Source organism: Micromonospora sp. NPDC005173 (genome assembly GCF_040608515.1).
Lineage (GTDB): Bacteria > Actinomycetota > Actinomycetes > Mycobacteriales > Micromonosporaceae > Micromonospora.
Genome location: NZ_JBEXIK010000039.1, coordinates 1 through 57,671, shown reverse-complemented (window position 1 = coordinate 57,671; position 57,671 = coordinate 1). Strand labels below are relative to the sequence as shown.

The following is a 57,671-nucleotide window of genomic DNA, read 5'->3' as shown; positions in this document are numbered from 1 at the left end:
CACCCGCTGCGCCACCGTCTTCACCAATGACCGCCTGGTCGCCGCCGAACGCGAGGTGGCTGCCGCGCTTCAGGCCGGCATGTCGGGTACGGATGCCAGCGAGCTGTGGCGGCTGCTCGACCTCAGCCGGCAGAGCGCCGACCTCGATCGCTGGGACTCGTACCTCGACGAGGTGCGCCGGCTCGCCGCGCTGCGTCCCGACGCGCAACGCTTCCGTGAGCTGTCGGCCCGGCTGCGGGAGGCCGCGCCCGCGTGGGCGGCGAGCATCGACGACGGCACGGCGCCCACGCTCGCCGACAACGGCATGGACTGCCTGCACCGGTGGCAGTGGCGGCAGGCGCAGACCTGGTTCGACACCGTGGTCGGCAGCATCGATCCGGTCGCCCTCGGCCGGCGCGTCGAGCAGATCCGGGACCGCATCCGCCGCCTCACCCAGGAACTCGTCGTCGCCTCCTCCTGGCTGGAGGTCTCCAAGGCCCTCGACGACCGCCGCCGGGCGGCGCTCGCCGACTGGACCACCGCGCTGCGCAAGATCGGAAAGGGTACGGGGAAGAACGCCGCCCTGTGGCAGGCCCACGCCCAGCGGGCGATGAGCGCGGCGGTGGACGCCGTACCGGTCTGGGTCATGTCCGTGGACCGGGCCATCGAACAGTTCGCCGGTGGCGCCCACTTCGACGTGGTGATTGTCGACGAGGCGTCCCAGGCGGACGTGTTCTCGCTGCCCATCCTCAGCCTCGCCGAGCGGGCCGTGGTCGTCGGCGACGACCAGCAGATCGGTCCGCAGCTGTCGTTCGTCGGCGCCGTCACCGGCCTGATCAACTCGCACCTGGTCGACGTGCCGTCGGCCGAGCATTTCGACCCGGAGAGCAGCCTCTATGACCACGCGGTCCGCCGCTCGCCGGAACGCATCCTGCTCACCGAGCACTTCCGCTCCGTGCCGGCTATCATCGGCTTCTCCAGCCAGACCTACTACGGCGGCGAGATCGAGCCGCTGCGCACCGACCGCCCCGCCGGCATCGGCGACCCGGTGATCGCGGTGCACGTGCCCGAGGGCATCCGGCAGGACCTCACCACCTACGGCAACGTCAACGTCGCCGAGGCCGAGGCCCTGGTCGCACGGGTCGCAGCGATCGTCGCCGACCCCGCGTACGCCGGCCGGACCATCGGCGTGGTCAGCCTGCTCAGCACCAGTGGTCAGGCCCTCTACCTGCTCACCCGGATCCGCGAGACCGTCGGCGAGGAGGAGATGGAACGCCGCCGTCTGCGCGTCGGTGACTCGTACACCTTCCAGGGCGACGAACGTGACATCGTGCTGGTCTCCCTGGTCGTGTCCCCGCACCAGGGACCCGTGTCGGCGTTCACCAAGCGCGACCACCACCGCCGAGTCAACGTGGCCGCGTCCCGGGCCCGCGACCAGCTCTGGGTCTTCCACTCCGTGCAACCCGCCGACATGCGCGAGGACGACGCCCGCGGCCTGCTGCTCACCTACTGCCAGAACGTCACCGTCGCCGACGAGGCGTACGACGACCTGGCGAAGAACTGCGACAGCGACTTCGAACGCGCGGTGCTGCGCCGCATCCTGCTGCGCGGCTACCGGCCGCTGCCGCAGTTCCGCATCGGCAGCTACCGGATCGACTTCGTGCTGCCCGCCCCGGACGGCCGCCGCCTCGCGATCGAATGCGACGGCGACGCGTACCACGGGCCGGAGCAGTGGGAGAGCGACATGCGCCGCCAGGCGGTGCTGGAGCGGGTCGGCAACTGCGTCTTCGTGCGGATCCGGGGAAGTGTGTTCAGCCGGGATCCGGAGGCGGCGATGGAGCCCTTGTGGCAGCGGATCGACGAGGTGGGCATCACGTTCGCTGCGCCGACCGTCGTGTCTCCGCCGGATGGCCCCGCGGGCCGGACCGTCAACTCCATGTTGGTCGTGGATGGCGTTGCGCGTGAGGCTGAGGAGGCCTTGCCTCTGGACCCGCATGTGACTGCGACTGAAGGGCCGACGACCGCTGGGCGCAACGTGGTTGCTGCTTGTGACGAATCAGCCCCGGATCGTGTTGACGGGGAGGCCACTGCTGGCGACCCTGTGGCAGCGGAACCCCGCTCGGCCGTCGAGGTTCGGGCGCTGGACGACTTGCCGGATGTTGAGGCGATGATCTCTCCGACGCCGGCCGAGCCGGCCTTGACACCTGGGAATGATCCTCCGGCCCTTCCGGAGGGCGAGGGCGAGGGCGATGGCGAGGAGGACTCCTCGGCATCGAATGAGCCGGCGCATCAGCCCACACCGCTCGTTGAGCTCCCTGCACTGGATCAGCTGCCCGACGGGCCGCCGTCGCACCCGGGGGACCTGGCCACGCAACCTCTGTCCTCCACGGCGTCGCTTCAAGAGGCAGTAACAGATCCGGATGCCGGACGACCCGTTGAGCCCTCTCTGCTCCTCCCGACCGCCAGGTTGGGCTCCCTGCCAGCGACGTCCGCCGCGATCCACATCAAGGATCCGGGCCCTCCGGTGCTTGTGCCTGCTGGATACGAGAACGTTGCATGGCTGCGGCCGTACGAGGCTCAGGCTGCCATTGACAGCTACCAGCATCGCCGCGACATTCCCATCCGGCACGACGGCAAGGTTCTCGGGTGGGCCAGGTTCCACCCAGGCACCTCGGCTGAGGCTCGAACCCATCGGGCAAATGTCAGGATCGAGCGGGCCGGCCCTGAGGGCCCTGACGTGATCTGCTGGGTGCGCCAGAACGAGGCGAAGGCCGTCATCGAAGCCGCCAGCATCAGGCGGAGTGTCTCCTGGGAGGACCGTCGGGGCGGTCTCGGGGGGTTGGTCCAGTACTTCTCTCCTGCCAGCCCTGCCGCAGTCCGACACCGGAGTGTGACGCGTCTGCTGCGCTTGGCGGACAGCGACGCGATAGATCTCGGCGACAGGGATGACCAGGTCACTGCAGAGCCGATCGAGGGCTTGAACCCGGAGCCGCCGCGCCGACCGACGAGTCAGAGCGTGGAACGGTTACCTCAGACCCGCCGGCTCCCGGCCGACGCATCCGCGGCAGGGGTGACCGACCAACGGGGGCTGGAGCGAGCTTTCCACCAGGCGATGGTCCGCATCCTCGTGCGGGCGCGCGACGAGGCCAACTACCACCCGACTCTTCTGCTGAGGATGGTCACCGAAAAGGGGGGACCCGCCGCCGCTCGACAGCTACTCCGCAACCCGGTGGTTTCTGACGGCTTTACCGCCCTGTGGGAGCGGGGCCGCGTGGATCTGACGGCGGAGGCCCTCGCGCTGCAGCCGGAGTTCCAGTCTCTCTTCACCGAGGAAGAGCTGGCAGTGGCCAGCAGCCGGGTCGAAGAGGCATGCTCGCACAGCTCCTGACCTCGACACGAGGCGGCCGTCAGTACGACGAAATCATGCTTACGGCCGCCTCAGCGGTCGAGGCCGCCGTCGAGGCGGAGGTGACCGAGCGGCGGGTGCCGGAGCTGCTCACGAATGCCAGAGGCGACTGGAGGGTCAGCCGTTCCGCCCTCAAGTGCCCTCACCCGACTCAATTATCAGGCAGCTTGTCCGTTGAGTTCGCGTAGCAGTCGCGTGGTGCTCCTGTAGCGTTCGGCGGCCTCGCTGCCTGCCTGGAAGTACTGCACCAGCCCTGTGGCGACGTCATCGGGGCCGAGAACGGGCACCGACCGTTCCTCCGCCGCCGCCTGGATGATGCTGAACGCCTCGTGCTCGCGAATCCAGCACACGATACGCTCGCCCTGTGACCTGGCTCTGGCCAGCATGACATTGGCGCGGAACTTGGACGCGTCACCGGAGTTGTCGTCCACGTATCGAGCCCAACCCGCGATCTTGTCGCCATCGTGCATGGGAACGTCGGAGTGCAGTTGGTAGGCCAGCACGGCGGCCTCCGCCTCGTGCGGCCGGATCCACCCCACACTGCGGTATCCCGCCGGTACTGACACCCAGCCGATGTCGGACGACACCTGGTCGTCGTGCAGTCCGGCCGATCCGGCGTCGATCATCTCGTCGCTGGCATCGACTTCGTTGTCATGTTCGTCGGGCCCCACTTCGAGATCAGATTCGCCAGCTCTCCCGCGGGCCGTCGATGCAGCCGCGTTCTCAGCCGCCCTGGATCCTGCCCGGTCAGCTGGCGACTGATCCACCCACTGATGGCGGGGCCGGGTCCATTCCTGCTCAAGGAGGCCGGCGATATCATCGTCGCCGCGCTGCCGGTAAGCCGACAGAATGCGTCGAGGCTTGGCATCGACCGGAAGATCAACTGCTATGGCAAGGGCCATCTGCGCGTCTTCCGGGTTCCCGACGCCCTCGGCGCAGCCCGTAAGCGCCGCAGCCTGCTCCAAGGGGTGGTCCTCCGGGTTGACCGGACCCTGGAGCGAGACGTCGAAACGACTGTACGGGCCGAACTCGAGGAAGACGTTTTGCCCCTCCCGCACCTCAAGGCGGTCGAGGAACCTCTTGATCGTTCCGCTCGACGGCTGCAGCCCCGTCCATCGGATGCTTTGCGTGCCGAGGTCCGACTCCAGCTCCACCACCCCGCCCTGTGCGCACCCCACGAGGCTGGCAACGCCAGATGGCACCGGAAAGCCAGAGCCACGGAGATGGTCTCGGGTGATGGTCACTCGGAACTTCCACCAGTCGTCGTCGAACTTGAAGAGACGGCGGGTGGCGCTGGGGGCCTTACGAGGTGTCGCTGGGGATTCCCGACGTCGGACAAGGCCCCGCACGATCTCGTAGTCACCGTTTCCCGCATAGGCCTGGACGCTGCTCGACGAGACGTCGAACCGGTTGGTGATCGACTCGATCAGTTGCCCGATCTCAACTTCGCCCCCTGCAGCGGCGAGTTCAAGCCCGATCTGCTGCCGGATCGACGTGTATTCCTCCAGCTGCCAGCTCGCAAGTCCCCAGGTCGCCCGGTCGGTCCTCACGAAGCGTTCGTCGTCAGCCAGCTGGTTGGCCAGGCTCCGGATACTGTTGTCCCGACCCATCTGCAGCTGCAGCTCGTCGATGTGGAGCGGTTCGCCCGTCGCGGCCAGGAGACCCGCCGCGTGGTCATTGAGTGAGCGGGTACGGGTCAGAATCTGGTTGTTGTGAAGCACGTAGCCGCACCAGCTGAGCCAAGCGAGCAATTCGGTCTTCGGCACCGAGGTGGCGGCGGTGACCGCAGCGAGATCGACCACGCCGTGGTCGGTGGCGAAGTCCTCGAGCAGGATACGGGTCTGTTCGCGAGCGGCGGCAACGTCAGGAGCGGCCGCCCACCCGTCCGTAACCTCGAAGTATTCGTCCAAGCGGTCGAGCACGAGCCAGAGGGGGACATTCACCCCCGGAACATCACGGGCGAGGTCGGGGTGCAGGGTGATCAGTCGGTCCAAGGCGGCGATCGGTTGGATCTCCGTGCGCAGACTGGCGAGGAGGTTGCCAATACCGGTCCCGAAGTGGAACGTGCTGCCCAGCAGATCCTTCAGCTTGGTCTCAATCTGCCGGACACGCTCGCGGGAAACGTCGAACTCACTCGCCAGCTCGGCGAGTTTCTTGGGGGGCCTACCGAGGAACCGATCGCGCAGGATGCGCACCTGACGCTCGTCGAGTTCGGACAGGAATGCGGTGAACTCGAGGACGGGATCTGAGCGTCCGTTGACAGAAGCCATGTCTGCCGCGGTGAGTGAGTTTAGCCGGAGAGCGACTTCCTGGATCTCCTCAGGCGCGCCATCCTCGACAACGACCTTCAGCAGAGGATCATCTCCGCGCCGTCGGACGTGGCGCCACGTTGCCAGCTGAGTGAGGTCCTCCAGCAGCTGGAGTTGCGCCGGCGGTAGCTGCACCTCCGGCACCCCGCCGGGCGGCTGCCGGTCGTCTCGCGTGTCCTCCCACTCGCCCAGCTCGCCGGATCGGAGGATCGCCGCCGAGACCAGGGCTGTGAGAGCATCCTCAACCGTGCCCTGCCCGGTTCCGCGAACGTCGTAAAGGTCCCTGACCGACAGCGGCACGAGGTCGGCGACGGTCTGCACCTGCAGGCGCTGGAATGCTGTCCCGACCCTGGAGCTTGTCGCAAGAGTGGACACGGGTAGTCGGCGAGGGACCGTGGGGAAGCTCGGGCCGAAGGCGGCAGTTGAATGACGGACGACGAACAGCCGGGCGAGGTGACGGCACAGTGTCTCGTGCTCAGCAGTCATCGTCGTGACGGCCGGCGACTCGGTGATCCACCAGTCAGGCGAAGGAGTCAGGTCCGTGAGTTCGCGCGCTGTCGCCGGCGTGTATGGGGCCAGCCAGGGCAGCAGCCGAGTCCAAGGCGCGTCGTGGTAAGCCTCAGGAGGGAGATCCCCGAATGCCGTGCTGGTCACAGTTGTCCGTTCGTTGCCGGTGCTCAACGTCGAGCACAGTTGCTTATCAGAAGTTGGCGTGGAATCCGAGCCGCTTCGCCTCGTCCATGAGGCGAAGCGCCTGAGATGCCTGCTTATCGGTGACCGTCCAACTGTTGTTGACATACCGACCCACCGTCTCGGCCAACTGGCGTTGCCACGGCTGCAGGTTGCGGGTCTCCTTCGCCCAACGCGCCACGGCGAACCACTCAGGTGCGGGGCTGGCCATGACCGAGGCGACATCACCAGTGGTGGTGTCGTCCAAGGCGGTCGGAGCGCTGTCCTCGAGAGGTTGGTCAGCGAGTTCCGCGGCGAGGTCGTCCGGCACCGTCCACGGGATGGCGAGGACGGCCTCCCAGCAGTCGGGGCGCTTTGCCCATTCGCCGATGTTGGTGCCGCCCCGGCGTGGGTTGACGATCACCTCCCGGACGGGCACGCACAGCTCGTCGAGTGCTGCGGCGAGGGCTGGGGTGAGGCCCTGCTCTCGCCAGATCCGGTCCAAGTCGATGCGCCGGTTGGTCGCCTCGGCAATACGCGCGACGGAGTATGACGTGATGTTGATCTTGTAGCCACCGAAGTCGCGGGTGGCCACAATCTTGTCGGTCGCCTTGAACAGGATCGCCTTGGCAATCAGCCGCTGACAGAAGCTGAGGTTGACCTCTGGAACGTTGTCCCCCATCCGCATCATCAGCTCGCGGAAGTTCTTCTCGGCTCCTCTGCTGACCAGGTAGGGGAGGCCCGCCCAGGAGTGGATGAACTTGGCGGCGTCAGCCTTCGTGAATTTCTGGCCGAGGGGGTGAAGGCTCTTGAACTTGCGCTGGTTTGCGGGCGTACGCTCGCGGGCCAAGGCGTCGGTGTACTGACCGCGGGCGCGCTCGTAGAACCAGCGGGTCTCCTGTCCGCTCCCGTCCGCGGCTGGAGCCCAGAGCGACCGGGTGACCTGCTCGATCCCCACGTGGAGGGAGTGGTTCGAGCTGAAGTCGACCACGGTGACCTTGTTCTGCGTGTTCGAGTACTTGGAGATTTCCGGAACGATCTCCTGCAGCCGGTCCGGAGAAACCCGGGTCAGCTTCATCTGCACGTGGACCAGACTGAGGTCGGCCTTGTCCCTCGTGTGCGCGTAGTGGATCGAGGCCGTGGTCTGGCCGCCGTTCACGATCTGAAGGTCGTGGATTCGGCTGATCGCCTGCCCGCCCCCGAAGAGCTCGGTGAACTCCACAGTGGAGGCCGTAGCGGTGATCCCATTGTTGTAGGCGAGGAAGCGGTCGGGATTGTGCAACAGGGTGTCGCGAATGCCCCGGTTCACCCCGCCCTTGGTCTGCAGAAACGAACGTACGTTCAGCTCCAGAAGACGGGTGCCGTGCTGGCCGTAGAGGTCCGCGAGCTTCTGACCGGGGATGATGGCCAGGAAAACGGAGTAGTTCCGGTCCGTTTCAGGGGTTGCCAGGCAGGGCAGCGGCGGGTCGAAGTCGACCGCAATGGGTTCGCTGAGCGTCCCGGAGGAGGCCAGGCGGTGAAGGCGGTTCAGGTCCCACACCTCATGGGAGACCTTCAGGCCGTCCAGCTCGCCCGGCGGAAGGGTCGAGGCCGCGCTGACCATGTCGGTCAGGAGGAAGAGGCGGATGCGAGGAGCGTCCGACAGCGCCTTTTCCACTGCGACACACATGTCGTGCACGTCGGAGGACTCGTCGATGTCCCGCGCGAGGCCGTCCCGGCATTTCCGTACGAAGGTCACGAGGCGCTTGAACAGCGTCTCCGCTTGGGCCCGTGGGAGCCGACCTTCCTCGGGCTGGAGGGTGAAATGGGTGATGAACAGGTCCAGGGTGCCCAGCGACTCATTGGTGCCGTAGCCGTTGACTTCCAGACCGAGGGCCTTGTGATAGGCGGTGAACGTGTTCTCGACCTCACCGGCCTGCTCAAGTTCGTCCAGCGCCCGGCGGGTGAAGGTGTCCGGAGCGGTCGCATTCTCCGCCTCCGCCGTGGCGAGCACGTCGGCGACGAGATTTTGGGCGTAGGCCGACAGGCTGGTCTGGCTCATGCCTCCCCCTTCACGATGCAGGCGACCCGCTCAGCGGAGACACCGTACTGGTCCAGTCCGACAGTGCTGATGCGGTAGCGGCAGTCCCCCACACCGGGCCGGAGATCGGCCTCAGTGATGCGTGGGAAGTCGCCGGTGACGTGCCAGAAGTTCGTCTGCCGGACCGTGTAGCGGTTCTCGTCGTACAGGTGCCGGTGTTCCGAGAGGTAGCCCGCTCTGACTAGCATGTCGTCGAACTCCGCCCGCGCTGCGGCCGTCATCATCGCCTCTCGCGTGGATGCGACGACGGCATTGAGCGACTCGCCTGAGCCACCTCGCCGCTCGTCGATGGAGAGGTAAGCCAGGAGCAGATGACCCGTGCCCGTGTCATCGAGCTGGCGCTCACTGGCGATGACAATGCTCCGAGGGTTCTTACCCGTCCCGGTCTTGACCTCGATGGCGCACGTCTGCAGCTCGAAGTCCTGGTTGGCACCCGCCGGCCCCCGCCACGCTGACATCCCGGCTTCCGCTCCGACAGCGGGGAGGACGTGGTCCCGCAGCACGACCAGCTCCCCGAAGAGCCCGCGGCGTACCTCGGTGCCCAGTCCGCTGTCTCCGATGGACTGGAGCAGGTGACGCCAATGCTCGAAGCGGTCGATGGCAGCAGTCAGCGCCTCGACGGGCCCGTCCGTCGCCTGAGCCGTCGTGGCAATGTCGGCGATCAGCGGATTGAAGACCTCCCGGCGATGGTCCGCCGTGAGAACGACCCGCAGCTCCGAGGCTCCGTCGGGAGCTGTTGCGAACTGCATCGCCAGACCCCGGGTGCTGGGCAGGACCGGATGCCGTTCTGCCACCGTCTCGGCGGCAGCAGCCGGTGCCCGGAAGAGCAGCACCCGGCGCCCCGTCGGCTGCTGAACAGCCAGAAAGATGTCATGCCGCGACCGTTGGAACAGGCGCCGGGCGACGATCCCGTACGGGTGATGCTCAGCCTCGAGAGGAGCCCAGTCCTCCTCGCCGATTCTCACTCGTCAGGGTCCTCATCGTCGTAGTAATCGATCTCCTGCTGCTTCCAGATCTCGTTGACCACGTACTCCGTCTCCGTCGGATGCTCCGAGAACGGGAAGCTGATGGCGAAGCCGACAACAGGAAGTCGGTCCCGATCGGGGGTCTGCTGGGGATGTTCGATCGGATAGACCATGAGCAGCGGCTCATGCGCGGGGCGAAACCTCCGCAGCGACTGCCCGGTTGGTACGTCCGGTTCCTTGTACTCCTTCTTCCTGCGCTCGACCGAGGCCCGGCGGGCGGCTCTCGTGGCCTGCAGAGCCAGTTCGCGCAGCTCGGGTGCGAGATCCCTGCTCTCGTCAGCGGGGTTCAGCACACGCTTGATAATGAACCGGTCGCCTTCGATCGGACGCTCAACGCCCTCCACCTTTGGTGGTCGTCGGGTGACGAGTCCGAATCTGTAATCGCCAATTTCTAGTTCTCGACCGCCTGGAGTGCCGACCAGGCGCACCGTCCAGCGCGACAACTCCCCGAACGCGGCGCAACGCCGGACGTACTCAGCGATGAAGGCCGGCCGAACCCGGTAAGAGCCGCGGTCGGCGACATAGCCATCAAGGAAGCCATCGACTATCTCGGCTGGTGTGACATCCCGCCACACCAGGCTCTTGCCATCGGTGTTCGGCTTGGACCCACCATCCAACAACGTGACGAAGCGCTCCAGGTTGTTGAGGTTGCGTCGGAGCGCCTCCGGTCGCAGGCTGAAGATCGTGGTCTCCGGCAGCTCGCCGGAGTAGCTCAGTCGCACCTTGACACCGCGGCGCATCTTGTTGGCGGCCGTCACCGCGAGTCCGGCCGAAGACGCGCGGACCCTCAGGCCGAACCGCTCCGGCGTCTCACCGAGGGCCGACATCTCCTCAAATTCTCGGCGGAGCTCGTTGTCGGCAGCAGTGATCTCCGCGTATGCGTCGCAAAGGTCGGGGGTGGTGTACAGCCGGCAGAGGTCCTCGTAGCCGGGTCGGTAGCCGAACCAACGCCCCATCTGGAGGAGAGTGTCGTACGTGTTTGACGCGCGAAGGTAGTAGCTGACGCTCAGCCCTTCCAGCGTGAGGCCGCGGGACAGCTTGTTGCCGCCGATGGCGATGACGGACACGCCCGTCCGCCTGTGTTCGTAGTACTCAAGAGCGTCCCGGGAGCTGCCGTTGATCGCTCGGACTTCGATCTTCAGCAGCGCAGGACGGAGTTCCTTCTGCACGTCATTCCACGAGAGCGGGACGGCCTCCTCGGACGGAAATTTCGCACTGGTTGGTGCGAAGTCACGGTTCCACAGCTCACGGAGCTGAGCGAGGACCTCGGCGGCCTCACCGCCCATGCTGTCGCGTAGCCGGTCACTCATGAGGCCGATGTATTCGTCGATCTGCTCGCGGACCAGGTTCTGCACATTCATGAATCTGGTCACGTGAACCAGCATCGAGTTGTGCTGCCTGCTTTGTCCCCTGGCGCGGCGAGCGGCGCAGCTGAGCACGAAGGCGTCCAGCGCCTGACGGAGCGACGCGGGGAGGCTCTCCGGCGGTACCCACTCCTTCTTGTGACGACGCGGCATCCAGGCTTCATGATCGTGGACGGCGCGAAAGATCGGCAGCGCCTCTACGTCGTCCTCGTCCGGGTCGTCCACACGGAGGCCGAACATCCGCTCGGGGCCGAGGTAGTTGGACGGTGCGGGCAGGCTCTCGATGAAGCTGTCCGGAAACAGATCAAGCCCAAACTTCTCGTGATCAGCGTCCGGCCTGATGTAGATGTTCGCGAACGGCGTGGCGGTGTAGCCGACGTAGGCCGCCTTGTCGAAGCTGTTCAGCAGGTGCCTGATGGACGCGTTGATCCTGGTCGGATCAGCGTCGTCGTCCTTCGTCGTGTCGATGGACGCGTGGTCCGCCTCGTCGTCGATGACCAGCAGTGGAACGTCCCGCACGACCTTGGTCACGCCGTCACCGGTCGGTTCACCCTCGACCTCGACGATCCACTTTCGCACGTACTCGAGGATGCTCTGGTGCTTCTTGATCACCAGGACGACGGGGTAGTCGCCGATCGGAAGGTTGAGGTTGCTCGCCACGTGCCGCCGGAAGTCACCGCCCTCGGCGCTGTTCGTCAGTGAGGCGATCTTCAGCCGCTTCACTCCCGGCATCACGCCCACACCGATCCGCGCGGTGTTCTTGTTCTCGTCGTAGCGCTGCTGGTACTGGGTGTCGAAGCCGAGCAGCCCTTCGTCGACGCGCAACTGGGTCTGGCTACGCAGGCTGTTGTGGATCCCAGCGAGGATCACGATCAGTTTGTAGCCGGCATCGGCCGCCTTGCAGGCCAACCCGATGTAGTTGCCGGTCTTGCCCGACTGGACCTGACCCACCACCAGTCCCGTACGCCGCCAGGAGCCCGGGCGCCGCGGGTCCTCCAGCTGTCGCAGGATGCGGTCGGTGCTCTGGTCCAACCGACGTACGACCCGTGGTGGCATGAGGCGGACGTCCTCGAGATACCGGCGGTAGCGGTCCCAGAACTCCCAGCTGCGGTCCAGCTGGGCCTCGGAAAGCCACTCGATGTGATTCCGGTCGTCCTTCAACCCCACCGAATCGTCCTGCCAGACCGCCACCCGGGCCTGGATCTCCTTGAGCAGCAGCTCCCGGTCGAGGGTCTGACCCCGGGCCTGCTGCATCGCGCAGACCATGTTGACGGCGTCGCCCAGCTCGTGCGGAGTCGCCTGGCGGTCCTGCGGTAGGAACGCGAGTACCAGCCGGATGGCCTGCGGCATCCCGTCATCGTCGTCGTGCGTCTGCACCGTCATGTGGCCCTCCCGGTTGGTCTGATGTGGCGGTCGGCGGTAGAGCCGTCAACGCTGCTGCCAGAAACCGTCGAACTGGTCGAAGGGCGGCATGAGTGCGAGCCGCTCCTTGGCCTCCCTCGGAGTACGGCCTTGAGCGACGAAGGCGGCGTAGATACGGTTCGCCACGTCTCCCACCTCCTTCGGGGCCGCCCCGAGGAAGGGCTCCGGATCGTCGGTGACGTCGCCGTCGTGCATGATCCGCAGCGCCGCCACCGGCACCGTCTCCTCGAGCAGCCTTATCAGAGCCTTGGCGTCGATCGCCGCGTCAGGGCCGCCCTGCAACACCTCCCGCACAAGGGGGTGGTCGCGATTGATACGGCAGCGGATGTTGCCGTCGCGCTTGTCGACCCGCCACGCGTAGATGAACTCGGCGCCGTGCTCCCGTGCAGCAATCCGTCCTCGGTGGCTGAGCACCTCCGCAGCTCTGCTCCGGGTCGCCGTACCGATCCGCTGCAGATGACGGCGAGCGCCTACCGGCGGCACCGCCGTGGACTTTCGCACGTCGATGGCCCAGTCGGCATCGGCCTCCGCCGGCACTTCGACGACGATGCGAGCGAGGTTGTACCGCTCGTCCCGGCGGAAGGCGCGGATGCCCAACCAGTCACCGGCCAGGATGAGCCGGTCGCGCCGGTACACGTAGAAGCCCTGCTGATCGAGCCAGCCTCCGGGCCCCGCCGACTGTTCCTGCTGCTCCGGACTGAGCTTCTTCGGATGCGGGAGGATGAACGGCTCGATGCGCACGGTGTGGGCACCGACCGGCACTTCCTCGGCGGGTAGCCGCTGAATCGACGGGTGGCCACTGAGAAACGGATCCCACGCCCTGACCGGAGTGCCGTTGACCGTAAGCGTGATGCGGTTCCTGCCCGTGAGGAACCGGGCGAACACCATGCCGAGGTGTTCCTCGACCCGGTTGGCCTCGGTGTAGAACTGCTTCTGCGCCCGGGTGTCCTCGGCCGTCAGACCGTCGACATCGAAGCGGTGCAGATTCCGCCAGATGACTGTCGTCCCGGCGCTGCGGTCGGACCGCAGCTGCTTCAGAATCGTGCCGGTCTCCTCGTCGGTGCCGTGCAGCAGACGCCACTCGCTGGTCTCGGAGACCACGGAAAGGTCCCACGTCCGGACGGCCTCGTCGGCGTCAGCCTCCGTCCGCGTGGCGACCGTGAGCCGGGCGGCCTGAGAGAAGGATGCACTCTTGAGGCCCATGCCAAAGCGGCCGAGATCGTCTGCCGCGCGAGCCTGGTAGGAGCCTCGCGCCGCCACGGTCATCGCGGTGACGAGTTCCCCGGCCGTCATGCCTCGGCCGTCGTCCACCACTGCCACCCACGAGGCAGGCCCGGCCCAGGTGAAGAAGACGTCGATGCGGCGGGCGTCGGCGGAGACACTGTTGTCAACGAGATCCGCCACCGCTGCCTCGACGCTGTACCCGAGCGACCTCAGCGAAGTGATCGTGCCGGCGGGATCAGGGTTGGCGATGTCATAGCTCAAAGCAGGTCGGCCCCCGTCAGTGCACGGAGCTCTCCGGCACCGTACGTCGCATCTGTTGCTGTCGACACGGTCGGAACCCACCGGAGCGTCGGTGTGACATGGAACCGCGACGAATAGCGGGAGTATAGGGAGGTGAGGCTCTGCTCACAGAGAGGCAAAGACCATGTTCTTGCTATTTGCGATACGTTGCCCCTTTCGTCCCCGCAATTTCAAACCGTAAGGACGAAAGTTGCTCGGGTCAACGGTCCTGTCGGCGACACCCCTGACGCCTGGAAAGGACAGGACGGCGCCGTGCGGGGGTTCGGCCGGTGGGGCTTCTTGGCGGTAACCTGCCTGATCGTGACCCGCGAAGACCAGCCCGCCGCCCCCGTCCGTCGCCGTGGGTACGGGGTCAAACTGGTTCGTGGTCCTTTCGTCCGTTTGGCGCCGCACACCAACGCATGCTCCGAGCCCCAGGAACTGGTCTCCCTCGCTTCGAAGCTCCGAGCTGAGGGTGGCCGCCTCGCCGCCGACCTGTTCAGTGGAGCCGGCGGCCTGAGCCTCGGCCTCCAGGCTGCCGGCTACGACGTCGTGCTCGCGGTTGACCACGATGAGGAAGCGATCGAGACGCATCGCCACCACCACGGCGGACTCAGCGTTGACTGGGACCTGGGCGACCCCGACCGGGTGCAACAGGTCGCTGAGCTGATGAGGGCCGCCGGGATCGAGCTGCTCGCCGGTGGTCCACCCTGCCAACCCTTCTCAAAGGCGGGACGTTCAAAGATCCGACACCGGGTCCGCCAAGGGCTTCGCGACCCGCGCGACGAGCGCCGTGACCTGTGGCGTTCCTTCCTTGAGATCGCCCGTACCGCTCGCCCCCGTGCCGTCCTGATGGAGAACGTGCCGGACATGGCGCTGGACAAGGAGATGTTCATTCTCCGCACCATGGTCCACGAGCTTGAGTCGATCGGGTACTCCGTCGAGGAACGGTCGGTGGAAACCTTCCGCTACGGAGTTCCTCAGTTCCGCCAGCGGCTGATTCTGGTGGCTCTGCAGGACGGCGCAGCCTTCGCCTGGCCCGAGGAACAGCGGGAGAGGGTGACCGTCTGGAACGCCATCGGGGACCTTCCCCCGGTCGAGGGGGGATGGCGACCCGAAGGCGGCGCCGAGGGCTGGAGCGACTACGAGGGGCCCCAGAGCGAGTTCCAGCGGCGGATGCGCCAAGCCGTCCCCGCAGGCGACGAGCACAAGGTCTTTGACCACATCACCCGTCCGGTCCGCGAGGACGACGCCCGAGCCTTCGAAGCCATGGACCCCACCACGCGCTACCGCGACCTTCCGGATGAGGTCAAGCGGTACCGCGAGGACATCTTCGACGACAAGTACAAGCGACTCGACGAGAACAACCTGTCGCGGACCATCACCGCGCACATCGCCAAGGACGGCTACTGGTACATACACCCTCGGCAGAACCGCACCATCACCGTTCGCGAAGCGGCGCGACTGCAGACCTTCCCGGACTCGTTCCGCTTCGCCGGCCCGCCGTCCGCGGCGTTCCGTCAGATCGGCAACGCCGTGCCGCCACTGCTCGGGGAACACCTTGCCCGCGCGGTACGCGCAGCACTCGACGATCCCCATCCGGTGGCAGCCACGACACAGGACGTGGCTGCGATGCTGGCCGAGTGGTTCGACGCCGCTGCCGTACGCGGCCTGCCCTGGCTGAGGGCCGAGACACGCTGGCAGGTCATCCAGGCCGAGATGCTACTCGACCGCGCCCCGGCCGAGGTCGTGCGCTTCATCTGGCCGCTGCTTGCGCGGTGGCGCGAGCCGCAGGACACGGTGCTTGCGGAGGCCGAGCTCGTGGAGATCAGCAAATGGGCGTCCCGGCCGCAGCGGACCGGCGCGATCCTGGAACTGGCCGGACGCTTGGCCGAGAAGCCCGAGCTGCTCCGGGAGGACGACGAGCTGCGCCAGGTGCCAGGACTGACGGACGCTGTGGCTGACCTCGCCATCCTCACCGTTGCCGCACGCGGCGAGGAGGACTCGGAGGAACCGGTCCTCGTGACCAAGGGCGTCCTGCGGGTTGCCGCCCGTTTCAGCGGCGCCCCCGTTGACCGCCGCAACCGGCTCACGGACGGCCGACTCGAAATTGCGCGGATGATCGGCGCCGACAGCGACGCACGGCGGGCACACCTCGGACTGGTCGAGCTGGCGAACAGCCTCTGCCGCCCTGTGGAACCGGAGTGCAACGCCTGCCCGCTGCAGAAGCTGTGCGCCGAGTCCCGGGCGGATCCGCTGCGGCTGTTCTGATCCGCGACTGCTGGCCCCTCAGCTGTCGAGACCCAGCGCTTGCGCGATCTCCGGCGTCTGCCTGCACAGGGAAGCCGCGATCCGCTGCCACGCGTCCCACTCGCCGGCCTGCATAGCGGCAGCACGCAGCGCCAGTCCAGCAGTGGCCGTGGCCTGCGTGGCTGCTCGCATGTCCGCGGAGGCGTTGAGATGCGTCGGCGCAGGCTTGGTCTTCGGGCGTGCGCTCCGACGGTAGGCGTCGTTCGCGTAGATGCACAGCTCGTTGACAGGTGCCTCCAGCATCTGCCGTAGTTGGGCGGGCAGTGCCACCTTCATCTTGGCCACGTTGATGTTGAAAGCCGAATCGAGGTCGGTGCTGAAGTCGAGGGAGGCACGGGCCATCTTCGTATGCTCGTCGATGCCACGAATGGCGCTCCAACCGCCCCACTGCACGAGTCGATCCGCCCGGTAGACATAGAGACCCTGTTGCCTGTTCCAGTTCAGCGGACCGGACAGCCGTTCGAACTCGCTCGGACTGGAAAACCGGTCCCGAGAAGGAAGGATGAAGCGCCGGAGATCCACATGGCCTGCGACATCTCCCACCGCGATCTCAAAGCGCTGTGCCGGGAGCTCGGACCGGCCGGCCTCCTCTGGTGCGAAGGGATTCCACGCCCGCACTTTCTGGCCGTTGACCGTGATCACCAGCGGAGTTCGCCCATCCACTCCCTCGAGGAACCGGTGGAACACGATGCCGAGGTGCTCAGCTGTCTTCGCCGCCAACGTGTCGAGGCGTCGGCGCGCCCAGCCGCCCTCAGGACGCTTTTCCGGCAGCACACGGTCGAGGTCCCGCCAAAGGACAACGGTCCCAGTGCCCTCCGCCAACCACTGCTTGGCTCTGGCGACATCGGGGTCGGCGCCGGGGTCGACCACAACCCATTGGTCCCATTCCTCGACCACGTCCAGATCCAGAACCCGAGCACACGTCCGCACCACATCCGGCGTGTTGCGGGAGATCACCGCCACAGATCGGCACTGCGACAAGGACGCCGTCTTGAGGCCCAGTCCATAGCGGCCGAGTTCTCCTGTCGTGTAGGCGCGACGCGTGCCAAGCCGGAGCCCCTCCAGCAGGGCGCCGGGGGACATCCCATGCCCGTCGTCGCCGATATAGACCCGGGACCTTGATCCGGCGAACTCGATCATGATCTCGACTCGGGTCGCGCCTGCGGCCACGCTGTTGTCGACGATGTCCGCCACGGCGGTCGGGAAGTCGTAACCGATGTCGCGCAGCGAGCCGGTGAGGCGCGCAGCCGAGGGTGCTACGTCGAACCACGCCTTGCTGGGCATCCGCCCACCTCCGTCCACTCGTCCCTGATGACGACCAGGATGTCACAACCTACGTGGTGATCTTGCAACGCCTTGGCGGCATGGTCAGCAGGTGCCGCCACGTCCGCTCGACCTCGTCCGCCACCGCGGCGGGATCCTCGTGCTCCCAGTAGTGCCGAACCTCCCAACCGAGCTCTGACAAGGCAACATCCTTCTCGCGGTCTCGTTCAACGTTGCGTGCCAGCTTCGCCTCCCACCAGTCGCGGTTGTTCTTGGGCATCACCGCATGCTGTGGGCACCGATGCCAGAAACAGCCGTCAACGAAGACGGCCAGACGTGCTCTGGTGAACGCGATGTCGGGCCGGCCGGGCAGCGCCGGGTAATTGATCCTGAACCGCAGACCGCGACGATGCAGCTCTCTACGGATGAGCAGTTCCGGCTTCGTCGAGGCTCGGCGCATCCGCTTCATCTGGTTCGAGACCGCTTCGCTCAGAGGAGGTGGCCGGCGATCAGCATGCGGACGCCCGCCGTCGCTCATCGCGACAACCTCGCCCACTGCCGAGGCGTCCGGAGTGCCTGCATCACCCGTCATCCCTATCACCCACGTCGAATAACCCTAGCGGTGTCAGATCCTGGACACTTGCCGCATTCATCGATGCAACGCCTGCTCCTGATCCGAGCTCAGGAGAGCTCGGGTAGAGCCGCCAGCACACTGACTCCGCAGGTCAGGGCGCCTGACCTCGCGCCAAGGGCTTCCCTGCGGCAGCTTGTTGCCTCAGGCAATATCACTGTTCGAGCCCGCGGGCGACGAGTCTCGGCCGGCTCATCAGGGAGTGAATGGGGTCCCGCCTCTGGGACCTCAATCGGTACTGTTCCTGCACGCCGTCAGTGATGGAGGAACGGTGACGGTACCCATTGAGCTCCAACTTCCGCCTGCGGTGGAAGCCGAGCGGGTGGTCACGGCCGTGCTGGCCGACTTGCCGTCCGGCGGCCACAAGGGCGTCGTGGTCGACTCGCCGCCCGGGATCGGTAAGTCGACCCTGGTGTTGCACGCCGCCGTCGAGCTGGCCGCAACCAGCGAGCTGCTGATCATCATCGCGCAGACCAAAGATCAGGTCGACGACCTGATCGACCGCTTGGCGCTGAAGGCGACCGAGCTGAGCATCGGCCGGCTCTCGGCCACCGACTACAACCCGTCCGAGCGGGTCGACGGCTACGAGGCGGTCCGCCTCGGCGCCAAGGTCGTCGAACCCGGCGGTCCGGTCGTCATCATCGGTACGGCGGCCAAGTGGGCCACCCTCACCGACGGCTTCTGGCCGGGGGCGATCGTAGACGAGGCGTACCAGATGTGGTCCGAATCTCTGCTGCGTCTGGCCGGCAGGTGCGGGTGGTCCCTGGTCGTCGGTGACCCCGGCGAGCTTGGTCTGTTCTCCACGGTCGGCGCCAGGCGCTGGGCGGGCCTGACCTGGGATCCGGGGCAGTCCGCGGTGGCGGTGTTGATGCGGCACAAGCCGGAGCTGCCGGTACACCGGCTGCCGGTGTCGTGGCGGCTGCCCATGTCAACGGCGCCGGTGGCGGCGTTCTACCCGTTCACCGGGTTCTGCGCTGGCACAGGCCCCGACGACCGGGCGCTGTCACATGCTCGGAGACGGGGACCCCTCCCCGCGGCAGCACTCGCAGCACTAGGGCGGCACACGCCGATGTCGCCCCCGCTCGGTGTGCAGGGTGTGCCGGGCCGGCAGTTCCTGCAGCGCCCAGCCCGAGGAGGCGCCCAGCTCCCCTACCGCGTCCGCCGGTCACCGCGGACAGAATCGCGGTCGGGGCCGCACCCAGCGACCAGGTGGCGGCCATCCGCGCGCAGCGCGGTGAGACTGGAGCGGGCATCATCGTCGAAACCGCCAACTGGCTCCAAGGCCGTGAGTTCGCCATGACGATCGTCGTGCACCCGCTGTCGGGATGGAGAGACACGACTGCATTCGACCTGGATTCGGGGCGGTTGTGCGTGCTGACGCCCGGGCATGTGGTGTTGCGGGCGGGCATTGCCGAGCTGCTTGATGCCCACCCGTCGAGCGAGCCGGTCCACCTCAACGTCCCGGTCAGTTTCCCGGACGGCTGGGAAGTGAATCAGGTGGTACTCGGGTTCATGTCCGTTTGTCGCGGCGGATTTGCGCGTCAGAGCAAACCCCGCTTTCCCCAAAAACAGAAGGGGCGATGATGTCGAATCGACTCAGGCGAGAAGAGGTGATCCCAAGTGCCGCTCGTCTAACGAATTCCTTAAGGGACCTTGGATACGACTTTGTCAATGCCGTCGCTGACTTGGTCGACAACAGCATCTCCGCCAATGCCGGCCGTGTTGATATCACCATTGCCTTCGACGGACCTGAGTCGTGGGTCCGCATAGCAGATGACGGCGACGGCATGGCGGGAGCGAACATCTCTGAAGCAATGCGGCTGGGGGCCGCTCGAGACTATGGGAGCGCGGATCTCGGGAAGTTTGGGCTGGGTCTCAAGACGGCTAGTCTCTCTCAGTGCCGCCAAATTAGTGTCGCGAGTCGAACCAACAAGGAACGTCGCCAAATTGAGGTGCGCCAGCTCGACTTGGACCATGTAATCGACACGGACCGGTGGGAAATCCTTCACCTCCCAGCTGCCGAAAGGCCGAACGAACTGGTCGTGCCGTTGCATACGTCGACTGGGACTGTGGTCATCTGGAAGGATCTAGACAGGGTTCTCAACTTCAACGATCCTTGGGGCGGGTGGGCCAAGCGTCATCTTTTGCAGCTCGCCCACAGGCTGGAGCTTCACCTAGGTATGGTGTTCGGCAGATTCATCAGCGGTGAGGCGAAGCGTCGAAAGAAGCTCATCATCACTCTCAACGGTAACCATGTAGAGGCCTGGGATCCGTTCGTGCGACACGAAGGTGCAGTGGAATATCTGCCGGTAAAAGACCTGAAGGTAGGTGACGGCCTCGTCCGTTACCAGCCATTCGTGCTGCCGCCTCAGCGTGAGTTCAGCAGCGATGCTGCCTGGCAACATACGAGCGGCCCGAAGCAATGGAACCGGCAGCAAGGCTTTTATATATATCGCGCCGACCGGATGATCCAATCGGGTGGCTGGTCGGGCATGCGCACATTGGACGAGCACACCAAGCTGGCCCGCGCCGCGATAGAATTCTGGCCGGACCTCGATGACGCGTTCGAAATCAACATATCGAAGATGCGGGTGCGGCTGCCAGAGCAACTTCGAGAGCAGCTTGTATTGCCGGTCCGGTTCCTTGCTAGTCGTGCGAACGAGAAGTATCGGGTGGGCGGGAGAGCCGCCGGTAAGTCCTCGTCCCCGCGGCGTCGAGCAGCCCGGGCTTCGCCTCCGGTGGAAGGGGAAGGCAGGGCTACCCCGACAGGTGCCGGCAACGGGGGTGGCGAGGGGTTCGGATCCACGAGCCAACCGACGGACGAAAGGGTGCTCGAGGGCGCCGCCGCTCTTTCGCCAGCTGCAGGAATGTCCATGCCGCCCGAGTTGGCACCTGCCCACCTTTCCGTTGGTGTAGCTCTGAGGCCGCGAACGGGCGATGGGCCACTCAAAGCGGCCGATGCGCTCCAACGAGCGGCAGACAAGGTGGGGCAGAGTGAAGCCCTTGCGCTAATTCGTCAGGAGATTTGCCAGAGCGAGCCGGAGGTGGCAAGTGAAATCGGTTGGTGATAGCAGCCCTGGTGTTTTCTCCATCGACGTATATCTGCGGACGGTTCGCGCAGCGATCAGCACCGGAGTTGCACTTGAACAAGCCCTCGAGGCCTTCGTTCCGGAACAGCTGCGCGAGGACGTGAGGGCCCGTTGGGACGCCGATCGGGTAACTCTTGAACCGGTCGCTGTCTTGTCGAGCGGCGGGCCGCGGAAATGGTTCGACGAGTACGACCCAGCAGACGGATACTACTGGCCACGTCTACGTGAATGGCTCCTCCTTGAAAAGGGCCGCAGCGAGAGCACCATCGACGCGCTTGACACGTCTACTGACAAGATCCTGTCTATGCTCGAGGATCCCAGGCCAAGCGGCCCAAGCGGCTTTCAGGTGCGCGGTCTCGTCATTGGCTACGTCCAAAGTGGTAAGACGGCCAACTTCTCGGCGCTGATTGCCAAGGCGTATGATGCCGGCTATCGAATCGTTATTGTTCTGTCCGGCCTGCACAATTCCCTGCGGCGCCAGACCCAGCTTCGACTCGAAGACGAGCTGGGTCTGGTGCCTGCGACCGCCGAACGACGAGGAGTTGGCACAGCCGAGCCCGGCCGTGAGATTGTGCGCATGACAGGCCCAGAAGTCTGGCAGGACTTCCATCCAGGGACGGTCGACCCGAGCCTTCTGCAGGGCACGGTGCCCCTCATCTTGATAATGAAGAAGAACGCGAGCGTGTTGCGACGGTTGGTAAACTGGCTTGAGGACCGTCCCCCAATCAGTCCGCCGGTTCTCGTTATTGACGACGAGGCCGACCAAGCCAGCATCAATACTGGTGGAAACCGGCAGGCCCTTGACGAGATTGTCGATCTGCAGCCAGAGGACATTGATGCGGCTGCGGACAGCATGGAGGCAGTTAGCGCTCAGGCCCAAGCGGACGAAGTTGACCCGTCCGTCATCAACGGCCTTGTGCGCCGGTTACTACACCGCCTCAAGCGCGCCAGCTATGTCGGGTACACAGCCACCCCCTTCGCCAACGTGCTCATCAACCACGAGGCGCTCGACCGCGAGGTAGCTGAGGACCTGTATCCACGCGATTTCATCGTTTCTCTACCGCAACCTCACGGTTATGTCGGCGCCGAGCGCTTGTTCGGCAGAGCTGCCCTTGCGGGCGAGGGCGGCAGGGACGTCCATGGCCTCGATGTTATTCGGCGAGTTGGAGACCACGACGCTCGGCTGCTGGCTCCTAGCCGAGGAGCACCGCCGGTTGACAGCCTGCCTAGAGGCCTAGAGACCGCGCTGATGGACTTCGTCATGGCAATGGCAGCGCGTGATACCCGCGTCGCGGCTGCTCCCGCCTCCGCCATGCTTGTCCACGGAAGCCAGTACACGTACCAGCAAGATGTCATAGCCGCTCTGGTCCGCGACCGGCTCGCCGTGCTCAGACAACGGTGGCGTTACGACCAGGACAACACCCGAGCTGAGTTTGAAAAGCGCTGGCTGGAGGAGTTCGAGCCGGTAACGCGAGGAGTCGACGAGAGTCGAGTGATGCAGTTTTCCCAGATCGAGGACGCGGTCTCCAGGATATTCAGGACCGAACTGCCCGTTCTCGTCCTGCATAACCGCTCCACAGACGAACTTGATTATGAGCGCAACCCGCACCTGCGAGCCGTGGTCGTGGGCGGAAACAAGCTGTCGCGCGGGCTGACGATCGAAGGGCTTCTCGTTTCATATTATGTTCGAAGAGCCAACTACTTCGACACCTTGCTCCAGATGGGACGTTGGTTCGGCTACCGCGAGGACTATGTCGATCTGACACGGCTCTGGACGACGCGTGACCTGACTGATCGATTTCGGGACCTTGCGACAGCGGAAGAAGATTTACGCCGAGAGATTCGGCTATACGAGGTGCTCGGCAAGACACCACGCGATTTCGCCCCCCGAATCCGGGCCCACGAGACCATGCGCATCACTGCGAGAAACCGAATGGGTGCCGCTCGAGAGATCAGCTATGACTACTCAGGCATCCTCGCCCAGACCATTTTGTTCAGGCTACACGACCGTGCCTGGCTGCAGGAGAACCTCGAAGCCACGCGCGCGTTCCTGTCCTCCCTCGGACCACCGAACGCTGTTGGTGCAGACGGACTACCAGCATGGCAGGACATTGACTGGCGTGCGATTGAACAGTTCCTTGGAGGTGAGCAGGGGTACCAGACGCACGAGGATTCCGCTCGCTCCGCCCTCCAGCTACGCGAGTACATCGCCGCCCAAGCAAAGCACCACGAACTGGTGCGCTGGCGCGTGGCGGTGCGCGGTCGTCGGGCCCTAGATCCTGAGCTGGGTGACGAGGACCTTAACATTGCCGCTTGGGGAAGGGTGCCATGCATCAGCCGTGCGCGGGAAGCGACGTCCGATGCGAGCATAGGTTCGCTGGTGAACCCTGCTACTCGCGGTGAGCCAGGGGGCGGCGATGAGGAAATTGGACTTACCGACGAGGACCGTGCTTGCGCTGTGGCTGCTGCCGCGAGAGGTGTCAGCTACTCGGTCGCCCTACGTCAACAGCGGCCTCCGGAGGAGGGTTTGCTACTGCTGTACCCCATCAGCCGGTGGAGCAGGCCGCGGGACGTCAGCGCGAACGCAGACAGAAAGAAGGAGCCCAAGCGGCGGCTGTTCGATGATCCGATGCGTGAGGGGCTAACAGTCATTGGACTGGCGATAGCTTTCCCAGCGTCGGACAGTCTGGCAACGGTGCGATATGTGGTCGGGTCTGCGGGACCAGTGACCGGATGACCACGGATCCAAGCATGCCAGATTTGAATGTGGAGGACCTCGACAGCCGCTGGTCCGATCTCCCCATTCCGCCGAGTGCGGCGCTCGAGGCGCGACGTGTTGCAAGCTGGGCAGGCGGTCCTGTCTTAGTTGGGGTCGATGCTGCCGGCGGGCGGCATCTGCTCGTAGGCCTTCCAAATGCAGCGCCCGTCCGCGTGATACGGCCAGTACGTGGGCTGCGAATCGAGCGCCGTCGGTTGAGAGTGCGGGGCGCTGAGGAGGGCGAATGGCTAGACCTCGTCTGCTCCGACGCCACGCTACACAGGCTGTTCTCGCCGTTGTGCAGAGATGTGGTTCGGACGCTGGCGCAGCGGACATCGCCGGACGTCGAAGCGGTCCTGGGAGTCGTGGAGCGTTGGCGGCGTTTCTGGTCTGTCTCGCCCAACGGACTGGGCCGAGAGGCCGAGCTAGGCCTGCTTGGCGAGCTCTGGCTGCTGACCCGCTGGCTCCCAGTTCTCAATCTGCCCGCCGTGCGTTCGTGGGTTGGTCCGCTAGGCGGCAGGCACGATTTCGCATGCGCCGATATCTCAGCCGAGGTCAAGACGAGCGGCGCCCCGGCTGGGCCGACCGTTCACCGCATTCACTCGCTGGATCAGCTCGCCGAGCCCGAGACGGGCGCTTTGCACATCCTGTCCCTGCGCTTCATCCCTGACGCGCTGGGCGCCGTGAGCCTTGACGCCGTCGTTGAGGACGCTCGGCGCCAAGCCGCTGACGATAGTGAGACGGCTGAGGAACTAGATCAGCGACTTGCGTCAGTAGGGTGGACGCCTGCCGACCGTGGGAAGTACCTGACGACTTGGCGACTAGCCTCCCAGGTGCTGTATGAAGTTGGGGAAGGTTTTCCGCGACTCACCAACGCATTCTTTGCGCGGCAGTTGCCGCCTGGAGTTCATGACATTGCTTATTCCCTTGATATGACTTCCTGCGCCGCATGGATGATAGATGACCGTCCCAATTGCAACTCGCGGCTCTGGGTGCTCGGCGAACCCGGGAAGCCGTGAGGGTTGTCGCCAAAGCCTTACTTGACTGGTCGTCATAACAGGCAGCGACAGGGTGCAGTCGACGACAGGGGTGGGATTTGCTAGAGGGCAAGCCGGACGTCGTTCATCCGTCGACCCAGCCGGTGCACCTCGACGCGCCGGCCAAGTTCCCAGTGGGTTGGGTAGCCAATCAGATGGTGCTGCAGAAACCTAGTGTGCTGAGTCGTTGGAAGCTTTATTGATTCGGGTGCAGTAGTTGGCGAGGTTGTCGAGGATCTGGTCGGCGGTTTTGGTCCAGACAAAGGGTTTCGGGTTGTTGTTCCATGCCGCGATCCAGGCGTTGACGTCGTCTTCGAGGGCTTTGACGCTGCGGTGGGTGGAGCGGCGGAGCTTGCGGTTGGTCAGTTCAGCGAACCAGCGTTCGACCAGGTTGAGCCAGCTGCCGGAGGTTGGTGTGAAGTGCAGGTGGAAGCGGGGATGTGCAGCCAGCCAGGTGCGGATCGCCGGGGTCTTGTGGGTGGCGTAGTTGTCGCAGATCAGGTGCAGGTCCAACTCGGGCGGCGTGCTGGCGTCGATGGTCTTGAGGAAGCGCAGGAACTCCTGATGACGGTGCCGACGCTGGTGCTGGCCGATCACCTTGCCGGTGGCGATGTCCAGTGCGGCGAACAGGCTGGTGGTGCCGTGGCGCACGTAGTCGTGGGTGCGGCGCTCAGGCGCGCCCGGCATCATCGGCAGCATCGGCGCGGTGCGATCGAGGGCCTGCATCTGGGACTTCTCGTCGACTGCGAGGACCATCGCCTTGTCCGGCGGATCGAGGTACAGCCCGACCACGTCACGAACCTTGTCGATGAACAACGGATCGGTGGACAGCTTCCAGGTGTCCACCAGGTGCGGTTTGAGCCCGAACGCCCGCCAGATCCGCGACACGGCCGTCTGGTTGAGCCCAGCCGCCTTCGCCATCGACCGGGTCGACCAGTGACTATCCTGGCTGGACGGCGCCTCTTCGAGGGTCTTGACGATGACCGCCTCGACCTGCGCGTCGGTAATCTTCCGCGGCGCGCCAGGACGAGGCTCGTCCTGCAGCCCTGCCAGTCGCTGCACGATGAACCGCTTGCGCCACTTACCAACCGTCGGCAGCGACGCCCCGAGCTGCCGTGAGACCTCGCTGTTGGACAGGCCATCCGCGCACGCCAACACGATCCGCGCCCGCAACGCCAACGCCTGCGCCGTCTTTCCCCGACGAGCCCAGCCCTGCAACACGTCCCGCTCCTCGGCGGTCAACGCCAGCAACGCCAACTTCGGACCACGACCATCACCCACACCATCAATCTAGCAATGAATCAAAGACTCAGGACACTAGTAGTGCTTTGTTAGGTGGGCGCTCTTCGTTCGCGGCGGATGGTTCTGATTTTGCAGTGACAGGTGGGGCATGCTCCGAGCCGGATGGCGAGGAGTAGTTGCAGCTCGCTGATGACCTTGTAGAGGGTCAGGCCGCGCAGCCACTTTTAGGTCCAGGCGATGAAGAACAGCGAACGCTCGCGCATCTGGTCCTGACGGTGTCGAGCGGCATCCGCCCGGGCGGGCGTCAAGGCGCCGGCGAGGGGCATCATCTCGGCGCTCGCTCCTTGGACGGCCACGCAAGGGAACTCCAACCCCTCTGCCCGGTGCATCGTCATCACCTGGATCGCCTCCGCTCGTCCGCGGCCGGTGCCCTTGAGTCGGACGTTGTCGAGGCCTGCCGCGGCCAGGGCCGCAACTGCTTCCTCGGACTGCCGCACCTCATCCGTTAGAGGACTTGGCAGCTCGGTCGGCGACGAACGTTCCTTTACCCTGTTGACCTTCGACAAGACCCCGGTCGCGAAGGATCCGTAGTGCCGCTTGCGCGGTGGAAACACTGACCTTGTACTGCTCGGCCAGCTGGGCGTACGTGGGCAGCTTGTCACCTGGCGTTAGCTCGCCGCTCTCGATCTGCTCTGTGATGGCGTTGACGACGCGTAGATAGTCCGCGGGTCGGTTGGGCATGTGATGGCACTCCTCGCTCGGCTCTTCGATTTGAGCACGAGGAGGCCATCAACTACAAGATGCATGTTGACTTAGGTAAGTACGTCACCTAACGTCGTCGGCGCGGGTTTCCTCGCTCGGCAGCTTGGTTTCCCGCGCCTTGGGTGATTGCCCGAAGGTGTCGGGGCAGCGGCTGTGACAGAGCTACTCGTGTCGTCAGAGCTGTCCCGGCATCGCCGAGCCTGAAGCTCTTCAGCTCCGCGACTGGGCACGCAGCACCGACGCCAATAGCAACGTCTCGAACATCTTTTCCCAGCTCGAAGCGGCTGCGGAATGAGGAAGCAGGCCCGGGGTGGGTGCTGGGCTCCGTTGGGTACGGACGCGCGGCCGTACCGACCGACCCCGCCCGCCTCGGCGCCGTAACAACCGTTCAAGGAGGGCCATGGACTCGATCGAAGAGATCCTCGGCGAACTACCCCTACCGCACTACGTCACCGCCGAAGACATCGGCTTCGCCGTTAAGGCGGTCACCGTGCATGTCGCCGAGCAGTGGCCCGACGGTCCGCGGTGTCGCAACGATCGTGCACCCCACCCGTGCAGGCTGGACCGCTGGGGCCGCCGGGTCCTCGACCAACGCGGCTTCACTGACCGGCAGATCCGCGCACTCACCGCAGAGCAGGAGGCGCCGCTGTGATGATCTACGTAACCGGGGAACGCCTGCAGCCGCACCACGCCCGCGTCGCCTCCTTCGACACCCGCTGGCGCGGCCTCGACCCCGACCAGGTCCGCGCCTACCTCAACCAGGTCGCCGACGAACTCGAGCGACTGCACCGCGAGCTGACCACGGCAAACACCGAGGCTGAACGCATCCGGCAGGCGCTGCGGCAGTGGCAGTCCCGGCACACCGGCTGCCGCCACACAAATCCAGGTTTACCAAACAGCCGGTGGCAGCGATGACCGCACCCCGCTGGATCATCCACCTTCCCACCACCCTGACCAGCCTCGACGGGGCCATCACGCTCGCCGCCTCCCTACGCGACTTGCTCGGCCACGTCACCGCCATCGACTTCGGTGAGACCACCCTCAGCGAGGAGGATCAGCAGTTCCTGCGTACCCGAATCTGGTGTGACGCCAAGCTCGACGGAGCCGGCCGCTGCCGACGCCGCGACGACCACGACGGCTCCTGCGGGGCCACGGATGAGGGCCCACGCCGGTAGCCTCCCCGGGGATGTCCGACGCCACCCACGACGACCTGCTGGCCGGCTTCACGGCTCCCCAGCCGTACACCATGGAGACCGTCGCCGACGCTCCCCGCGCCCCCGGCGTGCACGTGGTCCTCGACGGTGGCGTGGTCATCTACGTCGGCCGGACCAGGCGGGGTCTGCGGGATCGCCTCCGGCAGCACCTGAACGGCAACCGCGACTCGTCGGTGCTGCACGACCAGGTCGGACAACTCCTCGACACCCCGGACAATGCGGCGTCAGCCGCCGACATCGCGGGCTGGCTGGGTCGGTGCAAGGTCCGCTGGGAGGAGACCGACAACCCGGAGGGTACGAAGGAAGCCCTGGTCCTGGCCCTGAAGCCGCGCTTCAACCGGCACATCCCCAGGCCCCGCCGCGCGGCAGGCGGTGGCGAGTAACGGAGGCGGCAGCGAGCCAAGGAGCTGCCCGAGCGTCTGCGGCTTGCCAGACAGCGAACGGGTGACGGCCATCGGGTCAGCCCCGGTCAGAGCGAGCGTGCCGGCTTTCAGGTTGCGGTAGTAGAGCAGGCGGTTGTTGCCCGAGGTGTCGATGAGGGACTTGGCCCAGCGGTCGGCAGCTGCTGCGACGCGCCGGAGGCGTTCCACGTCAAGCACCGTCATCGGCTCCCCGTTCCTGCTCGACCTGCGCGCGCGCCAGGTCGTGCACCACTGCTGCCACCATCTCCCGCAGTCGGCGGAGCTCGCCCGCGGTGAGGCCGAGCTCGTAGCTGTGGTGATGGCCCGCCCTGGACAGCGCCGACCATGCGTAACCGGCCCGGGCGGCGATGTGCCGGCCAGCGTAGCGGTCAAGGACGAGAAATTGGGGCGACCGGGCGCGCATCGAAACGATCTCCGGGCGCGACCGCAGCCAGTAGTCGTCCATCGCGGTCTCCAACGCTAGCCGGAGCAGCCAGGCGCAGGCGCGCGGCCAGGCGCCACGCGTACCGCGCATGACGCTGGTCAGCAGCTGGTCGGCGGTGTCCAGGCAGCTCTGCGCCGCGGCGGCGGTCGGAGTGGTCATCGCAACTCCTCGACGAGGCGGCGGCAGTCACGGACGAGCACCTCAAGATCGAACGTTCCGGGCTTGTGTACGCCCTGCTTGCAGGCCTGGAACGCGTCACCGGCCCACCCGCCGAACTTGTTGAGCCGGCTGAGAACCTTGCCGCCCTGGTGCAGGTCACCGAAGAGCGCCAGGGCGGCCACCTGGTTGAGTGTCAGTGCCTTCTCGATGAGTTCCTCGACGTCGCCGTGCCGTTCGCCGCGGCTGATGCGCTCCCGTCGGATCCGCTCGTGGCACGCCGCCTCCAACGCCGACCGGCAGAAGCCGGACACCAGCGGGTAGCGGGCGTTGTCGGCCAGCCCCTCCGCCTTGAGGATCGCGGTGGCATCGTTGAGGTACCGCTCGGTCGGGTCGCTGTTCTTCCGGATCTCAATTACCGACTCGTCGCGCCGGGTGACCGCCCAGATGGTGGCCTCGATGCGCAGCCGGCGGATCGCTTCCGGTAGCCGGTTGTCGTGGGTGAACACCACGACCTGCCGGGTCTGCGCCAAGCCGGCCAGCACCTGCGCCAGGCCGTCGACCTTCGACGGGTCCATGCTCTGCACCGGGTCGTCGATGATGACGAACCGGAACGGGCTGTCGTCGGCGCAGGCGCGGGGCAGGAACACGGACAGGCCGAGCGCCTGGAGCTCGCCCTGGCTCATGACCGCCATCGCGGATGTCGTGGTGCCGTCGACCTTGGCCGGGAAGGAAATCTTGCGGCGGGTGTTGGTGCCGTCGAGCCGCATCCCACTCAGCTCGACGTTGCTCTCCTGACGCAGCTCGTCCCAGATCTCCTGTGAGTGCTGGGCGAAGGGCTCGAACCGCTGGTCGCGCAGCGCGATGATCGCGCTCCGCAGCCAGTCGCGGGCGGCGTTGACCCGCTTCAGCTTCGCGTCGTTCTCGGCGCCGGTGCGGGCCCGGTTGAGCCAGTCCTGCAACGAGGCGGCATGCTCACGCCAGGCGTCGTGGCGCTGCCGCAGCCAGGCGCTCGTCTCGTCCTGCACCGCCGCGAACGCCTCGACCAGCGGCGGATACGCCGCCCGTAGGTGCGCCGCGAGTTGCTCGGCGGTGAGTTCGGCAGCGGGGGTGCGCAGCTCGTCGGCCTTGGTGCGGAACCGCTTCACCGCCTCGGGCTGGTCGAGGGCGGCGGCCATCGCCTCCAGGTCGTCGGCGCTGACCCGCCGGTCGAGATCGAGCAGCCGCGCGGCGCGGGACTGCGCGTCCTGCAGCCGGCGGTGCGCCTGGTCAACGGCGACGGTGTCGCGCTGAAGCTGATCCAGAGTGTCGCCGGCGCGAGCGCGCCAGGCGGCATCCAGTGCTCCGCTGCCGCAGACCGGGCAGGGGCTCTCGCCGTGCTCGTCATGAAAGGCGACGGCCATGCGGAGCACTTGGGCCGTCTGGTCCGCGGTGCCGGCGCGGGTGGTGGAGAGCTCCGCGTTCTGGGCCGTCGCAGCGGCGAGCTCGTTCGCAACCTCGATGGCGTACCCGTGGTCGGGGAGAGCGACGGCGACCACGCGGCGGGCCGCCACGGCGAGCGGGTCGTTGGTGTCGCTTCCGGCGTCGGCGAGTAGCTGGTCGAGAGCGTCGAGATCGACGGTTCGCTTCGCCAGGAGCGCGGTGATGGCCTGCGCCCGATGGTCGTCGACCCCGACGAGCGCCGTACGCAGCGCATCGCGCGCCGTCTTGACCGACGTGATCTGCTCGTTGAGCTCCCGTCGGACCCGCATCAGCCGCTTGTCCGCCTCGACGACCGGATCCATGCCGAGGATCGGTGCGAGGGCGTCGAAGAGGCCACTGGGGGTGGAGGTGACGAGGCGGCCGAGATCGCTCGCGGTGAGGAAGGGGCGGTACGTGTCGAGTGGCTCGCGCCAGCCCAGCTCCGCCGTCTCCGTGTAGCGCTCACCGTCGTCCGTCAGGACGCTGCCGATGCCCTGGTGGGCCTGGGTGTGTTCGTCGTGCCAGTTTCGTCGTACGCGAATGGGCTTGCTGGCTCCCTCGGCGCGGAGCTGCACCTCGACCTCGCACGGCGACCCGCAGTGCAGGTTGCGCCAGCCGTCCTTGAAGACGCTGTTGCGGTCGGCCCAGCGGGCGCTGTCGCCGGTGAGGGCGAGCTCGACGGCCTCCGCATAGCTGGACTTGCCGGAGCCGTTGCGGCCGACAACGAGGGTGAGCCCGGCGTGCGGCTGGAGCCGAAGAGCCTGTTATGGACCGACGCCCCGGAAGCCCGCGACGGTGATGGACTCCAAATAGAGCGGTCGCGGCCGTGAGCGGAGGGCGGGGTCCCGCTGCGGGAGGTCGACGGCCTCGCCGGCGAGGACTCCGTCGAGGGCGGCGTCGCCGACGTAGGCCGCAAGGACGAGGTCGATTACGTCGTCGGCCACGTTGCTCTCAGCCAACCGGTCGAAAACCTGGTCAAGTAGGGATTGGTCCCAGGCCATGCGGGTCTCCCTTCCAGGCGTAACCGTAAGTAGTGTTCCCCGTGTCAACAATCCTGGTTACGGGGGATTGCTGGGAAACACTGGAACTTGTAGCATGCTCGATGTGGCTGAGTCCATAGAGAACCTCGAACGTCGGATCGATGACCTGCGGGCGGCGGTCCGGCGGGCGGTCGTGGCACGCGACCAGGCCCGAGCCCGGGCCCTGCGCGCCGAGCTAAGGTCCGCCGAGCGCGATTGGGAGCGGGCCCTCACCGACCTGGCTGACGACACGCCGGACGCCGGTCAGCCAACGGCGAGTGAGGCGCCACTGGTGTCGGTGCGCGATCAGGTCCACCACGCTCTCACGCTCCTGTCCGCTCCCACCGCGCCGAAGCTCATCGCCGAGGTGCACAACGCCTTTTTCGGCGCCGCCGGTCCTGGCCTCGCCGCAGCCAAGCTGACCCACCTGCGACGCGACGAGGAACGCTCGTTTCGCACCGCGCGGCACTCTCGGCCCTACTACCTCTGTTCGGCGCTGACCGCCGAGCACCTCGCGCCGGCCCGTGGCCTGCTCGGCGTGTCAACCTGGCCGCTGGAGCGGCGCATCATCGGCCCGCTCAGCCCCCGGGTGGACTTCCTGACTGCCGCCATCAAGGTCGCCGAGCAGGTCGGGCGCATGCCGGAGCGGACCCTCACGGTGGCCCGCCTGCTGCGCCGGTTCGCCACCAGCATCCCCGGCGCGGTCGACGGGCACGAGGCCGCGGACCCGGCGATCGTCATCAAGGCCGCTCATGCCGAGCTGGAGGTGCACGCCGACGCCGACCGGGTGAAGCGCGTCGCTGCGGCGGACCGCGCGCGAGCCCAGCTCGACGAGGCGGAACAACTCTTCGGTAGCCGGCTGAGGGTCATCAGGGGGTTGGCATGAGCAGCACCAGCCAGCGGCTGGCCGCGATCCGGGGCGGCGTCGAGCCCGCCCGGCACAACGCCCGCACCATCGCTGCCCTCACCGGCAACCCGGGCTGCGCCCGCCGCGCCGTTCTGGACTGCGCCGGGGTCGACAAGCAGCGCCTCGCCGCGTACGTCGACTACCCCGCCCGGTTCGGCCAGTCGCAGTTCGCCATCATCCGCGGCAACGTCTTCGAGGCGCAGGTCAAGGCCAACGGCTGCGCCGAGCTGCTCAGCCTGCTCCGCGACCTGCTCGACCTGAGCGTCCCTGAGGTGTCCTACGACGACCTCGAATCGGTGGCGGGCCGGGAGAGCCAGGACGTGCGCTACTCCCGAGCGAAGGCCCTGCTGACTCGGGCCGCGGCCCAGGCAGACGGCGCTGGCACGCTCTTCGACCACCCGCTGCTGCGGCTCGAGGTCGCCGGTCAGCAGGCCTACCTGGAACCCGACCTGATCGCGTTCCAGCACGACGGCCTCTTCCACGTCGTCGAGATCAAGTCGTTCGCCGTCATCGACGGGCAGGCCGACTCCGGCAAGGTAGCCGCCGCAGCCACCCAGGCCGCCGTCTACGTGCTCGCCATGCGGGAGATGCTCGGTGAGGCCGGCTACGACCCGGAGGTCGTGTCCCACGACGTGGTCCTGGTCTGCCCCCGGGACTTCTCCAACCAGCCGATGGCCGTCCGGGTCGACGTGCGCAAGCAACTCGCCGTGGTACGCCGGCAGCTCACCCGGATGACCCGCGTCGACGCCCTGCTCGCCGAGTTGCCCGCCGACCTGACCTTCGACCTGGCGCCCGACGACAAGGGCGTGCCCACCCGCTCGCCCGCCTCGCTCATCGCCGCCCTTGAAGAGGTCGAGGCCCGGTACTCGCCGGAGTGCCTGGCCAGCTGCGAGCTGGCGTACCTCTGCCGGCACGAGGCCCGGGGCTGCACCGGCGCCCTCGGCAAGGCGGCTCTGGAGGAGATGGGCGGCATCGACCGGGTGGAGACGGCCCTCGCTATCGCCCGTGACCAGCGGGCGCCCGCCGCGGACCAGCACGAGGCCGCGGAACTGCTGCGGGCCGCCGCCCGACTGCGGGCCGAGCTGATCAGCGGGGTGGCCGGATGACCACCCTCACCACCCTGGCGCGCGCCGAAGCCGTTGTCGAAGGCCGCGCGCAGCGGGCCACCCTGGTCCGCCACGTGCACGTCGCCGAGCGGCCCCTGGTCTTCATCCCGCTGACCATGGCCGGTGAGGCGAACGCGCCGCTCGCCGCGATGGTCGGCGACGACCCGGACGCCCCGACGCTGCTGATCGTGCCGCAGCCGCGGAACCGGGATCAGCGCTTCGCCTTCGCCGCCGAGCTGGCCGCTGTCGTCCTGCCGTACATCGACAGCTTCCGCGGTGAGCTGGAGGCGGTGTCGGTGAATCGGGGCAAGGACATCCGCATCCGGTACGCCGACGCGCCCCAACTGCTCCTGCCCAACCCGGGCGGCGCCGGCTTCACCCGCCTCTTCGGCCGCTCCACCCGGTTCCGGCGCACCGACGGCGACTACCCGCTGCACCCGTCGGTGCCGCTGCTCGGCCGCTGGCTGACCTACTTCGCCGAGCGGGCCGAACATCCCGGCTCCTGCTCGCTCGTCGCGATGACGCGGGCGCTGACCCTGCACTGGGCGACCGGTCAGAGCCCGCTCGAGGACGCCCAGCTCGCCGCGCTCCTGGCATGGATCGCACCGCCGGACGGCCTGACCGGCGCACAGGCGGCGGCCGCCGCCGAGGACCCTGTAACCTGGCCGCCGCCTGGCCCGACCACCGACCCCAGCTTCGACAACGAGGTCCTGGCGCCGGCGATGACCGCGTACCAGCGGGCGGTCAGCACCGACTCGCTGGTCGACCGGAGACGCGCCGAGCTGGAGGACCTCCTGCGGTCGCAGCTCGAGCCGACCTGGCGGCTGATGTGGCAGGGAGTGTCGCTGCTCCGCGAGTTGCCCGTCGGGTCCCGGGTCGCCGGGCGCTGGGCTGAGGACCGCGACGCCTTCACCAACTTCACTGAGTACGTCGACGGGGGCGGTTTTCCGCAGGCCCGCCGGGACGGAGCGGTGGCGGCGGCCAAGCGGCTGCACCGGCTCGAACGGGCCCAGGCGTCGTACGACGTGCAGCGCGCCTACGACGATCCGATGGTGATGGCCGACTACCGGCTCACCGGCGAGGCGTTCGTCGGCGAGGTGACCGCGGCCGACCCGACCCGGGTGGACAGCAGCGGCAAGAAGCGGGTCCTGCGCCCCTGGATCACGGTCACCACGGCCGACCCCGTGCTGGTCACCCCGGGTACGAAGCTGTTCTCGCCGGACCGGCCCGGCAACCAGAAGGCGACGGTCGTCTCGATGGCCCGCAACGACGACGGCAGCGCCGAGGTGGTGCTGGAGCTCGCCGGCGGAATGGGGTCGTCGCTGACCCCGCCGCCGGGCAGCGTGCCTGGGGTGGGGGAGCGGCTCTGCTACACCACGCTCACCGACACGTTCTTCCCGGCCGGCGCCTTCCCGACGCGGGAGGAGACGCCGTGGACACACGGCGGACCGCCCGCACCCTTCGACGACGGTGCTCCGACCGCCGAGGACGCACGCGAGGAGTGGTCATGACCGGCTTCAGTACCCCTGCGGAGCAGGCGGAGCAGGTGATCACCGACGTCCTGGCCGATCTGCGCTCCGGCAAGCATCTCGGCGTGGTGGTTGACTCGCCGCCCGGGGCCGGCAAGTCGACCCTCGTGGTACGCGCCGCCATCGAGCTGGCCCGGGCCGGCGAGCCGCTGATCGTCATCGCGCAGACCAACGAGCAGGTCGACGACCTGGTCGACCGGCTCGCCCAGAAGGCGCCGGACCTGCACATCGGCCGGCTCTCGGCGAACGACTACACGGCGAGCGAGCGGATCAAGCAGTACGGGACGGTCCGGGTCGCCGCCAAGGTCGCCGACCTGGGCGGCCCCTCCGTCATCATCGGTACGGCCGCGAAGTGGTCGATGGTGTCGGAAGGTTGCTGGCCCTGGGCGATCGTCGACGAGGCCTACCAGATGCGGTCCGATGCCCTGCTGCGCGTTGCCGCCAGATTCGAGCGGGCCCTGTTCGTCGGCGACCCCGGCCAACTAGATCCGTTCTCTACCGTCGAGACCGAGCGGTGGACTGGCCTGACCTGGGATCCGATGCAGTCGGCGGTGGCGGCGCTGCTACGGCACAACCCGGAGCTGCCGGTGCACCGGCTGCCGGTGTCCTGGCGACTGCCGCCCTCGGCGGCGCCGGTGGTGGCCGAGGCGTTCTACCCGTTCACCGGTTTCCAAGCCGGCACGACCGCCGGCGAGCGGTCGCTGTCGTTCGCTACCTCGGGGTTCGGTCACGGTCCGGTGGACGCGACCGTAGAGATGGCCGCGTCGACCGGGTGGGCGCTGTATGAGCTGCCGGCACGGCACACCCTCCGGACGGACGCGGAGGCGGCAACTGCCTGTGCGGCGTTGGCGCGGCGGGTGTTGGAGCGGGGAGCAGTCGCCGTCTCGGAACGCGAGCCGGGCGGCGCGCCGGTCACCGCAGACCGGATCGCCGTCGGTGCCGCGCACCGCGACCAGGTCGCGGCCATCCGCGCGCAACTCAGTGAGGCGGGAGCGGGCATCACCGTCGACACGGCCAACCGACTCCAGGGCCGCGAGTACGACGTGACGATCGTGCTGCACCCGCTGTCGGGGCGGCGGGACGCGACCGCGTTCCACCTGGAGTCGGGGCGGCTCTGCGTTCTGACTTCCCGGCACCGGCAGGCATGCATCGTGGTGGCGCGGGCGGGGATCGTTGAGCTGCTCGACGCCCATCCCTCGACAGAGCCGGTGCACCTCAACGCCCCTGTCAAGTTCCCCGACGGCTGGGAGGCCAACCAGTCCGTCCTGGCTCATTTGTTGGCCCACCGAGCAAAGAGCTGACGGTGGCGATCCGCTGCAATAGATCATGGGCGTAGAACGAGGCTGCTGACGAGGGACGTCGGTGCGAGGGTTCGGCGAGCACGGGTCACGAGGATGCCGATCACAGGGTGGCTTTTGTCCCCAGCCGGATCAAAGGTTTGCTCGCTGGAAACTGACTCCGGCTGCGGGGAACGCGTCCCGCAGGGCAGAGAGGGTTGGCTCGGTGTTGCGTCCCCACATTTTGCGCACCACCCAGGTCATGCCGTCCTCGACCATCGCCTGACCGGTGAACCAGCGGCTGACCTCCACCCCGGGGTACTGCTCAGCTAGCGCGGCCTGAACCTCCTCGTCACTGTGGTGCTCTCCCTCGAGAGGCCGGAAGCGCCCTGGAGTGAGGACCTTCCCAATGGCCGCGGCAGTCACCCCACGATCTACCAGCTTCTCGATCATCAGCCGCACCGTACGGCGCTTGTTCTCGTCCGGCAGTACCTGACCATCCACGATGATGTGGTAGCGCGTCCACTCCCGGCCGTCGGTGCTGCGCCGCTCCTGCTCGGTGACCTTTCGGCCCACCCGGATCTGATAATCGGCGGCCTCGGGGAGCGGGATGACCTGCTGGATGTCCAGCAGGACCCGCCCATCGATCTCGTAAGGAATCAGCCGGACACAACGCACGTCCATGCCCTCGAAGCGGTTCAGCCACAGCACCGCGGTAGTGAGTTCCCGGCCGAAGTCCGCCGAGACGAGCAAGATTCGCACGTCGGAGGAGATGATCGGTGCGTCGTCGCTGTCGCTCAGGTCCAGCCAGCTGATGAGCTCGGTCCGCGCGTTGACATCCGCATCCGGTCGCACCTTCGACAGGTGCACCTCAAAGGCGGCGACAACCTCGTCGAAGCTCATCGCGGACACCATCGCGGCGTACCGCAGAGCTTGCAGCTCCATGTGGCCGCCGTCGTCGGTCCGCTTCAGCTCGATGACCACCAGGTGCCCGGCCTTGTCCACTGCGAGCAGGTCGATGCGACGGCGGGAATCCTCCCAGTTCCCGAACTCCTCAGCGATGACGAGCAGGTCCGGGCTGAGCACAGCGATGTCGTCGCGGAGAAGCCGCTGCAAATCGTTACGCTCGTAGATGCCGAGAGCCGCGAACCGTCCGGCGTCATGCCGGCGTAGCCGGTCCCCATGGATCTCGTACAGCGGCATGCGTCCTCCTTAGTGTGCCTAGGAAATGAGGGAGGGCAGGCCGCCAGCGGCGGCCACCGCTTGGCGGAGGCGGAGCTGAGCAGCGATGAACCACTCGACGTAGTCGTCCCACTCGTCGGTGTTCCCGATGTCGCCTTCTCGATATTCGGCGATTCGGCACCCCTTCCTGCCGGTCAGTGGCTCGAAGGACAGGGTCGCCGGGTAGACCGGTTCGAGCTTCGACTGTGCCGCCGCGAAGCGAGTGTCATTGACGGCCGGATCGGGGTGCTGGAAGAAGATCTCGCTGGACAACCGGGCGCGCCCGAACGTGCAGGCGTAGGACACACCGCTCATGCCGCTCGGCAACGAGTACCAGTTCTGCGGATACCCCTTGGTTGAGGAGGTCCACTGGAGCTGGCGCTCCCCCATAGCCGCCAAAAGCGTGGTCCAGAACGACTGGTAGGCCTGGTTGCGGCCGCTCGTCGCGGCGTCGTGGGTGCTCGCCCGTACCCTCTTGCCCCAGTCGTTGGGCTGCACGACCAAGCGCATGAGCGGTGCGGGAACCGACTGGCCAATGCGTACGGCGCTGATCTCGATGCCGAAAAAGCGGGTGTTCTCGTCAGTCCTGATGTTCAACCAGTCCAGGGCCGCGCGATGCTCCTCCCGGAAGCTGGTCGCGATCCACACCACGTTCACTGGGTCGGTCCCGCCCGCGTAGGTGAGAAGTTGGCCCAGATGGTTGTGGTCCGTTCTCTCCAGCTGGTTCTCGATGATCACCGTCTCGTTGGTCGCCTCGTCGATGCCGATGAGGTCCAGCGAAAAACCGCCCACCGGGTGCTCCGCGGCCGAAAGTGCCAGCTCCATTCCCAGCACATCACCGAGAACCTCGGCGTTGGCGAGCAGCCACGGAGTGAAGGTGTGCGCCTCGTGCTTCCAGACGTCGCGGACCTCGACGCTGTCGAGCTTGCCCAGCGCGGGTAGACCGTTTGTCGTGTCCACTGTCGTCATGTCGCAGACCGTATCGGTCTCCAGCAGGCGGGCGCTGCCCCAGTCGGGGATGCTCTCAAGCTGGCCGGTCGATCACCACTGCGTGACCGGCGGGACTGTTACAGCACCCGCCCGGATCAACCACCTGCCCACCAGGCTGACCAGCGTCAACGCCGTCCGGGACCTGGTTGTGGCGCTGTGTGAGTCTCTCGGTCAGGTTGCCGCCCTCGACTTCGGCGAGACCACCCTCAGTGAGAAGAGCCGGCAGCACTTCCGCCGCCGGGTCTTGTGCGGTGCCCGGCTCGGAGTGCGGCGGGCGATCCCGACCCGCGCCACGGGCCCCCGGATCGTGCGGGACCGCGGGGGGAGGGCCCGTGCCGGTAGCGTCCGGGAATGCCCGACACCACGCTCGACGACTTGCTCGGCGGCTTTACCGCTCCCAAGCCGTACACAATGGATGCCGCCGCCGGCGCTCCTCACGCGCCCGGCGTGCACGTGGTCCTCGATCGCGGCACGGTCGTCTACGTCGGCTACACCGGGAACCTGCGCAACCGCCTCCGGCAGCACGTGACGGGAAACCGCGACTCATCGGTGCTGCACGAGCAGGTCGGCCAGCTGCTCGACAAGCCCGGCCACGAAGCGTCCGCCGCCGACATCGGCGACTGGCTGGGCCGGTGCGAGATCCGCTGGCAGGAGACCAACGACCCGAAGGGTACGAAGGAAGCCCTGGTCCTGGATCTCAATCCCCGCTTCAATCGGCAGGTACCGAAGCCGCGCCGCTGAAGACGCGGCGTCCTCTTCCGCTGCCGGCCGAGGCAGGGCCACTGGGCCTTCAGGCCTGTTTGCCGCCCGCCGCGCCGACACGCTCCGCCGCCGTGCCTGCCGAGTCGGTGGCATTGGCTCTCGCCGGCCGACGTTCCCGAGCTGGGCAGGTCCCGGCAAAGTCCTCAGGTGATGCCGAGTAGGGCCAGCCAGCTGGCCAACCCACTCACCCCGGTGCTGGCCGCCTCGGCGGCTGTCGGGGGCGTGGTGGCGGTTGGCGGCGGCGATGTTGGTGATGCCGGCGGTGCAGATGGCGCCGATGGCGGCGTTGCGGAGGGCGGCAAATGACCTGAGGCCCGGTGCCGGTGCGGATCTGGGAGCGGTCTTCGCCGTAGGTCACGTCGCGGACCCAGTGGACTTTGGTTTCGACCGACCAATGGTCGCGGGTCCAATTGGCCAGGTGGGCGGGTTTGGCCTAATGCACGCGTAGGTCGATGATCGCGAAGACGGTTTCGGTGGTGCGCCCGGTTTCTGATCTTTCCTCCGACCCCACAAGGAAACTCTATACACATTGCCGCCACCTGTAGCGGATTCCTTGGCTGGGGTTCATGCGGTCCGTTACATGACGTAGTCGGTTTGGAGATAATGCCTGGTCAGACGACTACCTACCGTCAACCCGTCATCACGAACGGCCTGGGCGTCGGCGTCGTAACACCCGCCGCCCAGGTCTCAGACGGGAGAAACACATGCGTACCAAGAAACAAGCCCGGCGGTTCGGTGCCCGAGCGTCCGTACTCGTGCTCAGTCTTGTCGTGGCCGGAGCGGTGCTCGCCCCGGCGAGCCCGGCGTCCGCCGCGGTCCCCGGTCTGGTGAGGGTCTCCGTGACCAGCGTCAGCAACTCGGCCGACTTCCACAGCGCCAGGGCGACCTGCCCGGCCGGGAAGGTGCTGACTGGTACGGGCTACGAGTTGAACGGTGTGACCGGCGAGGGCATCGTCGACGACCTGCGCCCCAACGGCGGCCCGGCCGCCGCGCCGACGGCGGTCACCGTGGGCGCGTACGAGACGGAGGCGTTCGCCGGCAACTGGTCGGTGACGGCGTACGCGATCTGTGCCAACCCGGTGCCGGGTCTGGTGCGGGTCTCCACGACCAGCGTCAGCGACTCCGCCGACTTCCACAGCACCACGGCGACCTGCCCGGTCGGGAAGGTGCTGACCGGTACGGGCTACGAGTTGAATGGCGTGACCGGCGAGGGTGTCGTCGACGACTTCCGCCCCAACGGAGGTGTCGCCGCGGCGCCGACCTCGGTCACCGTCGGCGCCTACGAGGCGGACGCCACCGCCCTGAACTGGTCCGCGACCGCGTACGCGATCTGCGCCAACCCGCTGCCGGGCCTGGTGCGCGCGTCCACGGTGGGCACCAGCAACTCCCTCGACTTCCGCAGCGTCGTCGCGACCTGCCCGATCGGGAAGGTGATGACCGGGGCTGGCTACGAGTTGAACGGGGTCACCGGCGAGGGCATCGTGGACGACTTCCGCCCCAACGGTGGTCCGGCCACCGCGCCGACGTCGGCCGCCTCGGGTGCGTACGAGGAGGACGCGTTCGCCGGGAACTGGTCCGACACTGCGTACGCCATCTGCGCGACGGCGTAGTAACCACTCATCCGGTGCAGCCGCCGCGCGCATTCGCGGGGCGGCTGCACCGGTGACGTGTCAGGTCAGGAGCCGCCCTGGCGGTGCACCCGCCCCTCCCGGGCGACCGTGGAGCGGCCTTGGTCGCGCTCAGTTCCGGCGGAGCCGGTCGCGGTACGGCGGTGCCGTTGGTCGGGCGAGTGCTCCATGGGCGAGCCCTGGCGGCCCGGAGCGCCGCTGCCCGGATGCCGCCGGCCTCGTGCCGACTCGCCGCCGCTGTCGTGTTTGTTCTGCTTGTGGCTACCCATGCACCGCGCGTACCCGGTCGCTCGGCGGCTAGTCCTGAGCCCGGTCGGGGCCGTGGTGGCGGGCAGAGCAGCTCGACAAACACCAGTTGGGCAACCCAGTCGGCGGGCGCGGGTGTCCGGTGGACGAGCTACTCGACCTGGTGAATAGTCGGTGGCCGCGTCGGGCCCGGAATGTAGGGGGACCGGCTGAGCTGGAGCAGCCCGGCCTTGCGCGCGTATGAGGGGAACTCCGCCCCGGTGCACGGCAGTCGATGCTGTGTCTCGCGTAGTGCGTCGATGATGGCACCGGCGTTGACTTCTGTGAGCCTGCCGGACCGGCATCTATCCGCGAGAAGCCATATGGTGCCGTGCACCTCCAGGCCGTAGGCGCGGGCGACCCTGGTGGCGGTGCGGTCGTCCGTGACTGCCGTACCGCCGTGCATCTCCGCCGCAGCGAAGACGCTCGCCTCGCCGACGTCTCGTCTGTCGGCGCCGATGCGGCGTACCCAATCCGAGAAGCAATGGATCTCGGCGATCGTGTCGAGTGCGATGACGTCGATCCAGGCCAGCCTCAGTGCCGCCGTGAGAGCGGGCTCCCGCTCGGCACTGGTACGAAGCTCGTCGAGTACGACGGCGGTGGTAGCGGCACGCCTTCCGACAAACATGTCCGCCAGCACGGGGCTCGCTGTCCCGAGCTGCGGGGCTCACGGTGTCAGGTCTGTCTCATCGCGCGCGGGCAGATCGTCCAGTCCGATTTGGCCATGCAGGAGTTCGACCGCGCGGGCGTCCGATACGAGATGCCGACGCCATGCCTCCATGACGGCATGTGAGTAACCCGGCGGTACGCGAATGGCGTCCAGATCTGGCTGGGGCGCCCAGCCGACCGCGTCCATGATCTCCGCCCGGGTTGGCGTGGTTCGGCTCCAGCGGGCCGATGTCATATCGAGCCACCCAGCTCGTTCCGCCTGGCGTAGCGCCAGCGACCACGATGTTCGGTAGTGCGCGGTGAGCCGGATCATCTCTTCGCGAGAGGCTGGCCGGTTGCTGACATCTCCGAACGCGGCGACCGGGAGGAGGAGTTCGGCGGCGAAAGCGTTGATCAGGCTTTCGCGGTCGGCGCGGGACACGTGCACGGCCAGATCGCTGGAGTATTCGTCGCCCAACACCAGGTGGCCCAGTTCGTGGGCTGCGGTAGCTCGACGTCTTCCGGGATCTCCCTCGCCGCTGACGACCGACACCGCCAGGTCCCCGTCCACCATCGATGCGCCTTCGCCGGGCAGGTCGCTGACGAGGACGTACTGGCCGCTGCGTTCGCAGAACCCCATCAGGGTGTCGATGGGCTCTGTGCCGATACCGCGGATGTCGCGCAGCCATTGAGTAGCGGCGCGGGCATCCTCGTCGGAGGTGACGCTGCCCTCGTATCGAACGGGGTTGACGAGGGTGAGGGTGCCGGCGTCAAGGAGTTGACGGACGTCCCTGAGCCAGGAGGCGAGCGTGATCTCCAGCCGTTGAGAACGCCTCGCCACGTCCGTGTCGTTGTCCTCGGCGAGAAGTTCCGAGCGGCGCGAGATCACCGCGGGTCGTCGCTCAAGCAGATGGTCGATGGGTACGTCGAGTGCGGCCGCGAGCCGGATGAGTTCCAATGCGTCCACACGCCGGACACCCGACTCGATTTTAGCGATCATGGTGCGATCCAGGCCGAGCTGAGCACCCAGTTCGGCCTGGGAGAGGCCAGCCCCGAGCCGGGTCTGGCGTACCTGCTCGCCGACCGTCGTCCAGTCGCCGGTTTCGGTCATGGTGCGATAATCGCACGCCCTTCTGCTCCGCGTCTCCACCGCAGCTAATTAACGTTTGCGAGATCGGATGGTGGTTCACGCCCCTCGATACCCCGATATGGCGTCAGCGGTCAGCGTGTGGGAGTGCCCAGCCCTAGCGTTCGGGCGAGGAGATGCCTGCCTGCGGCGGGTTGCTCCGCGATTCGAGGGAGGCAGTCATGACGATGGCCGGCGAATTGACGTTGCCGGGGGTACAGGCTCCGATCACCGTCCATCCGGACCGTGGCGGGCGGCGTTGCCACCGGACGCGTGGCCTGACAACTTCCCGTTGAGCGGCGACATCTGGCGGCGTGACGTCTTCGCGGTGTCCGATGCCTACCGGGCGGGTTCCGCAAGCCCTCGGCAACTGCTGACCGCCGTGCTGATGTGGGGCTACGGACCCATCGGGTACGGGCCGTGGCGCGCCGCGAAGTCTGTCGACGCCGATCCGGAGGGCCGGCGCCTGGCCCACGCCCTTGAAGAGGTGTCCGCGTCAGCTCCAGATGAGGACGCGCTGCGTACGGCGTACCGCCGCTTCCGCGACCCCAACCACGCTCGCCTGCCGTGGTTGGGGCGGGCTTGTTCACGAAGATCCTCTACTTCGTCGGCTACCGGCGAGGGGCGGTCGGTGTGCAGCCGCTGATCCTCGACCGCGTGGTCGCCAGCCACATCCCCGCCGAGGCCGGCGTCGGTCGCCGAAACGGCTGGTCGTCCGAGGAATGGCTGGCGTATCTGCGGTGGGCGGCCGAGCAGGCGCAGGCCAGAGGCATTGAACCGGACGCGGTCGAGATGGCCGTCGGCGACAACCGCTGAGGCGGCTACGACACAGCGCGGAGGCGTGCGTCGAGGGCGTCGAGGTCGGGGACGAACCAGATGTGGTCGGCCCGGTTCGACTCGTGCACCAGGGCGCGCAGCGCCGAGCTCTCCGCCAGGTGAGCCGAGATGTCGCCGACCACGGCCAGCCGCAGCCGGTAGTTCACGAACTTCTGCATCACCTCGCCGGCGAAGCGGGTGCCCAGCGAGAAGAAGCGTTCGTCGAACCGGCTGGCCGGCATGGCCACCACCTGGGCGCCGAGGAAGGCTGCGCCGATCAGGTCCAGCGCGTCCTGTTCGGTGGCTATCGGCGGGCCGGCCGGGTCGCAGACCAGCACCTGCACGCCGACGCGTTCCTGGACCTCGTCAGGCATCGTTGACCTCCCGGTCGAACAGGCCGTTGTCGGCGTTGAGTACGGCGTCGAGCAGGTGCAGCAGCTCGGCGGTGGCGGCGGGATCGCCCAGGATGATGATCTTCAAGCGGTGCCGCTCCTCGTCGTGCACGGTCTGCACCCGTAGCGGGTTGGCCGGGTCATGGCCAGTGTTGGCGCTGGCGAGCATGAGCGTGCCGAGTCGGTCGGCGGCGGCCCGGTCGACGCCGTCGACCTGCATGATGCTCGACACCTCCGCCGGTCCGGCGGTCGTGGTGGCGGTGCGGGTCTGCCCGGTGAACGCGTCGAGGTCGCTGGCGGAGATGCGGTACTGCTTGCCGATCCGCACCGCCCTCAGCCGGCCGGACCGGATGTAGCCCCGCACCGTGCGCACGTGCAGGTCGAGCCGGTCGGCGACCTGCTCTACCGAGTACATGTCTTCCTTCATCACTCCCTACCCTACCTCAACAGGGAAGGTTAGGGAGTGATGGGGAGTGCGCCCAACGGCATCAGCTCCAGAGGCGCCTGCGGAACACCAGCGCCGCCGTCGACGGCGGCCTCAGCAACGACCCGGAAAGCAGCCGACCGTTGTCGGACGGTTCCAGTACCGTCTGGAAACCATGGACGCGCGGCTCGGCGACGCCATCATCGGGCGGGATCATCCCGCGGGTCTGCTGCGCGCTGAGCTGGATCGGGCCGCTACCAGCCACGGCGGTCTCGTCCTGGTCACCGGCGAGCCGGGCATCGGCAAGACGACCCTGGTCACGGCGGCGGCCCGGGAGGCCCGGCAACGCGGCGCGCTGGTGCTCGGTGCCGCCTGCTGGGATTCCGACAGCGCCCCCGGCTACTGGCCGTGGGTGCAGGTGCTGCGCGGTCTGCAACGCTCCGCCGACGACTGGGCGGTGGCGCGTTCGGCCGCGGAGCCGGCTCTCGCGGCCCTGCTCGGCGAGGCCGATACCAGCAGCGAGCAGGCCGGCCGCACCGCGAGCTGGGCCGGCGTTGACACGGGCGGGGACATCGGCGACCGCGAGGCTTTCGCCCTGTACGACGCGGTGACCGCCGCGCTGGTCGCGGTCTCCCAGGAGCGGCCGGTCGTGGTCGTCCTCGACGACCTGCACTGGGCCGACCCGGCCTCGCTGCGGCTGCTGGGGTTCGCCGCGCAGCACACCTGGTTCGAACGGCTGCTGCTGATCGGCACCTACCGCGACGCGGAGGTCGAGTCGGGCGAGCACCCGTTGCGCCCGCTGCTGATGCCGCTGGTCACGAAGGCGACCACCATCACCCTCACCGGCCTGTCACGGGACGAGGTGGCCGCGCTGATGGCGCGTACCGCCGGGCGGGAGCCCGACGCCGGTCTGGTCGACGAGGTGCACCGCCGTACCGGGGGCAATCCGTTCTTCATCGAGCAGACCGCCCGGCTGTGGCGCGCCGATGGTGCGGGAGGCACGATCGCACCCGGCGTACGGGAGGCGGTCCGGCGTCGGCTGGCCCAGTTGCCCACGGCCGTCGTCGAGGCGCTCACGGTCGCCGCCGTGTTGGGCCGGGAGTTTCACCGTCAGGTCCTGGCGGCCAGCGTGGCGGCGCCGGCGGCGCAGGTCGACCGGCTGCTCGACCGGGCGGTGACCGCCCGACTGGTGGTCGCCCGGGGTGGCGGCCGCTTCGCCTTCGCCCACGACCTGGTCCGGGAGACGCTCTACGACGGGCTCACCGAGGAGGACCGTCGGGCCCGGCATGCCGACGTCGTCCGGGCGGTCGACGCTCTGGCAGAGCTCACCGAGCGGTTGATCCCGGCCGACCTGGCCCGCCACGCCTACCTGGCCGGCCCGGCGTTCGACCGGGCCCGGGCCACCGAGCTGCTGGTAACCGCGGCACGGGATGCGTCTTCCCGGCTCGCCACCGACGAGGCGAGGGTGCACTTCGGCCGGGCGCTGGAGGTCGTCGAGGACCGGGCACAGCGGGTCCGGATCCTGGTCGAGTTCGGTCAGCTGCGCTACCACCACGCCGGCCGGGAAGAGGCCGGGCAGTTGCTCGCCGAGGCCGCAACGCTGGCCCGCACGCTCGACGACCCGGTCCTGCTGGCCCGCGTCGCTCTCACCGTCAACCGCACCCGCCAGGTGGAGATTGGGCGCTCGGTCGACGGGGTGGAGCTGCTGCGGGAGGCGTACCGGAGGCTGATCGGCGAGCCGGATGGCACCGCGTCGGTCGGCACGTTGATCGCCGACCTGATCACCGCCACCGAGACGATCGCCCGCCGGGGCCGGGACGACGAGACGCTCACCTTCAGCCTGTGGGCCCGCCACGACACCACCTGGGGCTTGGGCACCGCTGGTGCACGGGCGGCGCTGACCGCCGAGATCCGGGACGTGGCCCGCCGCACCGGCGACCGGGAGACCGAGCTGTGGGCCACCTCGCTGCGCTGGGTGGCGCTGCTGGAGCTCGGCGACCCCCGCTTCGTCGAGGAGCTCACCACCTTCGTCACCGCGAGCGAGCAGGACGGCCTGGCCCGACCTCGGATGGCGGCAGCCGTGGACGGTGGGATCATCGCGGCGTTCCGGGGTGACTTCGTCGAGGCCGACGAGCGTTTCACCGTCCTCACCGACGTCGCCGACCCGGGCCACGCCGAGTTCGCGTTCATGGGCCATCACCTGCGTTGGTCCCGGCTATTGCTGCAGGGCCGGTTCGAGGAGGCCGGCACCCTGCTGAACGGGTTGGGTCCCGCCGACTACCCCTACCGGGATCTCCTGCTGGCGATCACCGCGGCGGAGCGCGGTGACGACGAAACGGCGGTCCGGCTGACCGCCGGTATCGAGGCCGCCGACATCCGGTACCCGCGTCCGGTGTCGCCGCTGTGGCTGCGGCTGCGCGCGCAGGCTGCCGCGGCGTCCCGCGACCCGCAGCGCTGCGACGACGCACGAGCCGCGCTGACCCCACACCGTGGAGAGTGGATGGTGGGGCTCTTCGGCTGTGACATCAGCGGTCCCGTCGACCACTGGCTGGCGGTGGTCGACGCCGCGCAGGAGCGCTGGGACGACGCCATCGCCGGTTTCACGGCGGCCCGCGACGCGGCCGACCGGATGGGCGCCCGGCCCTGGGCGCTCATCGCCAACGCCGGGCTGGCGACCGCCCTGGCCCGCCGTGACCAGCCGGGCGACGCCGCGACGGTCGCCGCACTGCGCGCCGCCACAGCCCGGGAGGCCACCGCGCTCGGCATGGCGCAGGTGCTCGACCGGCTCGGCGGCCCGGCACCCACCGACGTTGCCAATCCAGGCCAGGTCATCGGGTCGGGTCAGGCCGTCGCGCCGCGCCAGGTCGTCAAGCCGGACCAGGCCGCCGGGGCAGGCCAGGCCATCGGGTCGCGCCAGGTCCCGCCGGCCGGAGCGCCGGTCGAGGAGTACGAGTTCCGCCGCGACGGGCCGGTCTGGCAACTCGCCTACGCCGGTGCCGTCGTACACCTGCCCGACGCCAAGGGGCTGCACGACCTGCACCTGCTGCTGAGCCGGCCGGGCAGTGACGTCCCGGCGGTCGAGCTGCTCGACCCGGCGGCCGGGCCGGAGTTGGTCGCCGCCCGCCGGATGGGTGGCGACCCGGTCCTCGACGACGAGGCGAAGGCCCGCTACCGACGGCACCTGGCGCGCCTCGACGAGGAGATCGACCGGGCTGCCGTGCGCGACGACGACCAGAAGGTGGCCGAGTTGGACGCCGAGCGCGGCGCGCTGCTCGACGAGCTGCGTGCGGCTGCCGGGCTGGCCGGCCGGAGTCGGCGGCTGGGCGACGAGGCCGAGCGGGCGCGCAAGACGGTCACCGCACGGATCCGGGACACACTGCGCAAGCTCGACGAGCGGCACCCGGCGCTCGCCAGCCACCTGCGCGAAGCCGTCTCGACCGGCAGCACCTGCCGCTACCTGCCGACCCAGCCGCTGCGCTGGCGGCTCTGACGACCGTGAGGCATGGACCCGGCCATCCGAGGGCCGGGATGCCGCGACTGACGCGGGTATCCACGGCCGGCGCAATGCCCGATCGGCGCCGGCCGTGGGTCCGGCTCAGCCCTTGTCAGGGCTGGGGTTCAGGACCCGGGCGAGCCAGTCGGCCTGGGTACGCCGGGCCGCGGCCGAGACGCGGACATGCGGGAACAGCGCCGAGAATCCGTGGAAGCCACCGGCCCACAGGTGCAACTCCGCCTGGCCGCCGGCGGCCCAGATCCGGGTCGCGTAGGTGACGTCCTCGTCGCGGAAGACCTCGGCGGTCCCGGCGTCGATGTAGGTGGTCGGCAGGCCGGACAGGTCGTCGGCCAGCGCGGGTGAGACGTACGCGGAGACGTTCTCGCCGGTGTGCTCACCAAGGCCGCTGCGCCAGCCGAATTCGTTCATCTCTCGGGTCCATACGCCGTCCAGCCCGCTGTACTGACGGCTGGAGGTGGTGGTGTTGCGGTGGTCGAGCATGGGGCACGACAGCAACTGGGCGGCGATGACCGGGGTGCCGAGGTCGCGGGCCATGAGCGTCACCCCTGCCGCGAGGCCACCTCCGGCGCTGGCACCGGCTACGAGGATGCGGGCGGGGTCGATGCCGAGGTCTGCGGCGTTCTCGGCCACCCAGAGCAGGCCGTGGTAGCAGTCGTCGACCAGGGTCTCGCCACTTGCTTCCGGGGCCAGCCGGTAATCCACGGAGACCACGACGGCGCCGAACAGGTCGAGCCATTCCAGCGGGACGTCGATGTTCGAGAAGCGGTCGCCCCACATCATCCCGCCGCCGTGGATCCAGTACACGCAGGGCGCTCCAGCGGCACGATCGGTGGGGCTGAAGATGGACAGCGGGATCTGAGTTCCGTCACCGGCCGGGACGGTGACCTCGCGCCGCTTCACCGCGCGGCCTTCCAGGTGGGTCTCGATCGGCGGTTGGGGGAAGTGGCGCAGCTGCTCGATCGTCTCGGGGCCCAGGGGTGGCATGGGCGGCAGTTCGGCCAGGGGCACGAGCAACTCGGGGTCGATGCCCGGTCGGGGGGTGTTCATCAGGGTCCTCTCGCTGATCAGGGTCGGGGTGCTGGGTGTGGTCGCCGGTTTAGAAGGTCGCCTTGCCGCCAACCGGCACCGCGTCGGTGTACGTCGACTCGCCGGCCAGCAGCGGCTGAAGCTTCGCGACCAGGGCCTGCGCCTGCTCGCCGCCGAAGAACGCGGTGTGCGCCTCGGCGCTGGTCCAGCCTTCGATGACGTGGACGACGTCGGGGTCGGAAGCCGAGCGGGACACCAGGAAGACGAGGCAGTCGTCGTGGGGCAGGGACGGCGCGTCGAGCAACAGCTTGATCAGCTCGTCGGCCTTTCCCGGCTGGGCGGTCATGGTGGCCTGGAACCCGTGCTGGGCAGTCATCGAAGTGTCTCCTCAATCATCGAGCTGCGATCAGCTCGTGGGAAATTGACACTCCAATGGAAGCATCGCCACCAGGGAAAACGTTAGACAGATGCTCTCGGCCTCTTGCCTGATCCTACTGTTGTGGCGAGTATTGGCCTTGTGCTTCAATCGGGCCGTGGACCTCGAAGAGCTGCGGGCGTTGCTGGCCCGCCACGCCCGGCCGGACATGAGCACCGCCATCGACGGGGTGCTGATTTCGAAGGTCGAGCACCAGACCGCGCCGACCACGTCGATGTCGGGCACCGTGCTGGCACTCATCGCCCAGGGCGCCAAACGGATGGCGCTGGGCGACCGCGTGTACGAGTACCGCGCCGGCCAGTACCTTGTCGCGTCGGTCGATCTGCCGGTCACCGGCCACTTCACCCAGGCCAGTGCCGACTCGCCGGCTCTCGGGTTCGGGCTGGTGCTGCACCCGGCCACGGTCGCGGAGTTGCTGTTGCAGGCGGCACCGGGCGATCTCCCGCCCGTGACCGGCGGGACGCCGTCGGGGATGGTGGTCAGCGACGCTCCCGACGAACTCGGCGACGCGGTGATCCGGCTGCTTCGGCTGCTGGACCGGCCGCGGGACGTCAGGGTGCTCGCGCCCCTGATCAAACGGGAGATCCTGTGGCTGCTGCTCGCCGGCGAGCAGGGTGCCGCCGTCCGGCAACTCGGTTTGGCCGACAGCAGCCTCAGTCACGTCGCCCGGGCGGTCCGGTGGATCCGCGATCACTATGCGCAGCCGTTCCGGGTGGAGGATCTGGCGCGGCTGTCGGGGATGAGCGTGTCGGCGTTCTACCGCAACTTCCAGGCCGTGACCGCCATGAGCCCAATCCAGTTCCAGAAGCAGATTCGGTTGCAGGAGGCGCGGCTCCTTCTCGCCACGCACCCCAACGACGTCACCGGGGTGGGCATCCGCGTCGGCTACGAGAGCCCGTCGCAGTTCAGCCGCGAATATCGTCGCCAGTTCGGCGCGCCTCCCAGCCAGGACGCCGCCCGCCTGCACGGCATCACCCGCACCGATGTGCCGGCGGTCGTCTGACCTCCGGCGGACACACCCCGGCGGTCAGACGACCGACGACGGGCGCCGCCACGTCGGTGGCGGCGCCCGTCGATCAGAGCAGGGTCAGCGGCGGTTGTAGCGGTACATGGTGAGCGTGCCGAAGACGACCACGAACCCGACGCTCCACGCCAGCAGCCACATCGTGGCGGACGCATCCGACGAGCCGGACATGGCCGCGCGGACCGCGGCCACCAGCTGCGTCACCGGGTTGACGTTCACGAACGCCTGGAGCCAGCCGGGCATGGTGCTCGGCTCGACGAAGACGTTGCTCAGGAACGTCAACGGGAACAGCACCATCATGCTGACGCCCATCACCGACTTCTCGCTGCGCAGGACCAGCCCGAAGAACGTCCACACCCAGGAGAACGCGAACGAGAAGACCACCAGCAGCCCGATCCCGGCGGCGACGCCGCCCACCCCACCGTCGGGACGGAACCCGAGCGCCAGCCCGACGCCGAGGATCACCAGGGAGGCGAGGATGTACCGCAGCACGTCGCCGAAGATCATGCCGACCAGGGCGGCCGGCCGCCAGACCGGCAGCGTCCGGAACCGATCGAAGATGCCCTTCTCGATGTCGGTGTTGAGGCCGACGCCGGTGTACATGGTGATCATCACGACGCTGGTGACCATGATGCCGGGCAGGAAGAACTGCAGGTAGTCGCGCGGGCTGTCGGCGAGGGCGCCGCCGAACAGGTACGTGAACATCAGCACCATGATGATCGGGAACGCGGTCACGTCGAAGAGCTGCTCCGGCACGTGCTTGATCTTCAGCATGGCCCGCCAGCCGAAGATCAGCGACGCGCCCAGCGCGCTCGGCCGGGGCGGTCGTGCACCGGGCGCGAGCACGGTCGCCAGCGCCTCGGCGGACGGGACGTAGACGGACGGCGCCCGTTCGGTCGTGGTGGTGGTGGCCTCGCTCATCGGGCTGCCTCCAGCTGGTCGTCCCGCTCGTCGGCGGGCACGGCGGGGTGGTCGGTCAGGGCCAGGAAGACCTCGTCCAGGCTGGGCTGGCCGAGGGAGAAGTCGTCGACGACGATGCCGGCGCGGGCCAGGTCGCCGAGCGCGAGGGCGGCCTGCGCGCTGGCGTCGAGGTCGCTGCCGGCCTCGCCGACCCGAGCAACCAACGCGACCGGATCGGCTTCGAGCTGCACCGGTACGCCGAGTGCCGCCTGGAGCACCTTCTCCGCCTCGGGCCGCTGGCCGGGGTCCCGCAGTCGCAGGTGGACGGTGCCGGAGCCGATCGACGACTTCAGCTCGCCCGGGGTGCCCTCCGCGATCACCCGGCCGTGGTCGACGACCGCGATCCGCCCGGCGAGCTGGTCGGCCTCGTCCAGGTACTGGGTGGTCAACAGCACCGTGGTGCCGTGTGCCACCACCGCCCGCACGATCTCCCACACCTGGTTGCGGCTGCGCGGGTCGAGACCGGTCGTCGGCTCGTCGAGAAAGAGCAGGTCGGGGGTGTTGAGGATGCTGGCGGCGATGTCGATGCGCCGCCGCATCCCACCCGAGTACTTCTTCACCTGGCGGTCGCTCGCCTCGGTCAGGCCGAACGCGGCGAGCAGGGCCGCCGCGCGCTCGCGGGCTGCCGGCTTGCGCAGGCCGAGCAGGCGGGCGAGGAGCACCAGGTTCTCCGTACCGGTCAGGTCCTCGTCGACGGAGGCGTACTGGCCGGTGAGGCTGACCCGGCTGCGGACGGCGTCGGCCTCGGTGACCACGTCGTGCCCGAAGACCCGCGCCTTGCCGCCATCGGGTCGCAGCAGCGTCGCGAGCACCCGGACCGCGGTGGTCTTGCCCGCCCCGTTCGGGCCGAGCAGGCCGTAGACGGTGCCGGCGGGCACCTGGAGGTCGATGCCGGCCAACGCCCGGGTGTCCCCGAACGAGCGGGTGAGCCCCTCGGCCTCGATGGCCAGGCCGGTGGTGCGTCTACTCATGATCCTTACCTTTCGTCAGACGTTTTCAGGAGGCGTACGGCCGGGCGGCGCGGCCGTCGCGCAACGCCAGACCCCACCAGCGGAGCTGGTCGAGCAGGACGCGGGTGTCCCGGCGCAGTTCGTCGGTGCATTGCGGCGTCGGTTCACCGGCGAGCAGGTCGATCCCGACGACGTCGCGCACCGTCATCGCGTGCAGCGCCGTGAAGACGGTGCGCAGTTGGTCGACCGCGTGCAGGCCGGTGGACCGGCATCCGTACGACACGAAGCCGACCGGTTTGGCCTGCCACTCGTCGTACGCGTAGTCGATCGCCTGTTTCAAGGGTGCCGGGAAGCTGTGGTTGTACTCGGGGGTGACCACGACGAACGCCTCCGCCCGGCCGACCTCGCGGACGAACGCCCGGATGGACGCGGTCGGCTCGGCCGGATAGCTGGCCGGGAAGTCGTACTCGCTGAGGTCAACGACCGTCACCGTGAGGTCGTCGTGCCGCTCGGCCTGATCGACGAACCAGCGGGCGACTCTGTCCCCCGCCCGCCCCTCGCGGGTGCTGCCGACGATCACGGCGATCCTGAGCGGTGTCATCGTTTCCCCTCCCGGCCCCCGGACTTTCACCAGTCAGGCGCGAGGGGACGGCCGGCGGCCCGCTAGATCCGACCTAGCGGGCGCGGACTCCTTGTCGCCAATGGTGCCCTGATGCCCCAACCGAAGTCGACGACCGATGCTGGCCGTCCGGCTGTATCAGCCCTCTGACCAGTGCATCCAGTCGGCCAGATGACAGTGTTGCGGCCATTCCATTGAGTAACGAGGCCCGATGTTTGTCCGTTTCCTGGCGGCGCGGGCAGGCAGGGGTGACCGTTCCGGTGAGGTCGCATCACGGTGTGGTAACAAGTATTAGCGGTGTAGATCTGTCGACATTTAGCGCCCGTACCCACAACGGCAGGTCACAGTGTTCTCCGTCACACGAGTCTCTTCCTAAACATTGCGAGCTGTCCTATTTGGTCGGGACTTCGACATGGTTCGTGGTGCTGTAGCAGCGTGTACCCCCTCGGGTACTCATCGCTGTCGCAAGGCGGGGAGCGTGATGGTCATGGACGAGCCGCACTCCGTACGAAAGATGATGATGAACATTGCCTTCGCCGGGGCGGCCGCCGTTCTCGTCACCGCCGCAGGCGGCACAGGTTGGCTCCGGCACCGCCTCGATGCATACGGCGAATGGTTCGTCCGCAACGGCAACCTGCTGGAGGGCCTCGCACGAACCCTCTGCCTGACGGCAGCGCTCATCCTCGGTGGGGTGATCTTCTCGAGGTTGCGGCAGCGTCTGGGCGAGGAGAAGACCGTGGCGCAGCGCCCGGGACAACCCGACGTCCCGTGGTTGCAGCGCCTACAGGCGTCGGCGGCCGAGCGCCTCAGCGAGCAGGACCGCAAGGCGATCACGATGTTCGTGGAGCTCATCGTCGACCCGGCCCGCTCCCGCTCTCGGCTGGCGGAAACCGTCGACCTCGACGAGCGGGCGGTAAGGCAGCAGGTGTCGATCTCGTTCGCGCTGCCCGACGCCGAGGACGGCGGAAGGGCTCTCTACATCCCGATCCTGCAGCCGATAAAGGGCGAGCTGGTGGACAACTTCCAGCTCCAGTCGGCCGGCGGCAGTTCGTTGCCGACGCTCTCCTACGAGGAGACCACCAAGCTGGCTGCGGCGGGGCTTCGGCTCATCCTGATGGAGATCTTCGCTGCCAAGGATGCGCCTTCCCCGCCGAAGACCCTGGACGAGCCCGTGCGCGCGGCCGAGCTGGCCATGCTTCAGATCGTGGCGACCCGGGGGCCACTGCACACCGGTCAGGTGCACGGACGGTTGGACGTCATTCTCGAGGAGATCAAATTTCCCGACGACGACAGCCGCGAGCGCGTCCGCAAATACGTCGCGGCCCTCAGCTGGTCGTACCCGATCGTCGCCGTTGTCTCCACGGTTGACGCATCCAGCGGGCGATTCCTGATCAAGTACGAGCGGACCTTCGTGCCGGCGTCCCTGACCACGAGCTGGCGAGGGCTGCTCCGGCTCGGGCTCGGTCTCAAGCCGGACAAGGTGGCGATACCGGTGGAGCTGGCGCTCACCGCCGAGAGCTACCACCTGCGGGTCAACGCTCCGGCGAACAAGTACGTCATCAAGCAGTACCTGCAGTGCCGGCACTGCCGGGTCCTGCTGACTCGCCAGTGGCGCGGCAGGGCGCCGGTCGGGATCCCCGCCGACGAGGACCGGGCCGGTAAGAAGCCCGACAACAAAAGACACCTCTGCGCGCACGAGCTCGACCAGACGAGAAGTGCGACCGACGACGACCGGGTCACCGACCACCATTTCCGAGTTCGTCGCAAGCGCGGGCAAAACTTCGTGCATGTCTATATGCGGGGATATTCCAGGGCCGCGCCGAAACTGCGAGACCTGCAACTGATCACCACCTTCAAAGAAACGCCACCCGGTGCCCGTGGCCGCGCGGCGATCACCGCCCTGGCCACCACCCTCCTGCTCGCGGTTGCCGGCAACCTCCTGAACAGCCCGCAGGGCACCCAGGTGGGAGGTCTGCCGGCCCTGATGCTCGCGTTGCCGGCAGTGGCCGCCTCGTGGTTCGGCCTCTCGTCGGACAAGGACGCGCTGGTCGGTGGTTCACTGCTTGCGCGTCTGTCACTCGTCGTCAGCGGGGTGGTCTCGGTGATCGCGGTTGTGCTGTATCTCAGCTCCCCGCCACCGAGCGCACCGGCACCGATCGCTGGGGGGAGCATCGCCGACCCGCTGACCTTCGTTGGAATCACTGACTGGCGTTGGATCACGCTCTGTATCGTCTCGGCGTTGAACCTGACCTATATCAGCTACCGGTTCGCGCTCAAGCTCGTGCACTTCAATGACCTGATAAGGCGCGAAGACCTTGGTGCTGGTGACTTCGCATGGCGATGATGAGAGAGACTGGAGAACCTGTGGCGACACCCGACACACCACAATCTGAGGGTCAGCCCGAGGATCGGTATCTCGTCGACGACGCCGTCTGGGTGTTGCCGTCCAGCAGTTACGTGGACCCGGGGCCGCCGTTGGAGACGAGCCTCTTCGACGATCCTCAGCGCCTCAACCGGGCCTGGTCACTCACCATGTCGACGCTCCGGGCGGAGGCCCGGGAGTCGCCTCAGCAGCGTCGTCAGGTCGAGGATCGCGCCCGTGCGTTGATCGACGAGGCGAACCTGTCGGTCACACCCTCAGGCGACCGCGACGCCGGGAGCTCCGTCGAAGCGCCGGCCCCCATAGCTGAGCCCAAGGACGGGCCGCGCACGGGTTTTGCCGACCGGGTCGACCGACTTGCCCAGGCGACCCTGCGGGTCGCTCGGCTGCGACACAGTTGAGGAATGGCAAAGGTACGCATCGAGCCGTGGCACGAGGATGACCTCGACCTGCTGCGACAGCTCAACTCACCGGAGACGCGGAAGCACACCGGCGGTCCGGAGACCGACGAGCAGGTGCTCGCCCGGCACGACCGCTACGTGCACTTCGCCGACGGCGGGCAGGGCTGCATGTTCACCCTGGTGCTGCCCGACGGCGCGCGGGCGGGCAGCGTCGGCTACTGGGCCCGCGACTGGCGTGCGCAGCCGGTGTACGAGATGGGCTGGGCGGTGCTGCCCGCGTACCGGGGGCAGGGGCTGGCCACCGCCGCGGTGCGCGCGGTCGTCGACGTGGCCCGCGCCCGGCGGACCCGCCGCTACGCACACGCCTATCCCTCGGTCGACAACCCCGCCTCGAACGCGGTCTGCCGCAAAGCCGGCTTCACCCTGCTGGGCGAGACCGGCTTCGAGTACCCGCCGGGACACATGATGCGCGCCAACGACTGGCAGCTCGACCTAACCGCCCCACCGGCCGAGGGCTGACGCCGGCGGGGCGGTCACCGCGAGGGCGCCGTCACCAGGTGGTGTCGAGGCGGTGCCGCTGCTCAGCGGTCAGCTCCAGGTCCACCGCCGCCAGGCTCTCGTCGAGCTGAGCCACCGAGGAGGCGCCCACCAGCGGGATCGACGGCAGGTCGCCGCCCAGCAACCAGGCGAGCACCACCTGGTTGACCGTCACGCCGGTCTGCCCGGCCACCTCCCGCAGCGCGGCCAGCCGGCGCGGCGCGCTCGGCAGGTCGTACGCCCCGCTGAGCGGCTTGTCCGCCCGGGTGAACGCCCCCTTGAGCAGCGGCGAGTACGCCACCAGGGTCAGCTCGGGCTCGGCGCGCAGGTAGCTCAGCAGGTCGCCGCTGACGCCGCCGGGCTCGCCGTCCGGGTCCAGGTCGCTGGCCAGGTCGGTCCGGTTCGGCAGGTAGCTGCGGTGGTACTGGAGCACCTCGTACCCCGGCAGGCCGGCGGCGGCGGCCAGCGCACGGGCCCGCTCGACCCGCCAGGCCCGGTGGTTGCTCGCCCCCAGCAGGCCCACCGTCCCTTCGGCGACCAGCTCGGCGAAGCCCTCCACGGTCTCCGTCAGCGGCACCGCGCGGTCCTCGATGTGCGCGTAGAGCAGGTCCAGCCGCTCCACGCCGAGCCGGTCCCGGCTGCGCTCCGCCGACTCGCGGATCACCTTGGCCGACAAGCCCTCGGCGTTGTCCAGGTAGCTGGTCCCCGGAGCCAGCGGGCGGCCGCCGACCTTGGTGGCGATGACGATCTCGGCGCCGACGCCCCGGCTGCGCCGCCACCGGCCGAGCAGCTCCTCGCTCTGCCCGCCCTGGCCGCCGTCCACCCAGAACGCGTAGTTGCCAGACGTGTCGATGAAGGTGCCGCCGGCCTCGACGTACCGGTCGAGGATCGCGTACGAGGTGGCCTCGTCGGTGGCGCTGCCGAAGAGCATCGCGCCGAGGCTGAGCACGCTGACCTCGCGCCGGGTCGCCGGGTCGGTGCCGATCGTGCGGTACCGCATGGGGATCTCCTCTCGTGCGCCCTACCGGTGGGCGCCCGCCCGCCACCCTGCCGGTTGGAGCGCACTCGAGGTCAACCGTTACCTTTCAGTGAGCAAACGTGACTCCTGATTGGCAGTCGTCCGTTGCCGGGCGACGTTGACCGGATGAGCCGGTCTAGACGCTTCACG

The 57,671-nt window shown here is 67.8% G+C and carries 44 protein-coding genes and 3 pseudogenes (1 of these 47 running past the window's edge); 22 read left to right on the top strand and 25 right to left on the bottom strand.

What is annotated here, in order from left to right; translation table 11 throughout:
- Positions 1–3,367: the 3' portion of an AAA domain-containing protein gene (locus ABZV00_RS29610; protein ID WP_355612114.1), read on the top strand. The gene continues 2,417 nt to the left of window position 1, outside the view; the window shows 3,367 of its 5,784 coding nt (coding positions 2,418–5,784); its start codon lies off the left edge, out of view; it ends in the stop codon at positions 3,365–3,367.
- Between the two features lie 176 nt (positions 3,368–3,543).
- Here ABZV00_RS29610 and ABZV00_RS29605 read toward each other — a convergent pair whose 3' ends face one another.
- From ABZV00_RS29605 to ABZV00_RS29585, 5 genes are all read right to left on the bottom strand, one after another.
- Positions 3,544–6,015, bottom strand: a complete 2,472-nt coding sequence (locus ABZV00_RS29605) for a sigma factor-like helix-turn-helix DNA-binding protein (RefSeq protein ID WP_355612111.1) — start codon at positions 6,013–6,015, stop codon at positions 3,544–3,546.
- Positions 6,016–6,394: 379 nt separating this feature from the next.
- A complete protein-coding gene (locus tag ABZV00_RS29600) occupies positions 6,395–8,404 on the bottom strand; it encodes an AIPR family protein (protein ID WP_355612108.1) in 2,010 nt (669 codons plus the stop codon).
- A complete protein-coding gene (locus ABZV00_RS29595) occupies positions 8,401–9,408 on the bottom strand; it encodes a PD-(D/E)XK motif protein (RefSeq protein WP_355612106.1) in 1,008 nt (335 codons plus the stop codon). Before ABZV00_RS29595 ends, ABZV00_RS29600 begins: the two co-directional genes overlap by 4 nt.
- Positions 9,405–12,215, bottom strand: coding sequence for a Z1 domain-containing protein (locus ABZV00_RS29590; protein WP_355612104.1), 2,811 nt, complete (start codon positions 12,213–12,215; stop codon positions 9,405–9,407). The genes ABZV00_RS29595 and ABZV00_RS29590 overlap by 4 nt, the downstream gene beginning before the upstream one ends.
- A gap of 45 nt (positions 12,216–12,260) precedes the next feature.
- On the bottom strand, positions 12,261–13,739 hold the full coding sequence (locus ABZV00_RS29585; protein WP_355612102.1) for an ATP-binding protein: 1,479 nt from the start codon (positions 13,737–13,739) through the stop codon (positions 12,261–12,263).
- Positions 13,740–13,871: 132 nt separating this feature from the next.
- Between ABZV00_RS29585 and dcm the strand changes: the two genes are divergently transcribed.
- Complete coding sequence (gene dcm, locus ABZV00_RS29580; protein WP_355612099.1) at positions 13,872–16,028, top strand: DNA (cytosine-5-)-methyltransferase; 2,157 nt, start codon at positions 13,872–13,874, stop codon at positions 16,026–16,028.
- An 18-nt stretch (positions 16,029–16,046) separates the two neighbouring features.
- Here dcm and ABZV00_RS29575 read toward each other — a convergent pair whose 3' ends face one another.
- Complete coding sequence (locus ABZV00_RS29575) at positions 16,047–17,351, bottom strand: ATP-binding protein (protein WP_355612096.1); 1,305 nt, start codon at positions 17,349–17,351, stop codon at positions 16,047–16,049.
- A gap of 49 nt (positions 17,352–17,400) precedes the next feature.
- Positions 17,401–17,868, bottom strand: a complete 468-nt coding sequence (locus ABZV00_RS29570; protein ID WP_355612093.1) for a very short patch repair endonuclease — start codon at positions 17,866–17,868, stop codon at positions 17,401–17,403.
- Positions 17,869–18,244: 376 nt separating this feature from the next.
- On the opposite strand from ABZV00_RS29570, the pseudogene ABZV00_RS29565 reads away from it, so the two are divergent.
- From ABZV00_RS29565 to ABZV00_RS29550, 4 genes and pseudogenes are all read left to right on the top strand, one after another.
- Positions 18,245–19,545: pseudogene (locus ABZV00_RS29565) on the top strand (helicase).
- Complete coding sequence (locus tag ABZV00_RS29560) at positions 19,545–21,029, top strand: ATP-binding protein (protein WP_355612090.1); 1,485 nt, start codon at positions 19,545–19,547, stop codon at positions 21,027–21,029. Before ABZV00_RS29565 ends, ABZV00_RS29560 begins: the two are co-directional and overlap by 1 nt.
- Positions 21,013–23,787, top strand: coding sequence for a Z1 domain-containing protein (locus ABZV00_RS29555; protein ID WP_355612087.1), 2,775 nt, complete (start codon positions 21,013–21,015; stop codon positions 23,785–23,787). Before ABZV00_RS29560 ends, ABZV00_RS29555 begins: the two co-directional genes overlap by 17 nt.
- Positions 23,784–24,827: a PD-(D/E)XK motif protein gene (locus tag ABZV00_RS29550; RefSeq protein WP_355612084.1), complete on the top strand. Its 1,044-nt coding sequence runs from the start codon at positions 23,784–23,786 to the stop codon at positions 24,825–24,827. Before ABZV00_RS29555 ends, ABZV00_RS29550 begins: the two co-directional genes overlap by 4 nt.
- 189 nt (positions 24,828–25,016) lie before the next feature.
- On the opposite strand, the gene ABZV00_RS29545 is transcribed toward ABZV00_RS29550, so the two are convergent.
- From ABZV00_RS29545 to ABZV00_RS29535, 3 genes are all read right to left on the bottom strand, one after another.
- The gene (locus ABZV00_RS29545) at positions 25,017–26,126 is read right to left on the bottom strand and encodes an IS630 family transposase (RefSeq protein ID WP_355612081.1); all 1,110 of its coding nucleotides are present in this window, start codon (positions 26,124–26,126) and stop codon (positions 25,017–25,019) included.
- Between the two features lie 185 nt (positions 26,127–26,311).
- Positions 26,312–26,584, bottom strand: a complete 273-nt coding sequence (locus ABZV00_RS29540; RefSeq protein ID WP_355612078.1) for a 3'-5' exonuclease — start codon at positions 26,582–26,584, stop codon at positions 26,312–26,314.
- 1 nt (position 26,585) lies between these two features.
- Positions 26,586–26,828: a winged helix-turn-helix domain-containing protein gene (locus ABZV00_RS29535; protein ID WP_355612075.1), complete on the bottom strand. Its 243-nt coding sequence runs from the start codon at positions 26,826–26,828 to the stop codon at positions 26,586–26,588.
- A 421-nt stretch (positions 26,829–27,249) separates the two neighbouring features.
- On the opposite strand from ABZV00_RS29535, the gene ABZV00_RS29530 reads away from it, so the two are divergent.
- The 4 genes from ABZV00_RS29530 to ABZV00_RS29515 are packed head-to-tail and all read left to right on the top strand — an operon-like array spanning position 27,250 to position 28,446.
- Positions 27,250–27,501 (top strand): hypothetical protein, encoded by a 252-nt coding sequence (locus ABZV00_RS29530; protein WP_355612072.1) that lies wholly within the window; start codon positions 27,250–27,252, stop codon positions 27,499–27,501.
- Positions 27,501–27,764: a DivIVA domain-containing protein gene (locus tag ABZV00_RS29525; protein ID WP_355612069.1), complete on the top strand. Its 264-nt coding sequence runs from the start codon at positions 27,501–27,503 to the stop codon at positions 27,762–27,764. Before ABZV00_RS29530 ends, ABZV00_RS29525 begins: the two co-directional genes overlap by 1 nt.
- Positions 27,761–28,024, top strand: a complete 264-nt coding sequence (locus ABZV00_RS29520) for a hypothetical protein (protein WP_355612066.1) — start codon at positions 27,761–27,763, stop codon at positions 28,022–28,024. The genes ABZV00_RS29525 and ABZV00_RS29520 overlap by 4 nt, the downstream gene beginning before the upstream one ends.
- 11 nt (positions 28,025–28,035) lie before the next feature.
- Complete coding sequence (locus ABZV00_RS29515; protein ID WP_355612064.1) at positions 28,036–28,446, top strand: GIY-YIG nuclease family protein; 411 nt, start codon at positions 28,036–28,038, stop codon at positions 28,444–28,446.
- Between the two features lie 208 nt (positions 28,447–28,654).
- On the opposite strand, the gene ABZV00_RS29510 is transcribed toward ABZV00_RS29515, so the two are convergent.
- From ABZV00_RS29510 to ABZV00_RS29500, 3 genes and pseudogenes are all read right to left on the bottom strand, one after another.
- Positions 28,655–29,068 carry a hypothetical protein gene (locus ABZV00_RS29510; protein ID WP_355612061.1) on the bottom strand — a complete coding sequence of 138 codons (414 nt, stop codon included), beginning with the start codon at positions 29,066–29,068 and terminating at the stop codon, positions 28,655–28,657.
- Positions 29,065–31,269, bottom strand: a pseudogene (locus ABZV00_RS29505) (AAA family ATPase); the annotation flags it as partial. The pseudogene ABZV00_RS29505 and the gene ABZV00_RS29510, both read right to left, overlap by 4 nt.
- Positions 31,270–31,290: 21 nt before the next feature.
- Positions 31,291–31,527 (bottom strand): hypothetical protein, encoded by a 237-nt coding sequence (locus ABZV00_RS29500; RefSeq protein ID WP_355612059.1) that lies wholly within the window; start codon positions 31,525–31,527, stop codon positions 31,291–31,293.
- A 94-nt stretch (positions 31,528–31,621) separates the two neighbouring features.
- Between ABZV00_RS29500 and ABZV00_RS29495 the strand changes: the two genes are divergently transcribed.
- The 4 genes from ABZV00_RS29495 to ABZV00_RS29480 are packed head-to-tail and all read left to right on the top strand — an operon-like array spanning position 31,622 to position 36,388.
- Complete coding sequence (locus tag ABZV00_RS29495; protein ID WP_355612056.1) at positions 31,622–32,431, top strand: hypothetical protein; 810 nt, start codon at positions 31,622–31,624, stop codon at positions 32,429–32,431.
- Positions 32,428–33,558: a hypothetical protein gene (locus ABZV00_RS29490; RefSeq protein ID WP_355612053.1), complete on the top strand. Its 1,131-nt coding sequence runs from the start codon at positions 32,428–32,430 to the stop codon at positions 33,556–33,558. Before ABZV00_RS29495 ends, ABZV00_RS29490 begins: the two co-directional genes overlap by 4 nt.
- On the top strand, positions 33,555–35,069 hold the full coding sequence (locus tag ABZV00_RS29485; protein ID WP_355612050.1) for a hypothetical protein: 1,515 nt from the start codon (positions 33,555–33,557) through the stop codon (positions 35,067–35,069). The genes ABZV00_RS29490 and ABZV00_RS29485 overlap by 4 nt, the downstream gene beginning before the upstream one ends.
- Positions 35,066–36,388 (top strand): AAA domain-containing protein, encoded by a 1,323-nt coding sequence (locus tag ABZV00_RS29480; protein WP_355612047.1) that lies wholly within the window; start codon positions 35,066–35,068, stop codon positions 36,386–36,388. The genes ABZV00_RS29485 and ABZV00_RS29480 overlap by 4 nt, the downstream gene beginning before the upstream one ends.
- A 129-nt stretch (positions 36,389–36,517) precedes the next feature.
- Here ABZV00_RS29480 and ABZV00_RS29475 read toward each other — a convergent pair whose 3' ends face one another.
- Complete coding sequence (locus ABZV00_RS29475) at positions 36,518–37,567, bottom strand: hypothetical protein (protein WP_355612045.1); 1,050 nt, start codon at positions 37,565–37,567, stop codon at positions 36,518–36,520.
- A gap of 18 nt (positions 37,568–37,585) precedes the next feature.
- Positions 37,586–38,554 carry a DUF4268 domain-containing protein gene (locus tag ABZV00_RS29470; RefSeq protein WP_355612043.1) on the bottom strand — a complete coding sequence of 323 codons (969 nt, stop codon included), beginning with the start codon at positions 38,552–38,554 and terminating at the stop codon, positions 37,586–37,588.
- A 372-nt stretch (positions 38,555–38,926) separates the two neighbouring features.
- Here ABZV00_RS29470 and ABZV00_RS29465 point away from each other — a divergent pair, with 372 nt between their 5' ends.
- Together ABZV00_RS29465 and ABZV00_RS29460 are read left to right on the top strand one after the other, a co-directional pair.
- A complete protein-coding gene (locus ABZV00_RS29465; RefSeq protein WP_355612041.1) occupies positions 38,927–39,316 on the top strand; it encodes a GIY-YIG nuclease family protein in 390 nt (129 codons plus the stop codon).
- Positions 39,317–40,041: 725 nt separating this feature from the next.
- Entirely contained in the window at positions 40,042–40,947 is a 906-nt protein-coding gene (locus tag ABZV00_RS29460) for a hypothetical protein (RefSeq protein ID WP_355612038.1), read from the top strand.
- A gap of 415 nt (positions 40,948–41,362) precedes the next feature.
- On the opposite strand, the gene ABZV00_RS29455 is transcribed toward ABZV00_RS29460, so the two are convergent.
- Positions 41,363–41,878, bottom strand: coding sequence for a hypothetical protein (locus ABZV00_RS29455; protein ID WP_355612035.1), 516 nt, complete (start codon positions 41,876–41,878; stop codon positions 41,363–41,365).
- A 39-nt stretch (positions 41,879–41,917) separates the two neighbouring features.
- On the bottom strand, positions 41,918–43,009 hold the full coding sequence (locus ABZV00_RS29450) for an XRE family transcriptional regulator (RefSeq protein ID WP_355612032.1): 1,092 nt from the start codon (positions 43,007–43,009) through the stop codon (positions 41,918–41,920).
- A 67-nt stretch (positions 43,010–43,076) separates the two neighbouring features.
- On the opposite strand from ABZV00_RS29450, the pseudogene ABZV00_RS29445 reads away from it, so the two are divergent.
- A pseudogene (locus ABZV00_RS29445) lies at positions 43,077–43,840 on the top strand (hypothetical protein).
- A 5-nt stretch (positions 43,841–43,845) separates the two neighbouring features.
- On the opposite strand, the gene ABZV00_RS29440 reads toward ABZV00_RS29445, so the two are convergent.
- Positions 43,846–44,214: a DUF4180 domain-containing protein gene (locus ABZV00_RS29440; RefSeq protein WP_328423975.1), complete on the bottom strand. Its 369-nt coding sequence runs from the start codon at positions 44,212–44,214 to the stop codon at positions 43,846–43,848.
- Entirely contained in the window at positions 44,207–44,659 is a 453-nt protein-coding gene (locus tag ABZV00_RS29435; protein WP_355612029.1) for a helix-turn-helix domain-containing protein, read from the bottom strand. The genes ABZV00_RS29440 and ABZV00_RS29435 overlap by 8 nt, the downstream gene beginning before the upstream one ends.
- A 172-nt stretch (positions 44,660–44,831) precedes the next feature.
- Between ABZV00_RS29435 and ABZV00_RS29430 the strand changes: the two genes are divergently transcribed.
- On the top strand, positions 44,832–48,146 hold the full coding sequence (locus ABZV00_RS29430; protein ID WP_355612026.1) for an AAA family ATPase: 3,315 nt from the start codon (positions 44,832–44,834) through the stop codon (positions 48,144–48,146).
- 105 nt (positions 48,147–48,251) lie between these two features.
- Here the strand turns inward: ABZV00_RS29430 and ABZV00_RS29425 are convergent, their stop codons facing one another.
- Positions 48,252–49,217 carry an alpha/beta hydrolase gene (locus ABZV00_RS29425; RefSeq protein ID WP_355612023.1) on the bottom strand — a complete coding sequence of 322 codons (966 nt, stop codon included), beginning with the start codon at positions 49,215–49,217 and terminating at the stop codon, positions 48,252–48,254.
- A 49-nt stretch (positions 49,218–49,266) separates the two neighbouring features.
- Entirely contained in the window at positions 49,267–49,572 is a 306-nt protein-coding gene (locus tag ABZV00_RS29420) for an antibiotic biosynthesis monooxygenase (protein WP_355612020.1), read from the bottom strand.
- Positions 49,573–49,729: 157 nt separating this feature from the next.
- Here ABZV00_RS29420 and ABZV00_RS29415 point away from each other — a divergent pair, with 157 nt between their 5' ends.
- Positions 49,730–50,635 carry an AraC family transcriptional regulator gene (locus ABZV00_RS29415; RefSeq protein WP_355612017.1) on the top strand — a complete coding sequence of 302 codons (906 nt, stop codon included), beginning with the start codon at positions 49,730–49,732 and terminating at the stop codon, positions 50,633–50,635.
- A gap of 84 nt (positions 50,636–50,719) precedes the next feature.
- Here the strand turns inward: ABZV00_RS29415 and ABZV00_RS29410 are convergent, their stop codons facing one another.
- The 3 genes from ABZV00_RS29410 to ABZV00_RS29400 are packed head-to-tail and all read right to left on the bottom strand — an operon-like array spanning position 50,720 to position 53,167.
- On the bottom strand, positions 50,720–51,577 hold the full coding sequence (locus tag ABZV00_RS29410) for an ABC transporter permease (protein ID WP_355612014.1): 858 nt from the start codon (positions 51,575–51,577) through the stop codon (positions 50,720–50,722).
- The gene (locus tag ABZV00_RS29405; protein ID WP_355612011.1) at positions 51,574–52,587 is read right to left on the bottom strand and encodes an ATP-binding cassette domain-containing protein; all 1,014 of its coding nucleotides are present in this window, start codon (positions 52,585–52,587) and stop codon (positions 51,574–51,576) included. The genes ABZV00_RS29410 and ABZV00_RS29405 overlap by 4 nt, the downstream gene beginning before the upstream one ends.
- 25 nt (positions 52,588–52,612) lie before the next feature.
- Positions 52,613–53,167: an NAD(P)H-dependent oxidoreductase gene (locus ABZV00_RS29400; protein ID WP_355612008.1), complete on the bottom strand. Its 555-nt coding sequence runs from the start codon at positions 53,165–53,167 to the stop codon at positions 52,613–52,615.
- 496 nt (positions 53,168–53,663) lie between these two features.
- Between ABZV00_RS29400 and ABZV00_RS29395 the strand changes: the two genes are divergently transcribed.
- The 3 genes from ABZV00_RS29395 to ABZV00_RS29385 are packed head-to-tail and all read left to right on the top strand — an operon-like array spanning position 53,664 to position 56,485.
- Positions 53,664–55,529, top strand: a complete 1,866-nt coding sequence (locus ABZV00_RS29395) for a hypothetical protein (RefSeq protein WP_355612005.1) — start codon at positions 53,664–53,666, stop codon at positions 55,527–55,529.
- Between the two features lie 20 nt (positions 55,530–55,549).
- The gene (locus tag ABZV00_RS29390; protein WP_355612002.1) at positions 55,550–55,966 is read left to right on the top strand and encodes a hypothetical protein; all 417 of its coding nucleotides are present in this window, start codon (positions 55,550–55,552) and stop codon (positions 55,964–55,966) included.
- Positions 55,967–55,969: 3 nt separating this feature from the next.
- A complete protein-coding gene (locus tag ABZV00_RS29385) occupies positions 55,970–56,485 on the top strand; it encodes a GNAT family N-acetyltransferase (RefSeq protein ID WP_355611999.1) in 516 nt (171 codons plus the stop codon).
- A 31-nt stretch (positions 56,486–56,516) separates the two neighbouring features.
- Here the strand turns inward: ABZV00_RS29385 and ABZV00_RS29380 are convergent, their stop codons facing one another.
- A complete protein-coding gene (locus ABZV00_RS29380; RefSeq protein ID WP_355611996.1) occupies positions 56,517–57,503 on the bottom strand; it encodes an aldo/keto reductase in 987 nt (328 codons plus the stop codon).
- Between the last annotated feature and the right edge of the window lie 168 nt (positions 57,504–57,671).

Coding starts and splice junctions, on each gene's coding strand:
- ABZV00_RS29515 (WP_355612064.1), top strand. CDS start 28,036: ATGTCCGACGCCACCCACGACGACCTGCTGGCCGGCTTCACGGCTCCC.
- ABZV00_RS29600 (WP_355612108.1), bottom strand. CDS start 8,404: ATGAGCCAGACCAGCCTGTCGGCCTACGCCCAAAATCTCGTCGCCGAC.
- ABZV00_RS29590 (WP_355612104.1), bottom strand. CDS start 12,215: ATGACGGTGCAGACGCACGACGACGATGACGGGATGCCGCAGGCCATC.
- ABZV00_RS29430 (WP_355612026.1), top strand. CDS start 44,832: ATGGACGCGCGGCTCGGCGACGCCATCATCGGGCGGGATCATCCCGCG.
- ABZV00_RS29530 (WP_355612072.1), top strand. CDS start 27,250: ATGGACTCGATCGAAGAGATCCTCGGCGAACTACCCCTACCGCACTAC.
- ABZV00_RS29465 (WP_355612041.1), top strand. CDS start 38,927: ATGCCCGACACCACGCTCGACGACTTGCTCGGCGGCTTTACCGCTCCC.
- ABZV00_RS29535 (WP_355612075.1), bottom strand. CDS start 26,828: ATGCCCAACCGACCCGCGGACTATCTACGCGTCGTCAACGCCATCACA.
- ABZV00_RS29420 (WP_355612020.1), bottom strand. CDS start 49,572: ATGACTGCCCAGCACGGGTTCCAGGCCACCATGACCGCCCAGCCGGGA.
- ABZV00_RS29435 (WP_355612029.1), bottom strand. CDS start 44,659: ATGAAGGAAGACATGTACTCGGTAGAGCAGGTCGCCGACCGGCTCGAC.
- ABZV00_RS29570 (WP_355612093.1), bottom strand. CDS start 17,868: ATGAGCGACGGCGGGCGTCCGCATGCTGATCGCCGGCCACCTCCTCTG.
- ABZV00_RS29485 (WP_355612050.1), top strand. CDS start 33,555: ATGACCACCCTCACCACCCTGGCGCGCGCCGAAGCCGTTGTCGAAGGC.
- ABZV00_RS29410 (WP_355612014.1), bottom strand. CDS start 51,577: ATGAGCGAGGCCACCACCACCACGACCGAACGGGCGCCGTCCGTCTAC.
- ABZV00_RS29450 (WP_355612032.1), bottom strand. CDS start 43,009: ATGACCGAAACCGGCGACTGGACGACGGTCGGCGAGCAGGTACGCCAG.
- ABZV00_RS29455 (WP_355612035.1), bottom strand. CDS start 41,878: ATGTTTGTCGGAAGGCGTGCCGCTACCACCGCCGTCGTACTCGACGAG.
- ABZV00_RS29500 (WP_355612059.1), bottom strand. CDS start 31,527: ATGGCCTGGGACCAATCCCTACTTGACCAGGTTTTCGACCGGTTGGCT.
- ABZV00_RS29510 (WP_355612061.1), bottom strand. CDS start 29,068: ATGACCACTCCGACCGCCGCCGCGGCGCAGAGCTGCCTGGACACCGCC.
- ABZV00_RS29495 (WP_355612056.1), top strand. CDS start 31,622: ATGCTCGATGTGGCTGAGTCCATAGAGAACCTCGAACGTCGGATCGAT.
- ABZV00_RS29525 (WP_355612069.1), top strand. CDS start 27,501: ATGATCTACGTAACCGGGGAACGCCTGCAGCCGCACCACGCCCGCGTC.
- ABZV00_RS29475 (WP_355612045.1), bottom strand. CDS start 37,567: ATGCCGCTGTACGAGATCCATGGGGACCGGCTACGCCGGCATGACGCC.
- ABZV00_RS29385 (WP_355611999.1), top strand. CDS start 55,970: ATGGCAAAGGTACGCATCGAGCCGTGGCACGAGGATGACCTCGACCTG.
- ABZV00_RS29400 (WP_355612008.1), bottom strand. CDS start 53,167: ATGACACCGCTCAGGATCGCCGTGATCGTCGGCAGCACCCGCGAGGGG.
- ABZV00_RS29490 (WP_355612053.1), top strand. CDS start 32,428: ATGAGCAGCACCAGCCAGCGGCTGGCCGCGATCCGGGGCGGCGTCGAG.
- ABZV00_RS29405 (WP_355612011.1), bottom strand. CDS start 52,587: ATGAGTAGACGCACCACCGGCCTGGCCATCGAGGCCGAGGGGCTCACC.
- ABZV00_RS29425 (WP_355612023.1), bottom strand. CDS start 49,217: ATGAACACCCCCCGACCGGGCATCGACCCCGAGTTGCTCGTGCCCCTG.
- ABZV00_RS29575 (WP_355612096.1), bottom strand. CDS start 17,351: ATGCCCAGCAAGGCGTGGTTCGACGTAGCACCCTCGGCTGCGCGCCTC.
- ABZV00_RS29470 (WP_355612043.1), bottom strand. CDS start 38,554: ATGACGACAGTGGACACGACAAACGGTCTACCCGCGCTGGGCAAGCTC.
- ABZV00_RS29560 (WP_355612090.1), top strand. CDS start 19,545: ATGTCGAATCGACTCAGGCGAGAAGAGGTGATCCCAAGTGCCGCTCGT.
- ABZV00_RS29440 (WP_328423975.1), bottom strand. CDS start 44,214: ATGCCTGACGAGGTCCAGGAACGCGTCGGCGTGCAGGTGCTGGTCTGC.
- ABZV00_RS29480 (WP_355612047.1), top strand. CDS start 35,066: ATGACCGGCTTCAGTACCCCTGCGGAGCAGGCGGAGCAGGTGATCACC.
- ABZV00_RS29460 (WP_355612038.1), top strand. CDS start 40,042: ATGCGTACCAAGAAACAAGCCCGGCGGTTCGGTGCCCGAGCGTCCGTA.
- ABZV00_RS29380 (WP_355611996.1), bottom strand. CDS start 57,503: ATGCGGTACCGCACGATCGGCACCGACCCGGCGACCCGGCGCGAGGTC.
- ABZV00_RS29550 (WP_355612084.1), top strand. CDS start 23,784: ATGACCACGGATCCAAGCATGCCAGATTTGAATGTGGAGGACCTCGAC.
- ABZV00_RS29520 (WP_355612066.1), top strand. CDS start 27,761: ATGACCGCACCCCGCTGGATCATCCACCTTCCCACCACCCTGACCAGC.